At 68.1% G+C, this 57142-nt stretch carries 50 protein-coding genes and 1 tRNA gene (1 of these 51 cut by a window edge); 17 read left to right on the top strand and 34 right to left on the bottom strand.

The window, feature by feature from the left end:
• Positions 1-657, bottom strand: partial view of a UTP--glucose-1-phosphate uridylyltransferase gene (locus ACFVM3_RS04370; RefSeq protein WP_378435458.1) — the beginning only. The gene continues 717 nt to the left of window position 1, outside the view; 657 of the gene's 1374 nt are visible here — the first part of the coding sequence; it begins with the start codon at positions 655-657; its stop codon lies off the left edge, out of view.
• Between the two features lie 180 nt (positions 658-837).
• Positions 838-1410, bottom strand: coding sequence for a 5-formyltetrahydrofolate cyclo-ligase (locus tag ACFVM3_RS04365; RefSeq protein WP_378435716.1), 573 nt, complete (start codon positions 1408-1410; stop codon positions 838-840).
• Between the two features lie 218 nt (positions 1411-1628).
• Here ACFVM3_RS04365 and glp point away from each other — a divergent pair, with 218 nt between their 5' ends.
• The 4 genes from glp (at position 1629) to ACFVM3_RS04345 (ending at position 4695) form a co-directional block, all read left to right on the top strand.
• Complete coding sequence (glp, locus tag ACFVM3_RS04360; protein ID WP_378435456.1) at positions 1629-2900, top strand: gephyrin-like molybdotransferase Glp; 1272 nt, start codon at positions 1629-1631, stop codon at positions 2898-2900.
• Positions 2900-3571, top strand: a complete 672-nt coding sequence (locus ACFVM3_RS04355) for a GNAT family N-acetyltransferase (protein ID WP_378435455.1) — start codon at positions 2900-2902, stop codon at positions 3569-3571. The genes glp and ACFVM3_RS04355 overlap by 1 nt, the downstream gene beginning before the upstream one ends.
• A 161-nt stretch (positions 3572-3732) precedes the next feature.
• On the top strand, positions 3733-4551 hold the full coding sequence (glpR, locus tag ACFVM3_RS04350; RefSeq protein WP_378435453.1) for a gephyrin-like molybdotransferase receptor GlpR: 819 nt from the start codon (positions 3733-3735) through the stop codon (positions 4549-4551).
• Between the two features lie 71 nt (positions 4552-4622).
• A tRNA-Ala gene (locus ACFVM3_RS04345) sits at positions 4623-4695 on the top strand.
• Between the two features lie 78 nt (positions 4696-4773).
• Here the strand turns inward: ACFVM3_RS04345 and xerC are convergent.
• From xerC to ACFVM3_RS04305, 8 genes are all read right to left on the bottom strand, one after another.
• Positions 4774-5988: a tyrosine recombinase XerC gene (gene xerC, locus ACFVM3_RS04340; RefSeq protein ID WP_378435451.1), complete on the bottom strand. Its 1215-nt coding sequence runs from the start codon at positions 5986-5988 to the stop codon at positions 4774-4776.
• Positions 5988-6170 carry an excisionase family DNA-binding protein gene (locus ACFVM3_RS04335; protein WP_378435449.1) on the bottom strand — a complete coding sequence of 61 codons (183 nt, stop codon included), beginning with the start codon at positions 6168-6170 and terminating at the stop codon, positions 5988-5990. Before ACFVM3_RS04335 ends, xerC begins: the two co-directional genes overlap by 1 nt.
• A gap of 10 nt (positions 6171-6180) precedes the next feature.
• Positions 6181-7839 (bottom strand): replication initiator, encoded by a 1659-nt coding sequence (locus ACFVM3_RS04330; RefSeq protein WP_378435447.1) that lies wholly within the window; start codon positions 7837-7839, stop codon positions 6181-6183.
• The gene (locus tag ACFVM3_RS04325; protein WP_378435445.1) at positions 7836-9419 is read right to left on the bottom strand and encodes an FtsK/SpoIIIE domain-containing protein; all 1584 of its coding nucleotides are present in this window, start codon (positions 9417-9419) and stop codon (positions 7836-7838) included. The genes ACFVM3_RS04330 and ACFVM3_RS04325 overlap by 4 nt, the downstream gene beginning before the upstream one ends.
• A gap of 335 nt (positions 9420-9754) precedes the next feature.
• Complete coding sequence (locus ACFVM3_RS04320) at positions 9755-9922, bottom strand: helix-turn-helix domain-containing protein (RefSeq protein WP_378435714.1); 168 nt, start codon at positions 9920-9922, stop codon at positions 9755-9757.
• A gap of 179 nt (positions 9923-10101) precedes the next feature.
• A complete protein-coding gene (locus ACFVM3_RS04315; protein ID WP_378435443.1) occupies positions 10102-10356 on the bottom strand; it encodes an AMED_5909 family protein in 255 nt (84 codons plus the stop codon).
• The gene (locus tag ACFVM3_RS04310) at positions 10334-10603 is read right to left on the bottom strand and encodes a hypothetical protein (protein WP_378435441.1); all 270 of its coding nucleotides are present in this window, start codon (positions 10601-10603) and stop codon (positions 10334-10336) included. Before ACFVM3_RS04310 ends, ACFVM3_RS04315 begins: the two co-directional genes overlap by 23 nt.
• Positions 10604-10898: 295 nt before the next feature.
• Positions 10899-11369, bottom strand: a complete 471-nt coding sequence (locus ACFVM3_RS04305) for a hypothetical protein (protein WP_378435440.1) — start codon at positions 11367-11369, stop codon at positions 10899-10901.
• 161 nt (positions 11370-11530) lie between these two features.
• On the opposite strand from ACFVM3_RS04305, the gene ACFVM3_RS04300 reads away from it, so the two are divergent.
• Together ACFVM3_RS04300 and ACFVM3_RS04295 are read left to right on the top strand one after the other, a co-directional pair.
• Positions 11531-12523: a hypothetical protein gene (locus ACFVM3_RS04300; protein WP_378435438.1), complete on the top strand. Its 993-nt coding sequence runs from the start codon at positions 11531-11533 to the stop codon at positions 12521-12523.
• Positions 12524-12542: 19 nt separating this feature from the next.
• Complete coding sequence (locus ACFVM3_RS04295; RefSeq protein ID WP_378435436.1) at positions 12543-13472, top strand: inositol monophosphatase family protein; 930 nt, start codon at positions 12543-12545, stop codon at positions 13470-13472.
• Positions 13473-14288: 816 nt separating this feature from the next.
• Here the strand turns inward: ACFVM3_RS04295 and ACFVM3_RS04290 are convergent.
• The 14 genes from ACFVM3_RS04290 to ACFVM3_RS04225 all read right to left on the bottom strand — a co-directional run bounded on the left by ACFVM3_RS04290 (position 14289) and on the right by ACFVM3_RS04225 (position 34194).
• The gene (locus tag ACFVM3_RS04290; RefSeq protein WP_378435434.1) at positions 14289-14882 is read right to left on the bottom strand and encodes a dihydrofolate reductase family protein; all 594 of its coding nucleotides are present in this window, start codon (positions 14880-14882) and stop codon (positions 14289-14291) included.
• A 118-nt stretch (positions 14883-15000) separates the two neighbouring features.
• Positions 15001-16260 (bottom strand): sigma-70 family RNA polymerase sigma factor, encoded by a 1260-nt coding sequence (locus ACFVM3_RS04285; RefSeq protein ID WP_378435432.1) that lies wholly within the window; start codon positions 16258-16260, stop codon positions 15001-15003.
• A gap of 269 nt (positions 16261-16529) precedes the next feature.
• A complete protein-coding gene (locus ACFVM3_RS04280; protein WP_378435430.1) occupies positions 16530-17282 on the bottom strand; it encodes a class I SAM-dependent DNA methyltransferase in 753 nt (250 codons plus the stop codon).
• Positions 17279-18457, bottom strand: coding sequence for a DegT/DnrJ/EryC1/StrS family aminotransferase (locus ACFVM3_RS04275; RefSeq protein WP_378435428.1), 1179 nt, complete (start codon positions 18455-18457; stop codon positions 17279-17281). Before ACFVM3_RS04275 ends, ACFVM3_RS04280 begins: the two co-directional genes overlap by 4 nt.
• Before the next feature lie 124 nt (positions 18458-18581).
• Positions 18582-20093, bottom strand: a complete 1512-nt coding sequence (locus ACFVM3_RS04270; RefSeq protein ID WP_378435426.1) for an MFS transporter — start codon at positions 20091-20093, stop codon at positions 18582-18584.
• Between the two features lie 224 nt (positions 20094-20317).
• Positions 20318-21766 carry a nucleotide disphospho-sugar-binding domain-containing protein gene (locus ACFVM3_RS04265; RefSeq protein ID WP_378435424.1) on the bottom strand — a complete coding sequence of 483 codons (1449 nt, stop codon included), beginning with the start codon at positions 21764-21766 and terminating at the stop codon, positions 20318-20320.
• A 16-nt stretch (positions 21767-21782) separates the two neighbouring features.
• Complete coding sequence (locus ACFVM3_RS04260) at positions 21783-22868, bottom strand: hypothetical protein (RefSeq protein ID WP_378435422.1); 1086 nt, start codon at positions 22866-22868, stop codon at positions 21783-21785.
• A gap of 13 nt (positions 22869-22881) precedes the next feature.
• Positions 22882-24105, bottom strand: a complete 1224-nt coding sequence (locus ACFVM3_RS04255) for a cytochrome P450 (RefSeq protein WP_378435420.1) — start codon at positions 24103-24105, stop codon at positions 22882-22884.
• A gap of 105 nt (positions 24106-24210) precedes the next feature.
• The gene (locus tag ACFVM3_RS04250; RefSeq protein ID WP_378435418.1) at positions 24211-25074 is read right to left on the bottom strand and encodes an SAM-dependent methyltransferase; all 864 of its coding nucleotides are present in this window, start codon (positions 25072-25074) and stop codon (positions 24211-24213) included.
• A gap of 126 nt (positions 25075-25200) precedes the next feature.
• Entirely contained in the window at positions 25201-26559 is a 1359-nt protein-coding gene (locus ACFVM3_RS04245; RefSeq protein WP_378435416.1) for a condensation domain-containing protein, read from the bottom strand.
• A 14-nt stretch (positions 26560-26573) separates the two neighbouring features.
• A complete protein-coding gene (locus tag ACFVM3_RS04240) occupies positions 26574-28070 on the bottom strand; it encodes a tryptophan 7-halogenase (protein ID WP_378435414.1) in 1497 nt (498 codons plus the stop codon).
• A 38-nt stretch (positions 28071-28108) separates the two neighbouring features.
• Entirely contained in the window at positions 28109-29734 is a 1626-nt protein-coding gene (cmdF, locus tag ACFVM3_RS04235) for a tyrosine 2,3-aminomutase (protein WP_378435412.1), read from the bottom strand.
• A 49-nt stretch (positions 29735-29783) separates the two neighbouring features.
• The gene (locus ACFVM3_RS04230; RefSeq protein WP_378435411.1) at positions 29784-32936 is read right to left on the bottom strand and encodes an amino acid adenylation domain-containing protein; all 3153 of its coding nucleotides are present in this window, start codon (positions 32934-32936) and stop codon (positions 29784-29786) included.
• A 565-nt stretch (positions 32937-33501) separates the two neighbouring features.
• On the bottom strand, positions 33502-34194 hold the full coding sequence (locus ACFVM3_RS04225) for an O-methyltransferase (RefSeq protein WP_378435409.1): 693 nt from the start codon (positions 34192-34194) through the stop codon (positions 33502-33504).
• 168 nt (positions 34195-34362) lie between these two features.
• Here ACFVM3_RS04225 and ACFVM3_RS04220 point away from each other — a divergent pair, with 168 nt between their 5' ends.
• The 7 genes from ACFVM3_RS04220 (at position 34363) to ACFVM3_RS04190 (ending at position 44426) form a co-directional block, all read left to right on the top strand.
• Entirely contained in the window at positions 34363-35721 is a 1359-nt protein-coding gene (locus ACFVM3_RS04220) for a cation:proton antiporter (protein ID WP_378435407.1), read from the top strand.
• 77 nt (positions 35722-35798) lie between these two features.
• The gene (locus ACFVM3_RS04215) at positions 35799-36566 is read left to right on the top strand and encodes an SDR family NAD(P)-dependent oxidoreductase (protein ID WP_378435405.1); all 768 of its coding nucleotides are present in this window, start codon (positions 35799-35801) and stop codon (positions 36564-36566) included.
• A gap of 44 nt (positions 36567-36610) precedes the next feature.
• Positions 36611-38029, top strand: a complete 1419-nt coding sequence (locus ACFVM3_RS04210) for an FAD-binding monooxygenase (RefSeq protein WP_378435403.1) — start codon at positions 36611-36613, stop codon at positions 38027-38029.
• A gap of 3 nt (positions 38030-38032) precedes the next feature.
• Entirely contained in the window at positions 38033-40213 is a 2181-nt protein-coding gene (locus ACFVM3_RS04205; protein ID WP_378435401.1) for a molybdopterin-dependent oxidoreductase, read from the top strand.
• A gap of 10 nt (positions 40214-40223) precedes the next feature.
• On the top strand, positions 40224-40733 hold the full coding sequence (locus ACFVM3_RS04200) for a hypothetical protein (RefSeq protein WP_378435399.1): 510 nt from the start codon (positions 40224-40226) through the stop codon (positions 40731-40733).
• Between the two features lie 69 nt (positions 40734-40802).
• Positions 40803-42905, top strand: coding sequence for an NAD-dependent DNA ligase LigA (gene ligA / locus ACFVM3_RS04195; RefSeq protein ID WP_378435397.1), 2103 nt, complete (start codon positions 40803-40805; stop codon positions 42903-42905).
• Positions 42906-43244: 339 nt separating this feature from the next.
• Positions 43245-44426, top strand: coding sequence for an acyl-CoA dehydrogenase family protein (locus ACFVM3_RS04190; RefSeq protein ID WP_378435712.1), 1182 nt, complete (start codon positions 43245-43247; stop codon positions 44424-44426).
• A 62-nt stretch (positions 44427-44488) separates the two neighbouring features.
• Here ACFVM3_RS04190 and ACFVM3_RS04185 read toward each other — a convergent pair whose 3' ends face one another.
• Positions 44489-45589: a nucleotide disphospho-sugar-binding domain-containing protein gene (locus ACFVM3_RS04185; protein ID WP_378435395.1), complete on the bottom strand. Its 1101-nt coding sequence runs from the start codon at positions 45587-45589 to the stop codon at positions 44489-44491.
• Positions 45590-45891: 302 nt separating this feature from the next.
• Between ACFVM3_RS04185 and ACFVM3_RS04180 the strand changes: the two genes are divergently transcribed.
• Both ACFVM3_RS04180 and ACFVM3_RS04175 read left to right on the top strand, forming a co-directional pair.
• Positions 45892-47466 carry a 4-hydroxyphenylacetate 3-hydroxylase N-terminal domain-containing protein gene (locus tag ACFVM3_RS04180; protein ID WP_378435393.1) on the top strand — a complete coding sequence of 525 codons (1575 nt, stop codon included), beginning with the start codon at positions 45892-45894 and terminating at the stop codon, positions 47464-47466.
• Between the two features lie 90 nt (positions 47467-47556).
• Positions 47557-47841, top strand: a complete 285-nt coding sequence (locus ACFVM3_RS04175; protein ID WP_378435391.1) for a phosphopantetheine-binding protein — start codon at positions 47557-47559, stop codon at positions 47839-47841.
• A gap of 273 nt (positions 47842-48114) precedes the next feature.
• Here ACFVM3_RS04175 and ACFVM3_RS04170 read toward each other — a convergent pair whose 3' ends face one another.
• Together ACFVM3_RS04170 and ACFVM3_RS04165 are read right to left on the bottom strand one after the other, a co-directional pair.
• Positions 48115-48531: an SgcJ/EcaC family oxidoreductase gene (locus tag ACFVM3_RS04170; RefSeq protein ID WP_378435389.1), complete on the bottom strand. Its 417-nt coding sequence runs from the start codon at positions 48529-48531 to the stop codon at positions 48115-48117.
• A gap of 28 nt (positions 48532-48559) precedes the next feature.
• Positions 48560-49741 carry an acyl-CoA dehydrogenase family protein gene (locus tag ACFVM3_RS04165; protein ID WP_378435710.1) on the bottom strand — a complete coding sequence of 394 codons (1182 nt, stop codon included), beginning with the start codon at positions 49739-49741 and terminating at the stop codon, positions 48560-48562.
• Positions 49742-49953: 212 nt separating this feature from the next.
• Here ACFVM3_RS04165 and aroF point away from each other — a divergent pair, with 212 nt between their 5' ends.
• Positions 49954-51003: a 3-deoxy-7-phosphoheptulonate synthase gene (gene aroF, locus ACFVM3_RS04160; protein ID WP_378435708.1), complete on the top strand. Its 1050-nt coding sequence runs from the start codon at positions 49954-49956 to the stop codon at positions 51001-51003.
• A gap of 1 nt (position 51004) precedes the next feature.
• Here the strand turns inward: aroF and ACFVM3_RS04155 are convergent, their stop codons facing one another.
• From ACFVM3_RS04155 to ACFVM3_RS04140, 4 genes are read right to left on the bottom strand one after another with little or no spacing between them, the layout of a single operon-like run.
• Positions 51005-52264 carry an MFS transporter gene (locus ACFVM3_RS04155; protein ID WP_378435387.1) on the bottom strand — a complete coding sequence of 420 codons (1260 nt, stop codon included), beginning with the start codon at positions 52262-52264 and terminating at the stop codon, positions 51005-51007.
• The gene (locus tag ACFVM3_RS04150) at positions 52261-52608 is read right to left on the bottom strand and encodes a VOC family protein (protein WP_378435385.1); all 348 of its coding nucleotides are present in this window, start codon (positions 52606-52608) and stop codon (positions 52261-52263) included. Before ACFVM3_RS04150 ends, ACFVM3_RS04155 begins: the two co-directional genes overlap by 4 nt.
• Entirely contained in the window at positions 52605-52766 is a 162-nt protein-coding gene (locus ACFVM3_RS04145; protein WP_340686929.1) for a CopG family transcriptional regulator, read from the bottom strand. The genes ACFVM3_RS04150 and ACFVM3_RS04145 overlap by 4 nt, the downstream gene beginning before the upstream one ends.
• A 9-nt stretch (positions 52767-52775) precedes the next feature.
• On the bottom strand, positions 52776-53936 hold the full coding sequence (locus tag ACFVM3_RS04140) for an MFS transporter (RefSeq protein ID WP_378435383.1): 1161 nt from the start codon (positions 53934-53936) through the stop codon (positions 52776-52778).
• A gap of 77 nt (positions 53937-54013) precedes the next feature.
• Between ACFVM3_RS04140 and ACFVM3_RS04135 the strand changes: the two genes are divergently transcribed.
• On the top strand, positions 54014-54571 hold the full coding sequence (locus ACFVM3_RS04135) for a helix-turn-helix domain-containing protein (RefSeq protein ID WP_378435381.1): 558 nt from the start codon (positions 54014-54016) through the stop codon (positions 54569-54571).
• A gap of 2 nt (positions 54572-54573) precedes the next feature.
• On the opposite strand, the gene ACFVM3_RS04130 is transcribed toward ACFVM3_RS04135, so the two are convergent.
• Genes ACFVM3_RS04130 through ACFVM3_RS04120 form a run of 3 tightly spaced genes read right to left on the bottom strand, consistent with a single transcriptional unit; the run spans position 54574 to position 56878 of the window.
• Positions 54574-54981: a VOC family protein gene (locus ACFVM3_RS04130; RefSeq protein WP_126736854.1), complete on the bottom strand. Its 408-nt coding sequence runs from the start codon at positions 54979-54981 to the stop codon at positions 54574-54576.
• 25 nt (positions 54982-55006) lie between these two features.
• Complete coding sequence (locus ACFVM3_RS04125; RefSeq protein WP_378435379.1) at positions 55007-56374, bottom strand: pyridoxal phosphate-dependent decarboxylase family protein; 1368 nt, start codon at positions 56372-56374, stop codon at positions 55007-55009.
• Between the two features lie 30 nt (positions 56375-56404).
• Positions 56405-56878 carry a DUF6463 family protein gene (locus tag ACFVM3_RS04120; protein ID WP_378435377.1) on the bottom strand — a complete coding sequence of 158 codons (474 nt, stop codon included), beginning with the start codon at positions 56876-56878 and terminating at the stop codon, positions 56405-56407.
• Between the last annotated feature and the right edge of the window lie 264 nt (positions 56879-57142).

Below are 57142 nucleotides of genomic sequence, written 5' to 3'. Positions count from 1 at the left end.
GGCGTTGGACACGAAACACCAGCGGATGCCCTCCGCCAGCAGCGTTTCGAGCATCCCGCTCACCGCGAGCGCGATGTAGATGTCACCGTGTCCCGGCGGGCACCATTCGAGTTCCGGGTTCGACGGCCATTCGGCTGGCCGTCCGTCGGCGGTGATCTTCGGCTCGCGGCCCTGGAGGAAGTCGGCCGGGATGACGTCGTCGGCGAGATCGGGGTACTTCTTCAGCAACTCCAGCGAAGGTTCGCGAGTGCCCGCCGAATTCATCAGGATCAGCGGAAGCCGCGCGTTGTACTTCTCGCGGATGGAGAGCACCTGCATGGCGATGACGTCGAGGAACGTCTTGCCCGGCTTGATCTCCAGCAGCGACTTCGGCCCGGTGAGCCCCATGCTCGTGCCCAGCCCGCCGTTGAGCTTCAGAACCGCGGTGCGGTCCAGGACGCGGCGCCCTTCTTCGGCGTCCGGCTCAGGCATGTCGACGAGCTTGCTGATGTCCTCGAGCGGTTCGAGTTCGCTTCCCGGCAATTGGCCGGCGCCGGGTTCGGACAGCTGCTCGAGGCGCCGTCGCAGGGCGGCCAGCTCCATGGCGTGGGCCCCCGCGGAACGCATTTTCGACAGCGTTTCGGCGAACTGATCGGACAGGTGCGCGTCAGAGCTCATTGTGCCCTTTCTGAACCACTGCGTCGGGCGTCAGTGTCCGGTGGTGAACCCGCGGCCGCGATCGACGTCGGCGGGACGCGGCCTCGTCATACCTGCCATCGTGATAGCGGGGCCCGCGGCCGGGGCGGGTTCACGCTCAGGGTCACTTTCCCGGCTACGTCTCAGCTCCGCGAACAGGCGTCAGTCTATTACCGGTCGCGGCGCCAGGCCGTGCTCCGGGGTCAGGACCCCGGTCATGCGGACGTCATGCGGTTCCGCGGGCAATTCACGCACGAGTTCGGCGTCCCGGACGACGGCGATCAGCGCGGCGTCCGGCGCGGCGAAGGAGAGCGACCGGTCGTAATACCCGGCACCCCGGCCGAGCCGGACACCTTCGTCGTCGACGGCGAGCGCGGGGATCAGAACCAGATCGGCCGTCCCCAGCGTGTCGGGACCGAGCCGGCGGCCGGTCGGTTCGAGCAGTCCCCGCAGCCTGCCGGGCCCGAGACTCGACGGGCCCTCGAACGCGGCCCACTCCAGCGGCCCCGGCGTGTCGGGGACGATCGGCAGCAGCACCCGTTTTCCCTGGTCGACAAGTTGATCAAGCAGTGCCGTCGATCCCGGTTCGGTACCGAAGGGGACGTAGGCGCACACGACCTCGCCCGGCAGCCGGGCGGCCGCGGCGGCGAGCGCCACCGCCTCGCGAACCCGTGTTTCCGACACCTGCGAACGTCGTTCGGCGGTTATCCGGGAACGCCACTCCGCTTTGCTCAGGTGTTCATTGCCAGGCTCGACCACGCGGTCAGGTTAGGCTTCACGCCTATGACAGGCGCAGCGACCACCCCGGCGGCACGGACCACGAGGAGCTTGCCCGATCGGGCGATTTCCGCGGCTTCGGACCGCATCACTCCTGGTAACGGTGGTGAACTTCAGTTCACCGACGGGCCCACATCGCGTGCCTGGTCGAACGAACGGATCGAGATCCCCCAGTCATGACGGAGCCCATCGCCGAAGCGGCCGAGACCGAAGACGCGGGACAGTTCCGTTCCGTCGAGGATCAGATCTCGCTGACCCTGGACGCCGCGGTGCGCCCGCGCCCGGTCCGGGTCGCCATCTCCGAGGCCCAAGGCCTCCTGTGCGCCGAAGAGGTCGTCGCCGAACACGCGCTGCCCGGTTTCGACCAGGCCGCCGTCGACGGCTACGCGGTGCGAAGCGTCGACGTCCGCGCCGCGGGCCAGGAGCCGGTGCAGCTGCCCGTGGTCGGCGAGATCGCCGCCGGTTCCCGCCAGCCGCGGCGGTTGCAGCCCGGCCAGGCCGTGCGGGTCGACACCGGCGCGCCGCTGCCCACGCTCGCCGACGCCGTCGTCCCGACCGCCTACACCGACGGCCACCAGGCCAAGGTCACCGTGCACAAATCCGTGCCGTCGGCGGCCTACGTGCGCCGGACCGGCGAGGACGTGCAGATCGGCGACGTCGCCGTGCGCAAGGGCGACACCATCGGCTCGGCACAGGTCGGCCTGCTCGCCGCGGTCGGCCGCGCGAAGGTCCTGGTCTACCCGCGGCCGCGGGTGTCGATCGTGTCCGTGGGCGACGAACTGGTCGACATCGACCGCACCCCGTCCGTCGGGCAGGTCTACGACGTCAACTCCTACGCGCTGTCCGCGGCCGCGCGGGACGCGGGGGCCGAGGTGAGCCGCGTCGGCATCGTCCCCGGCGACCCGAAACGGCTGCGGGAGGTCGTCGAAGGCCGCCTGCTGATGTCGGAGATCGTCGTCGTCGCGGGCGGCGCCGGCGGAAGCGCGGGCGACGAGGTGCACGCGGCACTGTCGGACCTCGGCCACATCGACATGACCCGCGTCGCCATGCACCCCGGTTCCGTGCAGGGCTTCGGCAGGCTCGGCCCCGACTCGGTGCCGACGTTCCTCATCCCCGGCAACCCGATGAGCGCGCTGGTCGTGTTCGAGGTCCTGGTCCGCCCGCTGATCCGCGCCGCGCGCGGCACCCGCAACCCGCACCGCCGCATCGTCGGCGCGCGGCTGCTCTCCCCGATCACCTCGACCAAGGGGCGCAAGGGTTTCCTGCGCGGTCAGCTGCTGCGCGACGAGGGCAACGGCGAGTACCTGGTGCAGCCGCTCGGCACCTCCGGCGCGCATCTGCTCGCGTCGCTCGCCGAGGCGAACTGCCTGATCAACATCGACGAAGACCTCACCGAGGTCGCCGCGGGCGAGCAGGTCAAGGTGACCTTCCTGGCCCAGCGGGCGTAATGGGCGCACCGATTTCCGGCGTCGCTCATCCGATCGAGAGCAGGCATCCGGGCTGGCCCGCGAAGCTGGGCCCGCTCCGGGTGCCCGCCGGGATCCTCGCCGTCCGGCCGGTCCGGCTGCGGGACGCCGGCGACTGGAGCCGCGTCCGGCTGCGGGACCGCGAACACCTCGAAATGTGGGAACCGACCGGCGTCGGACCGTGGCCGGATCGCAACGCGTATTGGTCGTGGCCGTCCCAATGGCTGGCCCTGCGCGGCCTCGCCCGGCGCGGGCAATGTCTCCCGTTCACCATCACGGTGGATGGACGCTTCGCCGGGCAGATCACTGTGGGTAACGTCATCCGGGCGTCGCTCCGATCCGCCTGGATCGGCTACTGGGTGTCGTCGGACATCGTCCGCGGCGGCGTCGCGACCGGCGCCGTCGCCCTCGTCACCGACCATGTCTTCGATTTCGGCGGGCTGCACCGGCTCGAGGCGACCGTCCGCCCCGAAAACACCCCCAGCCTGCGGGTTCTCGCCAAAGCGGGCTACCGGCGAGAGGGACTTTTCGAGCGCTACCTCGACGTCGCGGGCGGCTGGCGGGACCATTTCTGCTACGCCGTCACCAAGGAGGAGACCGGTGACGGACTGGTCTCGCGGCTCGTCGCGAAGGGCCTCGCGGAGCGCGTTTGACCCCGTCACCGGGGCGTTCCGGTGACCGCGTTACCACAAGGTGTGAGATTCACCTAATTTGGTGATGCATTTTCCGTGATCGAAACCGGCGAGTCTGCGCGGCGTGTGTGACTGTTGTGGCTAGCGTGACTACAGCAGTGGATCGGGGGAGGTGACGGGAGATGCCCAGTTCGGTGATCATCGTCGCGCTCGCAGCGGCATGGCTCGTCGTTCTCGTGCCCATGGTCGCCCGCAAGCGCCAGCAGGTCGCACGGACGACGGACTCGGCCTTGGCGGCGCGAGTCGTGCGGAGCGGGAGCACACGCCACGAGGGACCGGAGGAGTTCGCGATGGCGGAGAACACGGAACCATCGGTAGAAGACGACCTGGCGGAACTCGAGGCGGAACTCGACGCCGACCTCGAAGACGAGGCACCGGAAGCCGAGCCGCTTCCCCAGCCCTCGCGTACGGCCCGGCCCGAAAGAGAACGGCAGAGCACCGGCTACCGGCCAGGCCGGGGCGGATTCGACCCGGAGGCGGCGGACATCGCCGCACGCGCCAAGTACGCGTTCCGGCAGCGGATCGTCATCGCCCTCCTGGTGCTGGTGGTCACCACCGCAGCCGTCGCCGGCTTCCTGACCCCGACGGTCTGGTGGGCCAACGGTGTCGTCGACGCCGTGCTCATCGGCTACCTCGTGTACCTGCGCCGTCAGGTCCGCATCGAGAACGAGATCCGGCAGCGCCGCCTCGCCCGCTTCAACAGCACCCGCGCCCCGCGCCGCCCGGCGGCCGAGGACGACGAAACCCACGAGTCCCGCGAGTCCTCTGAGGACATCGAGGTCGTCGCCACCGAACGCCCGGCCGTCGTGGAGCGCAAACCGTCCCCGATGTCCCGTCTCCGGCGCCAAGCCGTCGTCGTCGACCTCGACGACGAGGACCCGGCCTTCCACGAGCTCGACGAGCCCGGGACCAGGCCTTTCCGCCGGGCATCCGGAGAGTGACCCCCCTGGTTCGGGGCTCCATGAGCCACTGATAGGCTCATGGAGCTCCCAACGAGGGGCAAGCTTCACCAGGGGCTGTAGCGCAGTTGGTAGCGCGTCTCGTTCGCATCGAGAAGGTCAGGGGTTCGATTCCCCTCAGCTCCACAGCAGCTCAAAGGCCCTTCCCAAGGATATGGGAAGGGCCTTTTTGCTACCCGTACAGCAGCGAAGTACAGCAGCAGGTCATTGCAGGCTGTCGCCGAGCTTCTTGAGCGCCGCCCGCGTCTGGTCCGACGAAATCTCGGTGTAGATCTCCATCGTGACCGCGAACTGAGCGTGCCGGAGAATCCGCATCGCGACCCGAGGGTGCACGTCGAGATCCGCCAGGAGCGAGCCGCAGGAGCGACGACCGTCGTGCACGGTGATGTACCGGACGCCCGCCTTCCTGCATCGCGTCGCCCACGACCGGAGGAAGTTACGCGGTTCGATCGGCGTGCCGTGCTCTGTCGTGAACACGAGTCCGCTGTCCAGCCAGGCGTCTGCCTTCTCCTTGTCTCTCCCCCGACGCTCCAGCCGCAGCTTCAACGCGGCTGTGACAATGTCGATCAGGGGCATGGTGTCGTCAGACGTCGGTGTCTTCGTCTGACGATGCAGGAGCTTCTTCTGGACCCTCTGCAACTGCCAGGAGATATCCAGCTCCGACGTCTCGAAGTTGATCGCCTCATCAGGAATGCCGAGCACTTCACCCTCACGCATGCCCATGATCAGGACGAGGGCATACGCCGCGTACAGCGGATCGTTCTCGGACTTGGCCGACTCCAGGAACTTCCGAGCCTCATCACTGGACCACCGTTGCCGCTTCGGCTTCCGGAGAGTCGGCAGGGTCACGAGCGCCACCACGTTGCGGCTGATCAACTCTTCGCGACACGCGTAGTTCAACGCGCTACGCAGGCAGTCCCGAATGTCTTTGATCGTGCGGCCCGACGGTGCTTGCTCGCAGCATCGTCCGAGCGCGCAGCACCGTTGCTTGGCCCTCGACCTACGGGCGTCCTTGCCCTGTGCGCAGCACTGGCACACCGCAGGCAACTTGTTGACCCACTTCTGTGCCTCACGAAGTTGCAGACGGTCGAGACGCTTGTCTCCCAAGAACGGGTTGATGTACAGCCGAACGAAAAGCTCGTAGTTCACGTACGTCTTGGGTGCCCGGTTCGGTCGGATGACCTCCTCAAGCCAGTAGTGCAAGTACGGCCCCAAGTTCGGAACCCGAGTCGCTACAGGCCCTTTCTTGGCTTCCTGGTGCAGCGTCAACCACTTCTCGTGGACTTCCTCGCGCGTCTTCCCGTAGACGTACTTGCGCTTCCTCTCCCCGCTGGGAGTCGTGACCCACACGTAGGCAGCGAAGCCGTTGCGATGGGGGTAAATCGAGCCTTCCCCGTCAGCACGTGCCTTCCCAGTCATCAGGCAGCCTCCGTCACTCGGTCGTTGATGTACTGATCAACCCATTCAGGGAGAATCCGCCGGTTATGACCGTCCTTGACGGATTGAATCCGCCCGGTCGCGACCAGCATCTTTGTCTTCGACAGTCCGTAGCCCAGCATCTCCGCCACCTCAGCGACGGTGTGCCATTTACGCGTGATCATCAGTTCCCCCTTACGCCGCTTGCCGAGTTGCCGAAGTTTCGAGACCTTCGCCCGGTGGCCCCTGCGCGGCGAGTAGTGCTCTGTCGTACTCGGCCTTCCAGGTGATGCGTTCGGAGATGGCGCGCATCACGAGGTGATCCCGTGGTGGGCAGTGGGTGTCGCCGGGTTCGACCTTGCGCCAGACGAACCGGTCCGGTTCGGGTTGTTCCTTGGTGATGCCGACAGCGGCCAGCGCGTCCAGGACGAAGCCCTTCCGGTCCGCCTTGTGATCGGCCACGGTCTTGCCCGACCACTTGCGAGACACCAGCACCCGTCGCCCAGGAAGCCCGAGCGTCGTCCGACGGTGAGCGCGACCCTTGCAGTGGCCGGGAACGGTCTTTCCGTTGGCTCCTCTGGGGTTGATGCCGTACAGCAGCCACACCGCGCACCGAGGCGAGCACGGAGTCACCGACAGTTCAGCGTGCAGGCGGTCGTGATGATCCCGCTGTGCGGCCGTGTCAGCGTCGACCACCTCACCCGTGGATTTCGTCAGGTACTTGGTCAGGTAGCCGATGTGACGCCCGGATTCCTCCGTGCCGCCCAAGATCCCCTTGGAGTGCACCTGGCGACCGAACGTGACGACGTGCGCGGGTTCCTCGACCGCCTCCTTGGCTTCATCGAACGACGGCAGTGGCTCCCGAGTGTCCGGGTCCACGAAGGTGCGTGAATCCATGTCCCACAACGGTTCCCGGTCGATGTAGACGGGTTCGTCGTGGTTGGGCCACCACACCTGGTGATAGGTCGCCTCCGTGACCATCCGGATGACCTCGTGGGAGATGGAGCCACGGAGGGCGGTGTGCAGGTGCGGAGCCGCCCGCCGTTGGGGTTCCACGGTGGCGAAGTACTGCACATCCCAGCCGACCACGCGCCGCAAGTTCTGCCACCACCTGTCCACCAACGCCGAGAAGTGCACCGCGTCCCGAGCAGCCCGCCGGTAGTCATACGTCGACGGGTTCACCGGCGAGCCATCCGACCGCACCGGGCCGTAGGTGTCGCAGGTGAGCGTGACGAACATCGACGGCCGGAACTTCCCCGCGTACTCCCGTCCCACCGTCGCCGAGGACACCTTGCGTCTAGGCAGTTTCGGCGCGTCCTGCCTCCGTTTCGTGGACCGCTTCACCGGCCGCTTCTCCGGGACGTCGAGGGCAGGCAGGCGACCCGTCATGCCCGACGCCCGCAACTCCTCATCCACCGAGGCGACCTCTGCCCGCAGCTCCTCCGCTTCGACCTCGTCACCTGCCGCTATCACGTCCCGGTAGTGCGCCGCCAGATCAGCCCGGAACGCCAACAGCTCCGTTTGCGTCTCTGACGGGGTTTCCCGCGCGAGGACGGGTTCTTCGGTCATATGCCAGCCTTCACGGCATTGCGCCTGACGGAGCGCCTTTGCCTTGCGCGCACAGGGAAGACACACCGATTCCACAGTGGACCCGCACGGCACCGGGATGTACCGGATCTCGCCGGTTTCGGTGTCTCCGACCTCCATCGTGAACGGCCGGACACAGACGCCGTGCTTCTCCGCAGTGGCCTTCACGACCTCCGTCGACAGCGCCCCGCGGATTCGTCCATTCGGGGGTGCCGGCGAGGCGACCGTACCCGCTTCGACCTGCTGATTTGTGGTTGCGTTGGTCATGCCGTCCCCCTCTCACCGCGCCGGTCTGACAGATGGATCACCGAGGCACCGCCGTTGGTGACGTAATGCTCCAGGTGTTTGATCGTCTGGTCTGAGACCCAGCCCGCGCGGACACGGAGCGGTTCGCGGATGCCTTCGCCCCACACGTAGCCGACACCGGCCGAGCCCTCCGGGATTCGGTTCGCCCACGCACCGCGTTCGTAGGCGCCGTCGCCAAGGACCATCGGAACCTGAGTCTTCGACGTCAGCCGCAGCGCCACCCGTCGAGGCAGCAACTCCCGCACCGGAACCGTGTCCTTCGTCGGCTCCTGCACATAACCCCGCACACTGAACAGCAGCGCCCGCCCCTGTGTGGTCAGGATCGCTACCCGCTCCACAATGGCCTCACGGGTCTTACGGTCGGTGTACTTCGTCAGGGCGCCGATCTCATCGAATTCCAGCAGCTCCAAGGGAAACTCGGTCGAGAGCGGAACCTCACGGGTGTTTCCGGCGAAGACGCGCTTACGGTTCTCCAGTTCATCGATCAGCGCATCGAGGACTTCCAGGGCTTCCTTACCGCTCTGCCCGTAGCGGGTGAAGATCCCGCGCCCGTACGACAACTCCATCGCTTTCGGGTCGATTCCCGACACCCGGATCAGACCGGCACGGATCGCCGGGGCCGCTGACACCAGCGGAGACCACATCACCGAGCCCTTACCCGAACCCGTCGCGCCAGCCACCAGCGTGTGCGCGCCACGGCCCATCAGTGGCACCGTCCAGGGCTTGCCGTACTCGGTCGAACCCGCGTACACCGCCCGCAGATCCACCCCCGCGCCGTCCACGGACACCAGTTCCGGCACCGGCAGACACATCACCGCAGTGTCGAGCAGATCGCGGCGCATGAAGTCGATCGACACCACATTCGGCTCAAGCTCCCGCACCTGGCACCGGGAGACCTTCCGCGCCACCGCCAGCTCCCGCGCGACCTCATCGAAATCTTCCGGCTTCTGGCCCGGAACCAGCCGCACCCGCACCTCATCCCACGACGCGCCGGAACGGACCGACAGCAGCTTCGGCACCGCCACCCCGGACGCCTGACGAGCCTTCGCGACCGCCTCACGCTTCCGCCGCCGAGACACCAGATTCACCGTCACGTCGACCGGGATCGCGTTATCGCGCACCGTCAGCCCGCAGGCGTGCAACCACCCGGCCAGCTTCCGCCCGTAGAGCGCCCAGCGCAGCCACCACGCCCGCAGCCACCGCCCGCACCACTGGTCATAGCCGACCGCGTCGAGCCACCACCACACCAGCAGCACGACCGCCAGCGCGCCGACCGTGACAATGAGGGAGATCCAGCCCAGCCACGTGCACCAGGCCCACAACCCCACCAGGGCGAGGCAGGTACGCCAGTACGTGACCAGTTGCCGAACAATCCAGCCCAAGGCCCGCAGCAGGCCCCACAGCGCCACACCGAGCACCGCTAACGCGGCCAGCGCCTCGAACACACTCGACAGGACACGGCCGACCTTGGCCAGCACCCACAACACCACCGCCAGGCCGCCGCCGACCGCGAGCGTGGTCATGATCTCCTGCGTGTTCATCACCGACCACCCCGCAGACCAGCAGCGGGAACCACGATCGGCAGCGGCAGCATCCCCATACACGGGGAGCACTTCTCCTCACCCGGCAGCAGCCGAGCGAACCGTTTACATTCCGTACAGCGCGTTCGGGTGACCCCCGTTGACGCGCACTGCTTGGCATCATTTATCTTCTTCATTGTTCACTGCTCCAGTGGACAGGCGCAGAACCGGAACAGGTTGGTAGCCAAGGGCCGGTTCTGCGTTTTTATAGGGACACTTTTAGTCACATGGGGACGTGTTTGTATGCCACACGTCCCCACGTGCGTCTATTTCTGATATCGACTTTCTTTATCCGGTTAGTAGCGTGACATTCGGTCCGATCCCCGCCGGGCCGTTGGCTGCCTTCCGGTCGGGCGAAGCCGAACACCCTCGGCCAGCAACACCCGGCGGGTCTGGTTGTAGCTCATGCCATATGTGTCTGCCAGTTGCCGGATCGAACGGCCACCGTTGTAGGCGTTGACCATTCCCGGAGGTGTTGCGGGAAGTTGAATATTCGGAGGCCGGAGCGTGACACCCGCCCGCAGGAGTGTGGTACGCACCGCCCGATAGCTGAGTTGATACCGCTCAGCCAAACCCTCGATAGTGCCCCCTTCATTCACGTAGCGGTCGGCGAGCTCAGCGGCAATTTTCGGTTCGTGCAACATCAGCGAGTCTCTGCCTTCTCTTTCTCGATTCTCGCCGCCAGCTCCTCCGCCTTGTCCTCCTCGTGTGCGACCCAGTACCGCAACTCGTGATGGTGGAACCTGTCCACATCGGACACTGCGCGGTACATTCTTGCGTTGGCCTGACGCCATCTCAGCCAGGTTGCGAGGCTCGCGCCCGGCAGCGGTCGAGTAGACGCCGCGACATGGTGTGCGTCCTTGAGTGTTTGCGGCTCATTTTTGCGCGGGGTCGTCATCACAAACCCCGTTCATTGCGCGGTTTTCGAGCAGCGCCGCCAGTTCGTCCGCGCAATCGCGGAGTCGGCGAAGGAAGGCGGCCCGGTCCGGCCAGCTGGCCCGGTCGTCCGGCGGCATGATCATCAGCAGGCCAGCCGTGCCCGACAACACCAGCGCCGGGGGTGCCCCCGGACTCGAACCAGTCTCCTCCACCGTCACCTCGTCCCAGCGGCTGATCACCCAGGTCGGGCCGAACCCCTTCCGCATACTCGTCACCTCCCGCCCTGCGTTCCCATTCCCGTGCTTGTTCCTCGAAGGCTTGCGCGGCCGATCCCACGGCGGCGACTACCCACCACGGCTGAGTACGGTCACCGGCCAGAGCGCGCCAGGCGTGCGCGACCGACCACGACACCGCCGCCATCTCCTGCGCAACATCCGGATTCGTGCCCCGCGATCGAGCCACCGCGTCCGACGCGTCCCGATAGGCGCGATAAGCCGACTCCCACGCTGATACCTGCTTGTTCGGCATCACGACACCGCTTCCCTGTAGAGGTCAGTGCCGTCACGCGGCCTTGGCCGAGGACTCACCAGCCGTCGACCGAGGCGCCTTCCCTCCCGAGGCCGAGCCCGTGTCACTCGCCGCCGCCTTGAACCCGGTCGCGCGGAACACATAGGACAGGTACTTGAACTCACCCTGCCCGGTCACCTTCGGTTCTGCCGTCAACCCGTCCAGCTCGACCGGCCGCATCCCCGGCATCACCTCAGCCGTCGTCGGCACAGGCTGCACATCAGCCAACAGCGTGATCTCAAACGACGCACGCTTCGCCTTCGTCTCACCGAGATCCGTCGCCGTGAACTTCCACTGCCGCTTTCCAGACGTCTCGTCGATTCGCTGCCGCACCGGCCGCCCCTGCGCCTTGTCCTCACGCGACTGGTACTCGTTGTCCGGCGACACCTCGCCCACCATCACCAGGCCCTGAGGAAACGCCTCGTCGTGCTCAACGCTGAACCGAATGCCCTTTTCGATCGCCATATCGTGTTGAACCTTCCCGCTTGTCGGATTCGCCTTTACCGGCGTACCTACAACAATCGGCCAAACAGGCGTCCCGTCACGACACCGTCTCGGTCTCACCTCAGAGCGTCTTGCACTCCTTTGGTCTCGTCTTGTCTCGTCTCCCGTGGTAGTTTGGTCTCGTGAGCACCGACACCGCCACACAAGAGGTCCGGCCGATCGTTCTCAAAGTCCTGCTCAGGGGACGGCACTTGCAGAGCTATCGCGCGTTCTGCCGCGAGTACGACAAGGTGGCCGACAAGGTCGACAAGAGCCTGAGAGGCAGTTACCCCAGCAAGGCCCAGTTCTACCGATGGCTATCCGGCGAACTCGTCAGCCTGCCCTATGCGGACCACTGTCGAATCCTTGAAGCGATGCTGCCCGGATGGCAGGCCGAACAACTCTTCGAGTCACACGACGGCGGAATCGAGTTCGTGCCCGAGCCGCCGCAGGCGAGAGCGGATGAGCCCAAGCAAGAGTCCGCAGCTCAACGAGTCGCCAACAACGAACCGCGAGCCGCGCAAGGGAACCAAATCGGCGAGGAATACACCCTCGCAGTCCCCCGCGTCGAATTCGGCGAAGCGAAAATCGACGTACTGTCGTTACCGAACCCCCAGCCTGGCCGTTTGCTGGATCTAAACTGGAGCACGTTCGGCCAGGGCATCGAACAACTTGGCAGCCAGATCAAGAATCTCGGCAGCCGCCTCGATGCCGATATCTGTTTCGGAATCAACGAGGCCGGGCTAGTAATGGCCACATTTCTTTCATCCTCGCGATTTTCGCGATGCCCAATCGGATATCTGCGATGCAACAAGGTTCGCGGCGGAGGAATCGAACTTGACGACGCCTCCGTCTTTCCAGAGACCAAAGAGCATCCGACGATTGTGTTGTGCGACTTTGAAGTCAAGCATTCCGACGCTATCGGCTACCTTGCGCAACAGGTCCGATCACGCTATCCGACGGCCGACCTGTACTTCGCAGTTTTCGGAGCAATGACCCAGGGAGACGACCCCCGCGCGGACAACTTCGACGATCTGGCCGGTGCGCAAAACCTGCGCAAGGTGGACTTCTCGGCTATCTTCATCGCTGCAACCATGAGCCCTCCCGGAATTGAACCTCCGTTGGAACTGCGCTAACCATAAAGGCGGTTACCAGATGAACTCCGAAACATCACTTCCCGACTTGGCGGCACGTATCGCCGACCTGGTTAGGGAAATGGTGCTTGAAATACGCCCGCGGCTCGTTTCTGCCGCCATTTCAGGCAAGCGGCGCGAGCAGGAAAACCTTCGCCATAGCGACAACTTTCTTTCAGACTTCGACTTGTGGATGCACCAGCGCTACAAGGAAGCGATTGTCCAGCACATCCCCTCGTTTGTGTACGCCTCCGAAGAAGCCGACCCTGAGGTGGTCGGACCGGACTCAGACCCGGATCTATGCGTGCTTGTCGACCCGCTGGACACCAGCGAACTCGCGGTACGAGGTCTCTACGGTTACACGCACATCATGGTCTACTCTCGCGCGCTGGCGAGGCCGATCGTTTCGGTAATCGGGGACATCTTCCATCACATTCAGCTCTACATCGGCGCGCGAGACAGCGACGGCATCGACCGGGCTTTTATGGTCACAGCCGACCAGACGAAATACGTTCTCGACCAACCTTCTCAATCCAACCTCTCGCAAGCCTTGGTCACCAACTACCTCATGCGGCCAGACGCACGGTTCGTACCCCTTGCGCAACAACGCGATTTCCTTGCAGCCCTCAGCGCGCCGTCCGACGGAGACAAGAAGAACGGGCGCGTTGGTGTCGACTTCGGCTCGGTAAGTCTGTGCCATGTAGCGGCCGGGCTGACCGATGCCACCATCGAATTCGCTAAGGGATTCGCCATCTGGGATCTCTCGCCAGGCCACTACGTACTTCACGCGGCAGGCGGAACCGTCATCGACCTACAGGGGCAACCGATCTCCCTCGACTACCACCTTGACTCGCTCGCCGATATTGCCGCCGCGATGAACCCGCGCCAGAAGTTCATTGCCGCCGGTAATGCCAGTCTTGCCGACGAGATCTTGAAGACACTGCGCGTGTAGCACCTTTGGTGCCCTTGGCGCCCCTGCGAGCGTTCACAAGCGATTCCTGCCGAATTTGGCTCTATGGGATCAAGGCGCCGCCGTTGGCGGCGCGCGGGTCACCACCCGTCCGGCGGGCTCCGCCCAGTTGGCGACGCCGGCCTCCCGCTCCGCTCCGGCAGGCGCCGCCGGGCGAGCCCGCCGCAGGGCAGCACCCGCAGCGCGCCGCCAACGACGACGGAAGCCCAGGAGCAACACGGCCCAATCACCCGACCCGCCTCATCGACGCGCAGTGGTGACCGGGGCTCCCTCGCTTCTCAGCGTCTTACGCCGAGCCGCCCGCATCAAGGCGGGAAAGCGTGCCTTGACACGACCGACTCAGCGCAAGGCGTGGCGGTGACGAGGGGAACGGGGACGAGCAGGCATCAGGGCACTCAGGCAGCCACGAGGGGCCGGAGTGCGATAGATTCAGGGCGAGACGCAGCGCGCTGACCAGCGGCGATGAGACTGCTGTACAGCAGCAAAGTACAGCAACGCCAGCGACCATGAGCGACCGTCAGCAGCGCATATGACCCCCGACATGACCTCAGTGACCTGGGGAAACGCCGATGCCGACAGTTCGCATCGAGAAGGTCAGGGGTTCGATTCCCCTCAGCTCCACAGATATCAGGCTCGTGCCCGCAAAGGGCGCGGGCCTTTTCTGTTCCGCGTGTCGTGTGGGGTGCAACTCCCACACCCCGCCCAGGGGGCAAGCCCCGGATCCCCGCGTCGAAGCACAAAAAAGCCGATGGCCCGTGCCCACTGGGGGGTGGCACGGGCCATCGGCTGCGCGGTCACTCAGGCGGACTTCACGCCATAGACGAGGTGGGTCACACCCTTTCCTTCGATGACCCGGGGACCGGTCAGGTCGACCACGAGATCCTTGAACCGCTCGAAGAGACGGATGCCGTCGCCGAGCAACACGGGCACCACCGCGACCTGGATCTCGTCCAGGAGCCCGGCCTCGAGGCACTGCTGGGCGATGCTGGGGCTCGCGACGCAGACCGACTTGTCGCCCGCGGCGGCCTTCGCCTGCGCGATGACGCTTTCGATCCCGTCCGTTACGAAAGTGAAGGGCACGTCCGCGCGCGGCCAGCCGTCCGGGACGCTGTGGGTGGCGATGAAGACCGGCACGCCCGTCGGGTGCTTCCCGTCCCATCCTTCGGCGAGATCGAAGGTGCGGCGACCCGAGACCAGCGCGCCGGTGTCGGCGATGGCCTCACGCAGATACTCGGCGCTGTTCTCGCTCACCTGGAAGGTGATGTCGGGGTGAGCGGACGCGACGGCGACATCACCGGTGCCGTACCAACCGAAAACCTTGTCGACCCCATCGGAAGGGTCGGCGACGAACCCGTCAAGCGACATCGACATGTCGGCGACAACCTTGCCCATCGACTTCTCCGTTCATCAGTTGCGGTCCGTGGTCGTTTCGCCACGAAGTTCGCTTATTGAGACGTACGGAGTCCGGACGACTAATCGGTCCGGGCGGGGATTCACCCGTTAGTGCAGGTCACAAGGTCAGGGGCAGGCCGAAGGCCGGAAACAGGTGCGGTTCGAACGACATGACCTCCGCGATCTCGCCGTCTTCGATCCGCAGCACGTCGAGCACCTGGGCCCGGAACACCTGCGTACCGGGCCGTTGCACGTAACCCGCGGCGGCGGGCTGCCGGTTCGCGACGGTCGGCAGATGCCGCCAGCGGCCGAAATAGCGCGGCGACCCGGGATCGATGACCGGGCCGAGGAATTTCGTGATCGATTCCCTGCCGGACACCCACAGATCTTCGGGAGGCATCGTCAGCAGGGCGTCCTCACGCAGCAGTTCGGCCATCGCCGCGACGTCGTCCTCCTCGGTGGCGGCGATGTAGCGGCGCAGGACGGCCTGCTCGTCCTCGGTCGGCCCGGCCTGCCTCGTCCATTCCGACCGCCGCTCGGGGAGATGTTTGCGCAGGGTCGAACGAGCGCGCTGCAGGGCACTGTTGACCGACGCCGTGCTCATCTCCAGGAGTTCCGCGGCCTCCGCGGCGGGCCAGGAGAGCACGTCCCGCACGATCATCACCGCCCGCTGCCGTGGCGGCAGATGCTGGATACCGGCGAGGAACACCAGCTCCACGGTCTCCCTCGACACCACCGCCGCGTCCGGCTCCTGCTCGGTCGACACGACCTCGTTCAGCAGCTCGTCCGGATAGGGTTGCAGCCAGGTGATACGCGAAGGCGGCTCGGGATTGCCTTGGGTCACCCCCGCCGAGGCGTCGTAGTGCTGGGGCCGGCGCGAGTGCCGCCGGAGGAAGTCGAGGCACGCGTTGGTGGCGATGCGGTACAGCCAGGAGCGGAAACTGGACCGCCCCTCGAAGCCGTCGCGTTTGAGCCACGCTCGCAGGAAGGTCTCCTGCACCAGGTCTTCGGACTCGTCGTAGGAACCGACCATCCGGTAGCAGTGCAGTTGCAGTTCCCGGCGATGCCGTTCGACCAGCATCGCGAACGCGCCCTCATCGCCGGTCCGCACCGCCTCGGGCGACACCACGTCGTCGGTCTCGCCAGGGCCTTCGGCGGGCGGCGTTTCCGTAACGCGGTCCGGCGTTACGTTTTTCGCCGGTTCCACCGTCGCGGGCGAACCGGTGCCCGCCTCGGCGGCGTCCAGCGCGACCCTGGCGATGCGGCGCAACCTGCTCACCGAGGAGGACAGGTCGACGACGTCGGCGTAGAAGGCGTCGGGACGCTGCGGCGCGAGGCCGGTGATCCGCTTCTCGATGTCGGCGATCAGATCGGTCACCCGATCCCGCTCCGCCGAGGTGTGCCGGCTCCGATACGACTTCTGACGGCAGGCCGCCGAACAGTAAGCCGATGTCCTGCCCCTTTTGCCCGGCTGCCGCGGCAGCGGCTTGCCGCAGGTTCGGCAACCCTCGTCAGGCATGACGCACCACCAAATACTAGACCGGCCCTTGACATTACGCATTAAGCCACGTAATGCCAAGGGCCGCCAGCCGATCATCGCAAACGTGAATTATTCATGAAACGATCGGGAGGAGATCATGTCCGACGCTATCGGCGAACACCGACAAAGGTTCCGGTGTCCGGCGAAAGCGAGTCCGCCCCCTCGACCAATTCGACGGCACAGCCCGCCTTTTCCAGCGCGGCCGCGTACTCGTCGCGGGTGAACAAGGTCAATCGCTGCACATTGACGAAGTGGTTGATACCGGAGGAATCCGCGGTGACGAAGTGCGCCTCCTGCCGAACCCGCCGTCCCTCTCGCGCCGAATGCGAAACCCTCGCGATCGTCCGGCCGTCGCTCCTGGTGACGGAATCGGAGACATAACCTTCGATGTACTGCTCCGGCGAATACCACGGATCGATGACGAGGACGCCGCCCGGCGAAAGGTGATTCGCCATGCTGCCGATGGCACTGTCCAGCTCATCGGTCGTGGCCATGAAGCTGATCGAATTGAACAGACAGCAGACCGCGTCGTAGGTGCGGCCCAGATCGAACCGCCGCATGTCGCCTTCGTGGATCTGCACACCGGGAACCTTCGCGCGGGCGCGTTCCCTCATCTGCGCGGAGAGCTCCAGGCCCTCAAGGCGGGTGAAGGTCGGCTTCAGCGCCGCCAGGTGCTCGGCCGTCCCGCACGCCACGTCGAGCAGCGAGGCCGCTTCCGGCCGCCGCGCGCGGACGATGGCGGCCAGCAGCGCCGCTTCGGCCTGGTAGTCGCGAGCGCGGTTGGTGTAGATCTGGTCGTAGATCTCGCTCAGGTCGTCGTCGTAGACGTTGTTGTCGGAGGTCTCAGCCTGGAGGGTCATGCCGCTTTCCTTACTGGAGAAGCCGAATGGCGCCCGTGCCCACGGCGCTCACTGACACTGTCACGAACAGCGCCGACGATGCGGTCCACGTCGGCGTCCGAGAGGCCCTGGTGGATCGGCAGGAGCAGGGTGCTCGCCGACGCGGCGTCGGACTGGGGCAGCCGCACGTCCGCACCGTAGGCCTTGACCTTGTGCAGCTGCGCGTAGCGGAAGGTGGTGTAGATCCCTCGCGCGTACAGGTCACGCGCGACGTCGTCCCGGATACCGTCGTCGAGCTGGATCCAGTACATGTAGTGCGAGGTCGTGTGCCCCTCCGGCAAGGGCGGCGGCCGGTGCAGGCCGTCGAGGCCGTCGAGTTCCCGGTCGTAGTGGGCCGCGATCTCGGCCCGGCGTTCGATGAATCCCGGCAGGCGGTCCAGCTGCACACTGCCGACGGCGGCGAGCACGTCGTTGCTGATCGACCGCCGCGAGAACGACGAAACCTGGAACTCCCACCAGCGGGTGCGGGAGCGCAACGCCTCGTTGTAACCGCTGGTCTGTTCCAGCCCGAAGTACGCCAGTTTGGGCGCGCGGGCGGCGAGTTCGGGGTCGCGGACGTACAGCATCCCGCCGTCGACGGTCACCACGATCTTGCCGTAGTCGAAACTCCACACGCCGAAATCGCCGAACGTGCCACAGGGCTTTCCGTCCACAGTGGACGCGACCGAGACCGCGGCGTCCTCGATCAGCTGGATCCCGCGCTCCTGGCAGAGCGCGGCGATCTGGGCGACCTCGCCCGGATAACCGCCGTAGTGCAGGATCGCCACCGCCTTGGTCCTCGGGGTCAGGACGGCCTCGATGTCGGCGACGGTCGGGTTCAGGGTGCGCCGGTCGACGTCGCAGAACACCGGCCGCGCACCGCGGGAGGCGATGGCGTTGGCGACGCCGACGAAACAGATCGTCGGCAGCACGACCTCGTCACCCGGCCCGATATCGGCCAGTTCCATCGCGAGGAAAGTCGCCTCCGTGCACGAGTTCACCGACAGCACGTGGTCCTTGCCGACGCCGATGTGGCGGGCGAAGCCCTCCTGGAACTCCTCCACCTTCGTACCGCGGCCGACCCAGTTGCTCTCGAACACCTCTCGAATCGCCGACAGCTCACGTTCGCCCAACGACGGCTGGACCACATTGATCATCCCGGGCACTATGACTCCTCTCCGCACGGGTTTTCCACTGCTGGTCCGCCCCGCCCGACGGCGAGCACCGACCGGTCACCAGAGCCGCCCGGCTGTCGCCAGCCGGGCGGTCCCTCGGTTGCGTCTACGCGCTGGCCACCGGAGCGCGCTCTTCTTCGGCGACGGCCTCCGGAGCTTCCTCGTCCCCGTGACCGTGGTCGCCGCTCATCGGCGGGACGTGCCGCAGCGTCGCGATCGCGACACCGGCGAGCCCCACGAACGCGATCGTGCAGACCACCGCGACGACGTTCAGCCCGGAGGTGAACGCGTCCTTGCCGGAGGTGATGAGCGAATCGGCCACCGACGTGGACAGGTTCTTCGCGGTCTCGAGCGCCCCGGCGAGGGATTCGCCCGCGACCGCGCCTTCCGGCGTACCCGCCACCTCGGCGGGAACCGTCACCTCACTGCGATAGACGGCGGTGCCGATGCTGCCGATGGCGGCGACACCGAGCGCGACGCCCAGTTCCCCACCGGTCGACGACAGCGAAGACGCCGAACCCGCCTTGTCCTCGGGAGCCGCCGGGACGACCATCTGGCTGACCAGCGGGCCGACCGGGCTGACACCCAGGTACACGATGGTGAAACCGACGATCAGCAGCGCCACCCCGGTGACCGCGGTCACCTGCGTCAGGACGAACATGCCGATCGCCGAGATCAGGGTGCCACCGGCCAGCACGTACGCCGGCCGGATCTTCTTGGCGATCGCGGAGCTGATGAAGATCCCGGCCAGCAGCACCAGGGTCGGCACCAGCAGCCAGAGACCGGCGTTCATCGGGCTGAAGCCCTCGACGAGCTGCAGCTGCAGCGCGATGAAGTAGCCGGCGCCGCCCTGGACCGCGGCGATCAGGAACGACAGCAGAAGCGCGCCGCTCACCGCCTTGATCGCGAACAGCCGCACGTCCAGCAGCGGGTTCTCCAGCCGCCGCTGACGGAGGACGAACACGATGCCGAACACCACACCGGCGACGATCGCCACGACCGAGAGCGTGTCCCAGCCGAGCCTCGCCAGCTCCTTGAAGCCGTAGATGAAGGGCAGGATCGCGGCCAGCACCAGGATGACACTGACCGGGTCGAGCCGTCCCGGGCTCGCTTCCTTCGTGTTCGGCAGCAGGAACGGTCCGGTCACCAGCAGCAGGAGCATCACCGGGACGCCGATCAGGAAGACCGATCCCCACCAGAAGCTCTCCAGCAGCACACCACCGACGACCGGGCCGAGTGCGACCCCCGCCGTCATCGCGCCGGCCCAGACCGAGAACGCGACACCCATTTGCTTCGGATTCGGGAACATGGTGAAGATCAGCGCCAAGGTCGACGGCATGATCGTCGCGCCGGCGATACCGAGCAACGCCCGCGCCGCGATCAGCATCTCCGGCGAGGTCGAATACGCCGCGAGAATCGAGGCGAGGCCGAACGCCGCGGCACCGAAGAGCAGCACCCGTCGCCTGCCGATCCGGTCGCCGAGCGTGCCCATGGTGACCAGGAAACCGGCGATCAGGAATCCGTAGATATCACTGATCCACAATTGCTCCGACGCGGAAGCTCCCAAATCCGCTGACAAGCTCGGCAACGCAAGGAACAACACCGAAATGTCCAGCATCGTCAGCATTGTCGGCAGCGCCAATACCGCTAATCCCAACCATTCACGCCGACCTGCTCGAGGGACCGCCTCGTCAACAGACACAAACCTCACCTCTCTCGGAATGTTCAAAGGGCACCATCACGGGTCCCACTATGTGTAAGCGTGTCAAGACTCAGCGTCGGCGGCATCTTTCAAAATGCGACATCATGGGCAAATGGGAACTTCTGTCGCCGGGCGGGCCGTCAGCGCCTACGATTCGCCTCGGTCAGTTTTTCGAGCATCGGAACGATTTCGTGCGGGCTCGGCCGGGAAAGCCACTCCTGATACGCGGCCTCCGTACCGTCCTGGAACGCGGGTTCGGTCACGACCTGGAGGATCGACTTGCGGATTTCGTCGACCGACTGGGTCCGGTGATCGAGCCGGACACCGTTGCCCCGGCCAAGCACGTAGTTCGCGGTGGGCGTCGATTCCAGCTTCTTCGCCGGCATTTCCCACTGCGTGACCTTTTCGCGGGCCTCCTCACGCACCCCGAATTCCCAGCCGACCCGGTACGTGCCCGAGTCCAGCGCGCCCTGATCCCCGGCGCCGGCGCACCGCGGGCACAGCCCGGCCGACGGCTCCTCCTCGACGGCCCGGATCAGCAGCGATTCGTCGGTGTCGCACACGATCTGCGGCACCTTGAACGCGATCGACGCGGCGAAGGTCCCCATCCCGCCGTGGTGGATGATCGCCGAACAGGTCGGCAGCAGATAGGTCAGCGGGACCCACTCGATCCGCCGCACGTTGGCGGGCAGGGTGCCGACCCCGTCCATCTGCAGTTCGTTCAGTGTCGCGATCACGTCGACGTCGAGATCGGCCACCGCCTCCATGATCGCCGGCGTGCGGCCCCAGTCCCCCTTGATGAACCGGCGGGTCGATTCGCCGAGCGTCAGCGCGATCCGCGGCCGCTCCGGCTGCTCGTACAGCCATTCGGGCAGCGTTTCGGTGCCCGAATAGGGCACGTAACGCATCGAAATACGGGTCGAGCTGTTCGGCAGGCCGAGGCCGGGCGGCAGCGGGTCGATGGACCATTGCCCGTACATCAGTTCGTCGTCGACTTCGATCCCGTATTTCTCGGCGAGCGGCCGGACGAGATCGGCCTGCGGGTTTTCGGAGAGGCCTGCCGCCTGGAGTTCGGCACGGCGCTCGGCGAGTTTGTCCATGCTCCACGCGAAGCAGTCCGGGCCCATGAGGAACCGGGCGTGGGCGGCACCGCAGGCGCGGGCGGCGACCGGACCGGACGCGAACGTCGGATCCCAGATGACCAGATCCGGCTTCCACACCTTGGCGAAACTCACCAGGTCCGAGGCGTCCGGAAGGTCGGTCCGGACGTAGTCGGACACCGCGTTCAGCAGATACTGGTAGAAGGCGATCCAGTGCTCACGCCCCTCTTCGTCGAGGCCGAGGACCTCGGCGTAGCGCAGGACGTCCTCGGGCCCGGGCGGGGCCTTCGCGTCGGGACGCATCCGCGCCTCGTTGGCGTTCGGGTCGCCGAGCCCCACCGGCGAGAGACCGACGCCGGCGACGGCGTCGGCGAAGCTGGCGTGGGTGGCGACCCGGACCTCGTGCCCGGCGCTCTGCAGCGCCCAGGCACACGGCACGATCGGCCACAGGTGGGCGAACGACGGATAGACGGTGAACAACACTCGCATCGGGACTCACCCCTCCTCAGGCGACTCGCGCGGAACTGTCCCCGTGACCGGAAACGGCTCGCGCGTAGTGGTCGGCGATCGCGTGGAACGATTCCTTCTTCTCCCACCGGTACGGGGAATTCACATCCGAGAAGTCGTCCCTGATGGTCTTCAGGACGGCCATGCTCGCCATGTCCAGGTCGTAACGCGGGTCGGGCGAATGCGGATGGGTCGGGTGGATCAGTTCCGAGACCGTGACACCGTCGACGCCCGCCGTCTCGAACAGGTCCAGCATCTTCCGGTGGTAGCCCGCCTGCGCCGCCTCGTCGCGGACGTAGCCGTCGACGATCGTCGGCACCTCGCCGCTGCGGTCGGCGATGTCCCAGACGAAGAACGCCTTCTGCTCGGCGCCGGTGTAGGTCGCCGTCCCGTATTCGGTGATCCGGATCGGCTTGTTCCACTTGCGGTATCCGTCGATGAACGCCAGATGCCCCTCGCGCGTCCGGGGTTTCGGCGTCCAGTGGTACTGGATGCCGACGAAGTCGAACGGATCCCAGTCCACGTCCTCGAACGGCGCGGCGGAGTAGCCGACCTCGCCCGCGAAGTTCGCCCTCGCCACCGCCGCGGCCCTGCCGAGGAACTCGTTGAGCAGGGGCGCGGCGGCCGCCGTGTCGACCTTCGCGGTCGGGTGGAGCAGGAAGTGGTTCGCGTCGGCGAAGACGTTCGCCATCCGCTCGTGATAGAAGCCGCCCTCGATGAGCCCAGGGGTGAAGATCAGCTGCACGGCACCCACGCCGAAGCTGATCAGAGCGCCGTCGCCGCGCAGCGACTCGGCGAGCCGGGCGCCCTCGGCGAGATGATCGAGGATCTCCTGCTGCGTACCTTCCACCAGCCGCGGCTGGAGGTACACGTGCAGGCCGCGGTCCACCGCGGCGGTCGCGGTGGCGGTCAGCCGATCGAGATCCGTGCCGAAGACCGTGACCGAGTTGCAGTTCAGGTCCGAGCTGATGACGTCGATCTCGGTCTGCATCAGCGAGTCGCTCCACACGTTCCTGGAGAGCGCGCCCTGGCCGGTGGCGAAGTTGGTGCCCGTGTCGTAGGCGACACCACGGTAGTTCGTCATCGTGTCCTCCCCCTCACCAAGCGACCGGCAGCGCGAAGAGCCGCTGCAGGGTCCCGTCGTTGTTACCGGGGACCTGGTCGTGCGGAATGGTGATCCGCAGGTTCGGCATCCGCGCGATCATCGCCCGGAAGGTGATTTCGAGTTCGAGCCGCGCCAGTTCGGCACCGGGGCACCGGTGCACGCCGTGACCGAACGCGATGTTCGCCCCCGGCTCCCTGGTGATGTCGAACTTGAACGGATCGGGAGTCGTCGCCGGGTCGAACGCGACGCCGACCGAGCTGATCAGGATTCCTTCGCCCGCCTTGATCACGTGGCCGCCGAGGTCGATGTCCTCGGTCGCGACCCGGCCGTACTGCTCGATCAGGGAGACGTACCGCAGCATCTCGGCGACCGCGTTCGGCACGAGACCGGGGTCGGCGACCAGCGCGTCCCACTGCTCACGGTTGTCCAGCAGCGCCAGCGTGCCGAGCGAGATCACGTTCGTCGTGGTGTCCGTGCCGGCGACCAGCATCGCCAGCGCGAGCTGGATCAGGGTGGCCCGGTCGACCTTGCCGCCCTTCAGCTGGTTCTCGACGAGGTCGTCGACGAGACCGACCGGACCGGCGCCCGGATTGGCCTCCTTGTGCGAAATCAGCTTCTCCAGGTAGGCGTTCAGGTCGGTCATCGCCTGCTCCGCCTGGCCCGGTTCCGCCGAGAACAACCTCCTGGCGGGCTCGTCGAACTCTTCGCGTTCCTCGGCGGGGACACCGAGCAGCAGGCTGATCACCAGCGAGGGGACCGGGTGGGCGAACTGCTCGACGATGTCGCCGGTGTTTCCCTTGCTCATCATCTCGTCGAACTTCTCTTCGACGATGCGCTGGATGTCCGAGTGCAGCCGGTCGACGCGCCGCATCGTGAAGCTCGGCATGATCATCTGCCGCTGCTGGGTGTGCACGGGCGGATCCGCGCCGAAGAGCACCTCGGCGAAACCGCTGTCGACGATCGCCTCGAACTCCTCGTTGAGCATCGGGAAGTTCCCGACCTTGGCGCTGATGGACACCTTGCGGTGGTCCGCGAGGACGGTGCGGGCGGCCTCGGTGTCGGTCACCAGCCACGCGGTGCGCCCGTTGTAGAGCCGCACCTGGGTCATCGGGCTGTGCTTCCTGAGGTCGACGAGCTCACTCGCCGGCCGGTACGGGCACTTCCGCGGAATCGGGTATTCCGGCGGGTTTTCGGCGTGCAGCGGCGTGGTGGTCATGGCACCCTTCTCTCGGATATGAGGGACTCCGGTGCCGTTTCCCCAGGCCCCGGCGAGCGGAAAGTCGTGCCTGTGAAGGGTTTCCGTCACAGGCGTTCGGCGGGATCAGTACGTGGTCCCGCATTTGGCGCAGCAGCGCCCTTCGGCGGGTTTGCGGGCCGCGATGATTCCGTAGCCCATCCGTTCCCCGCCTGCCCCGAAATAGTTCCGGTAGCCCTGTTTCAGGTTCTCGATGGCTTCTTCACCGAAGTCCGAGACCAGCTCGTCCTGCAGCTCGTTCGCCCGGTCGAGATAGCGCAAACCCATGCCGTAGACCCGAGGACCGCACTGGATGTACTCCTCGACGACGAAACCCGCCCGCTTCAACGTCTCGACCCACTGCGGGATCGTCAGCAGACAGTGCATCTTGAACGCTTCCGACAGCTGGGTGAACTCGTCGTCGCTCATCCCCGGTTCCCGGGTGCAGTCGGAAAGCGCGAGCCGTCCGCCGGGACGGAGCACGCGATGGAACTCGGCGAGCACGGCATCGAGATCGGGCGCGTGCATCAGCGACTCGATCGCCATGATCGCGTCGAAACTGCCGTCCGGATACGCGATCGACTGGTAGTCACCGCGTTCGAACCGCACGCTCCGGGAAAGCCCGCTCTCGAAGGCACGCCGCTCCCCCTCGGCGACCTGCGCCGCGCTGACGGTGATTCCCGTTACCAGCGCGCCGGTTTCCTTCGCGACGAGGACCGCGGGGGCGCCGACGCCGCAACCGGCGTCCAGCAGGCGTTCCCCGGGCCGCAGGTACAAGGTGTCCGCCACCTTGCGGGTGATCCGCTGCGCCGCTTCGAAAACCGTGGTGTCGTCGTCCTTTCCGTACCAGTACGCCAGATGCTCCTGCCCGTCGTTCAGCGCGATGGACAGGGGCGTGGTCTGGTCGTACATCTTGCCGAGCTCATCCGAGATCGTCCCCAGTTCGGTCATGGCTTCCCTCACCTCTTGTGCTGATGGAAACGCGCGCTCGACGTCGGCGGATTCACTTGTCCATCAAGGTATCCGCGGCGGTTTCCGGTTGTCATCTCGTACGTTGCGCGAGGCGAAGCCACGCGGTCAGGCGGCCCGGCGCCGGATTTCGTAGGGCTCGACGAGGGTCTCGCGCAGGGTTCGCCGCAAGCCGTCCGCCGTTCCGGTGATCGTGTTCTCGTGGAAGAGATTGGTGTTGAACCCGAACTTGCCGAGGATGTCCCCGGCCGGGTCCAGTTCGAGCGACCACAGCGCGCCGTTGGGAATCTGGGTGCCCACGGGCGCGGACCGCAGCCGCCGCCGGATGGCGGTCCAGCGCACGCCGCCGTGTTCCTCGTCGGTCATGGTGAACGGCGACTGGACCGCCTGGAACACACAGGCCGCGCCGTGGGGTTCCATGACGGCGTTCATCAGCTCCGGCGCCTCCGCGATGATCTGGGAGAACGGGATTTCGTGCGTGTACGCCGAAACACAGGCGGACCGCGTCTTGGCGACCACCTCGCGGAAGTCCGCGCAGCCGGCTATATCGACGCGCAGCGGCAGGAAGTTGAAGAAATACCCGACGCTTTCCTGGGTCCACGTGGGATGGCGTCCCGGCGTGAACGTCGGCACGACCAGATCGGACTCACCGGTCTCGTCACGCAGGTACGTGAGATACGCGGCCAGCAGGACCATGAAGACGGAACTGCGGGTCTCCGCCGCCATCTCCACGGTCGCCGCGCTGAACTCCGGTTCGAGGGTGTAGCGGTGCCACGAGGTCAGGAACGTGGCGTCGGGCGAACGGGGCAGGTCCGTCCGCATCGCCACCACGCGCCCGCCCCGCAGGTTCTCCCGCCAGAACTCACGCGCCCGGTGCACCGCCGGGGAGTCCGCGTTCTCGTGTTGCCACGTCACGTAATCCCGCATCTGCCGCACCGCGGGGAGCCCGTCCGCCGCCCCCTCCCGCCGCGCCGCGTAGCGGGCGACGAGATCGCGGACGAGCACCTGCGCCGACCAGCCGTCGACGGCGGTGTGATGCGCGACGAACGCGAGTACCGCGTCCCGTTCGTCGAACCGGCCGAGCAGGAACCGGACCAGCGGCTGTTCGCCGGCGCCGAACTCGCCCGCCTCGATCTCGTTGAGGAAGAGGTCGGCCACCTCGTCCCGGTCCGCCTCCCCGTCGAGCACACATTCGCGCAACTCGGGCGAGACAGGCGGCAGGATCACCTGGTGCGGATCGTTCTCGTCGAGGACGACCCGGGTGCGGAGCGCTTCGTGCCGCTCGACGACATCGGCCGCCGCGCCGCGCAGCGCGGCCAGGTCGATCTCGCCGTGGACCCGCCAGCCGCCGACGATGACGTACCGGGGGCCGAACGGACCGGTGCCGTCCCCCCTGTCCATCATCCGCAGGAAATCATGTTGGAACGACAGCGGAAACCGCTCCGGCACACCGGACGTCTCGCCCATGACGACAGTTCCTTTCAGCTCGCGAGCCGCTGCGCGGGCAACGACCAGTGCAGACCGTCGGCCGAGGGGACGAGCCCCCCGTCCCGCACCGGGACGGTCTCGTCGGCGTTCGCGCCGACGACGGCCTGGACCTGGATCCGGGCCCCTTCCTTCGACACCGCCTTCGCCAGCGAGGTCTGCAGGAGGTCGCGGTCCTCCCCGGCCACCTTGACCGGCTGTTCGACGGCCTCGGTCAGCTCGCGGAACGCGGCCGCCCTGGAGTCCACATAGGACGTCGGGTCGACGAGGGCGTGCTCGTGCGACGCCCCGCCCGCCACCAGCTCGACGAACGCCTCCAGATCAGAGGCGACGTTGTTGGTGACCTTCTTCGCCTTCCAGAAGTACGAGTTCTCGTCCTGGTGCATGTCGTAGAACCCGACGAGGAAGTCGTGGAAGCGCGCGTATTCACCGCGATACCGCGACTCGAACTCCTCGAAGCAGATCGTCTCGTCGACCTCGCCGCGCAGCACCGTGTTGAGGGAACGGGCCGCCAGCAGACCGCTGTAGGTCGCCAGGTGCACCCCGGAGGAGAACACCGGGTCGATGAAACAGGCGGCGTCGCCGGAGAGCACGAGACCCGGCCGCCAGAACTTCTCCTGGATGTAGGAGTAGTCCTTGCGGACGCGGATCTCGCCGTACTGGCCCTCGGTGACCCGTTTCGCGTCGGCGAGGAACGACGCGATCAGCGGGCATTCCTCGATCAGGTCGAGCAGCGCCTTCTCGCGGTCCCCCTTCGCCCGTTCGAGCGCTTCCGGCATCAGCACGGCACCGACGCTGGTCAGCTCGTCCGAAAGCGGGATGTACCAGAACCACCCGGATTCGAACGCGGCGGCGAGGATGTTGCCCTCGTTGGGAGCGGGCAGCCGCTTGCCGCCGGTGAAGTAGCCGAACAGCGCGATGTTGCGGAAGAACTCGGAGTAGTGCCGCTTCCCGCCGACCCGGCCGTGGATCCGGCTCTTGTTGCCGGACGCGTCGACGACGTAGCGGGCGCGGATCTCGCGCCGGACCCCGTCCTCGTCGGCGTACAGCACACCGGTCACCCGGCCGCCGTCCTCGAGAACGTCCACCACCGACGCCTGCTCGCGGACGTCGACTCCCTTGCGGCGGGCGTTCTCGAGCAGGATCTGGTCGAACTTCGACCGCTCGACCTGGTACGCGGTCGACCCTTCGGTGGCGAACTTCGACGAGACCGAGAACGAGAACGTCCACGGCTCGGGGTTGCGTCCCCAGCGGAACGCCCCGCCGCGTTTGACGACGAACCCCGCCTGCTCGAGCTCTTCGGTCACCCCGAGCAGGCTGCAGATCCCGTGCACCGTCGCCGGGAGCAGCGACTCGCCGATCTGATAGCGCGGGAATTGCTCCTTTTCGAGCAGCAGCACCCGATGCCCCTGCATCGCCACCAGGGTCGAGACGGTCGAACCGCAGGGGCCGCCGCCGACCACGACGACGTCGTATTCGTTCTCAGTGCTCACGTGTCAGTCCTCCTGATCCAATGCCGGCGAGCGGGCTTTCACCGAAGTTCGGCGCCGGCCCCCGTGGCGGCGGCGAGGAAGTCACCACGGGACACCGCCTCGGCGATCGTCTCGATGTCGTCGGACATGTAGCGGTCTTCGTCGAGGGTCGGGACGAGCGCGCGCACCGCGTCGTAGGTGGCCTTCGCGACGGGGCTGAGCCCGGCGACCCGGCCGGAGATGTCGACCGCCTGCGCCGCGGCGAGCAACTCGACCGCGAGGATCTTTTCGTTGTTCTGCAACACCCGGCGGGCGTTGCGGGCGGCGATCAGGCCCATGCTGACGACGTCCTGGTTGTCGCCGTTGGAGGGAACGCTCTGCGTGCTCGCCGGGCCGATGGTCCGGTTCTCCGCGATCAGCGCGGTCGCCGGGTACTGCGCGCCGGCGAAGCCGCTGTTCAGCCCCGGGTCGCCCTTGACGAGGAACTCCGGAAGACCGTAGGACAGGTGCCGGTTCAGCACCCGGTTGGTCTGCCGCTCGGAGAGCACGCCGAGCTGGGTCAGCGCGATCGTCACGAAGTCCATCGCGAACGCGATCGGCTGGCCGTGGAAGTTCGCGCCGTGGAAGATCTCCTGGCCCTCGAAGAACAACGGGTTGTCGTTGGACGAGTTGAGCTCGATGTCGAGCTTCGTCGTCGCGTGGTACAGGGTGTCCCGCACCGCGCCGAGCACCTGGGGGATGGCGCGCAGGGAGTACGCCTTCTGCAGGTAGATCTCCGTGCGCTGGACGCCGCCGTCGTGCAGCTTCCCGTCGTCACCGCCGCGCTCGCCCCGGTCGGCGACCTGGCGCCGCAGATCGGCGTGGTCGACGGTGAGCTTGCTCCCGCTCATCAGCGCCCGCATGTTCGCCGCGGTGTCGATCTGGCCGGCGTGCGGCCGCGCGATGTCGTGGCCTTCACGGAGGAACGGGCTGTTCGAACCCTGGAGGACCTCGATGAGGAGCGCGGTGACGATCTCGGCCTGCCGCACCTGCTCGAGCGCCTTGTGTACGACGAGCGAACCGACCCCGGTCATCCCGGAGGTGCCGTTGATCAGCGCGAGGCCTTCCTTGAAGCGCAGTTCGAGCGGTTCGATGCCGAACTCGTCGAGGACCTCGCGGGTCGGGACCTTCTGGCCGTCGCGGAGGACGTAGCCCTCGCCGATGAGCGTGGAGGCGATATGCGACAGGGTGGCGAGGTCACCGCTGGCGCCAAGGGAACCGATTTCCGGGATCGCGGGCGTGATCCCCAGGTTCAGGTACAACGCGAGCCGCTCCAGCACCTCGGGCCGCACCGCGGAGTGGCCCTTGGCGAGTGCGTTCAGCCGCGCGGCGACGATGGCCCGCGCCTCGGTCTCGGAGAACAGCGGCCCGACACCGGCGCTGTGGCTGCGGACGAGGTTGGTCTGCAGCGCCACCTCCTCCGACGTGGCGACCAGCATGTAGATCATTTCGCCGTAGCCGGTGGTGACCCCGTAGATCGGGATCTCCTGGCGGACGATGTCCTCGAACATCGTCCGGCATTTGGCCGCTTTCTCCAGCGCGGACGGCGACACTCGGCACGGCACTCGGTCTTCGGCAACCCGCCGGACATCGGCAATGTCCAGCGTCTCGCCGTTGAACACAACGGCTTCCTCGACCAGGGTCATCGCTCTCCTCCATCACTTGGACGGCAGCATTCGTCGCTGCCCGAACCGCTCATACCGCCATGTCCCGCACACCGTCCGGGTCTTCCCGCACGCCCGCCGATCCGAGCAACGCGGACAGACCGGAGACCGTGCAGTTTTCGAAGCAATCCCAGCTCGGGATCGCCACGCCGAACCGCTCCCGTAGGCGGTCGGCGAGTTCGGGGATCAACAGGGAATGCCCGCCGGAGGCGAAAAAGCCGTCGTCGGCGCCGACTTCGGTGATCCCGAGAAGGTCCGACCAGATGGCGGCGACCTCTCGTTCCACCCAGGTCACGGGTGCTCTCCCGGCCCCTGCCCGCAGCGCGCGCGGCGGGGGCAGCCGACGGCGATCCACCTTGCCCGCCAGGTTGCGCGGCAACGCGCCGTCCAGGATCTCGAACGACACCAGCACCATCGACGCGCCGAACCGGCGGCGCAGACGCGTCCGCCACTCCTTGACCGGCGCCGAATCCCGCGGCACGACGTAGGCGATCAGCTGCGCGACCAGGCCGTCCTGGCCGGTCAGCGGGACCACCACGCATTCCGCGACCGACTCGTGCCCGGCGAGCGCGGCCTCGACCTCGGCGAGCTCGATCCGGTTGCCCTGCAGTTTGACCTGGAAGTCCTTGCGGCCACGGAACTCCAGCTGGCCGTCCCACCGGACACGGGCGAGGTCGCCGGTGCGGTAGCAGCGGATTTCCCGGTCGCCGTCCGAATCCCGGCGCACCGGGCGGAACGCGCCGCCCCGTTCGTCACCGCCGAGGTAGCCGCGCGCGACGTGCGGGCCGCGGATCACGATCTCGCCGGTGACCCCGGTGGGGCACGGCCGGTCCGCGCCGTCCAGCACCAGCACCTGCCTGCCGGGGATCGGCCTGCCGATCGGCACGGTCCCGGTGACGGGCGTGTCGAGCACGCACCAGGTGGCCGCGATCGTCTCGGTCGGTCCGTACATGTTCGCGACGCGGGTGTCCGGCAGCGCCGCGCGCAGTCCGGCGACCAGGTCGGCGGGCAGCGCCTCCCCCATCAGCACCAGGTGCCGCAGCGAAACCGGGCCGGCGGCCCGCCCGCCGGTGATCGCGGTGAGCAGCTCCCGCGCGAAACTGGGCACGGTCTGCAGGAACGTGATCCGTTCCGCGGCGAGCCAGTCCGCCAGTTTCTCCGGATGCACCCGGACGTTCTCCGGCACCGGGAACAAGGTCGCGCCGCCGGCGAGTGCCGCGAACACCTCGCAGATACTGGGATCGTGTTCCGGCGCGACCCAGGCCGCGACGCGTGCTTCCGGCCCGAACCCGAATTCGCCCGCGAACCAGGTGACGAACTGGGCGAACGAACCATGGGATTGGGCGACGCCCTTCGGTTTCCCGGTCGAGCCCGACGTGTAGGCCACGTAGACCGGGTCGTCCGGCGTGACGCGTTCGCCGTCCGCCCCGGCGGCGTCCGCGCGGCCGGGCGCCGTGACGTCCACGATCCGGCCACCGAGTTCGTCCCGGTAGTAGCGCGCCAGTTCGTCGGCGTCCGCGTCACCGGCCAGCAGCAGGCAGGCGGGCCGCAGCTCGGCGAGAATCGACTTGGCCCGCTCGCCCGCGTCGCCGGTGCCGAACCAGATCAGGTGCGCGCCCGCGCGCAGCGCACCCAGGGACGCCGCGAGCTGATGCGGCCCCGGGGTCATCCGGACCGCGGCGGCCCTTCCCGCGACGCCGAGCGCCCGCAACCGGGTGGCGACCGCCAGCGCATCTGTTTCGAGTTCCGCGTAGGTCATCCGGCCGCCGCTCCAGACGACCGCGTCGGCCGAGGGGATGCGCTCGGCGTGCCCGCGGACCAGTTCGTGCACGGGGACCGCGGCGGGCGGCTCGTCGCTCCGGTCCGCCGCACGGGCGATCTCGGCGGACCGCTCGGCGTCGTCGAGGGGAAGGTCGTCCACCACCGTGTCCGGCTCCGCCAGCGCTCCGGCCAGCAGCGTGCGCGTCTGGTCGAGCAGTACCGCCGCCTGCTCCGGCCGGAGCAGGTCGCCGTGGAATTCGAGCGCCCCGTCGATCGACGCCCCGATTCCGGTGACGATCAAGGTGAGTTCGGCGGGCTGCCACGGGCGAGGCCGCCCGATCGGGCCGAGGTCGTGCCGCCGGACCGTCGTCCCGGCGAGCCGCGGCACGGTCTCCGGTTCGTCGTGGACGACCAGCATCGCGTCGCACAGGGGTGTCCGGCGCGGATCGTGGTCGACGTCGAGTTCCCTCAGCAGCGTGCTGATCGGAACGGCCCGTCGCTCGAAGGCCGAACGCACCTTCGCGGTGCTCCTGGCGACGAGCTCGCGGAACGTCGGCCGTCCGGCGAAATCGCCGCGGAGCACCAGAGTGTTGCCGAACGGGCCGATCGTCTTTTCCCAGCCCTCCGTGCGGGTGCCGACCGGGACACCGACGGGCACCCGGTCGTCGCCGCCGTAGCGGTACAAAACCGTCTGGAACGCGGCGAGCAGCACCGCGAGCGGCGTGGTGCGCTCCGTCCGGCACAGCCCGGCGAGCGCGGAGCCGAGTGCCTCCCACGAGAACGGGACGGCGCCGTCGGCCGCGGGCGGCCGCGTGAACCGGGGCCGCTCCACCGGCAGGACCGGCGGGCCGGGCACCGGCGTCAGTTCCGTCTTCCACCACCGCAGGAGCTCCCGGAACTCGGCGGTCTCCTGCCGAGCGCGCTCCCGGGCAGCGTGGGCGGCGTACGGGGGCGCGACGGAGCCGGGCGAGGCCGGATCCGGATAGGACGCGGACAGCTCGCCCAGGACGAGCGACAGCGAACGGTCGTCGGCGGCGGCCCGGTGCACCACGAGGACGACGCGATGCACGGCCACACTCAGCCGGATCACGGTCAGCCTGGCGACCGGCCCGGCCGCGAGGTCCAGCGGCTCGGCGGCCAGCCGCTCGGTGCGCTCGTCGTGGCCGCCCGGGGGAAGATCGCTCAGATCGAGGTAGCGGAACGAGTCCGTGCCCGCGGAGACGCCCGGCACCGGACGGCCGGCGACGTCGGCGAGCGTGGTCCTCAGGATTTCGTGCCGCTCGACGACCGAGAACCAGGCCGCGCGCAACGCTTCCACCCGGAGGGGGCCGGAGATTTCGAACGCGCGGCACACCTGATGCGCCGGCCGCCACGACGCGACCCGGTCGAGCAGCCACACCGCGTCCTGCGCGGATGACGTCACGACCGGGAAGGCGCGCGGCCCCGGCGCTTCAGAAGCGGTGGTTCCGCGTTCCTCTGGCATATTTGCATCGTCACACGGCGAAACCGGGCGCGGCATCTCACGAATTGCCGTTTCCCGCGCGATGAATTCCCGCCGGAGAGGAAGCATTTTCCGAATGCGGCGGCCGGGCAGTGAGACAGGTCGTGGCCGCAGTGCGGCCGTAACCTCTTTTCCTTTGACAGCAAGAAGTTGACAAGCAGCGTCTCGTTCTTCCTTGACCGAAGGCAAGGGCGATACGGACAATTCGGCCCATGCGTTCTTCACGTCGCAAATATGTGAAACACCTTGATTGCACCGGAAAAAGAAAAGGCGCCTTCCCGTTACCGGAAAGGCGCCTCGGACGCGGTGATCGACGCTACTTGATAGGTAAGGCAAAGGTGGCGTGGTCGCGGGCGTGGTCACGGGCGGGGCGAAGGCTCCCTTCGCCGCGTCTGATGCGGTGAAGGGAGCCTTCGCCCCGGCCACTCACCCGCGCCCACGGAACGGCACAGCGCGGTGACTGCCTACGCCACGTTTGCCTTACCCCTCAATTCTTCTTGCGCGCGATGGTCAACCCGTCCGCGAAGGGGAGCATGACGACGTCGAACCGGTCGTCGGCGGCGAGCTCGGCGTTGAACGAGCGCAGCGTTTCGGCGCACAGGCGCGGCAGCCCCGGCTCGGCGAGCGCCGGGTCGACGACGTGGCCGTCGAGCAGCACGTTGTCCGCGATCAACAGGCCGCCGGGACGTACCAAGGGCGCGGCGAGCCGGTAGTACTTCGGGTAGTTCATCTTGTCCGCGTCGATGAAGACGAGATCGGCGCTCGTCCCCTCCGCCAGTCCGGTCAGCGTCCGCGCGGCGGCGCCGAGCCGGAACTCGATGCGATCGGCCACCCCCGCCCGGTCCCAATGCTCCCGCGCGAGGGCCAGCGAATCATCGGTGACGTCACAGGTGATGACCCGTCCGCCGTCGGCCAGCCCGCGGGCGAGCGCGAGGGCGGACAGCCCGGTGAACGTGCCGATGTCGATCACCGTCTTCGCGGACACCAGCCTCGCCAGCATCGTCAGGAGGGTCGCCTGCGCGGCGGTCGCCATCATGCCCGCCGCCTCGCCGAGCGACGCGGTGCGGTCGATCAGCGAGCGCACCACGGGGTCGGGTGCCGTGGTGGCGGCGGCGAGGTAGCCGCCCGTGGCCTGGTCGACCAGTAAATGCTTGGTTTCGGCGAAACCCGCGCTGCCCATCGGTCCTCCTGGAACTCGGCACCCGGATACACCGACATCGTCGGCCGATCGCGGCCGCGCGGCGTCCTGTCGATTGCGCTCGGCCGTCCCCGTATCCCCGCAAAGCGGAGGAGGCACGGGCGAGCGCGCGGCCGGAAAACTGATCGACAAACTCCTTGGAGGTCGGTCGTGAGCCTTGCTGCCCCAGTCGCCCCGTTGGCCGCGCATCCGCTGCTGATCTTTCTCCTGGCGCTGGTCGTCCTGCTGGCGCTGGCCCGGTTGCTCGGCAAGCTGGCCGAACGATTCGGGCTGCCGGCGATCACCGGCGAACTGCTCACCGGCGTCCTTCTCGGACCTTCGCTGCTCGGACATCTCGCGCCGGGCTTCACGGCCTGGCTGCTGCCGTCCGAACCGTCGCAGATGCACCTGCTCGACGCCGTCGGCCAGCTCGGCGTGCTGCTGCTCGTCGGGGTCACGGGCACCTATCTCGATCCCCGGGTCCTGCGCCGTCAGGGCAAGGCCGCGGCGCTGGTGAGCCTGTGCGGCCTGATCGTCCCGCTCGGCCTCGGCATCGCACTCGGCCTGCTGCTGCCGAGTTCGGTGACCGCGGGCGAGAAGGCGAGCCCGCTGGTCTTCGCGCTGTTCCTCGGGGTCGCCATGTGCGTCACGGCCATCCCGGTCATCGCCAAGACCCTGAGCGACATGCGGTTGCTGCACCGCGACATCGGCCAGCTCACCCTGGCCGCCGGGATGATCGACGACGCGGTCGGCTGGCTTCTGCTGTCCGTCGTCGCGGCCGCCGCGACCATCGGGATCAGCGCGGGCGGTATCACGCTCTCGGTGCTCTATCTGATCGGTTTCGTCGTGTTCGCCGGGACGATCGGGCGTCCGCTGGTCCGCAAGGTCATGAACGCGGCCGCGCGATCGAGCGCGCCGGGACCCGCCGTCGCCACCGCGGTGATCATCGTGCTGACGGGTGCGGTGATCACCCACGCGCTCGGCATGGAGGCGATCTTCGGCGCCTTCGTCGCCGGCCTGCTGGTCGCCGGATCACCGGAGGCACAGGTCAAACTGGCGTCGCTGCGGACCATCGTGCTCTCCGTCCTCGCGCCGATTTTCCTTGCCTCGGCGGGATTGCGGATGGACCTGACCGCGCTCGGCGACCCTTCCGTCGCGATCACCGCGGCGGCCGTGCTCGCCGTGGCGATCCTCGGCAAGTTCGGCGGGGCCTACCTCGGCGCCCGGCTCGGCAAACTCAGCAGGCGGGAAGGGCTCGCGCTCGGCGCGGGCATGAACGCGCGAGGTGTCGTCGAGGTGATCATCGCCCTGACCGGACTGCGGCTGGGCGTGCTGAACACGGCGACGTACACGATCATCGTCCTGGTCGCCATCGTGACCTCGCTGATGGCGCCACCGCTGTTGCGCTTCGCCATGAACGGCGTGGAGTACAGCGAAGAAGAACACCTTCGGCGGATCGATCACGAACGGTGGCAGGGCAAGCGCGCCGAAGACCCCGAATCCGGCTACGAACGGCCGGCGGCCGCCTGATGTCGTGGCATACAAGCACTTCTCGATGCGCAAACGTGGAGAGGACCGCCCCGGCGCACGCGTGTGACCATGGCTGCATGGCTGAATTCGACGGCAAGACCGTACTCATCACCGGTGGCGGCAGCGGAATGGGCCTTGCCACCGCGGGACAACTGGTGGCCGCAGGCGCGAACGTCGTGCTCGCCGGCCGGGACCGCGAGCGGCTCACGACCGCGGCGAAGGAACTCAACGCGGGCGACCGGGTCCTCACCGTGCCGACCGACGTCGCGAACACCGGCGACCTCGACGCGCTCGTCACCGCGATCCGCGACCGGTTCGGCCGTCTGGACGGCGTGTTCGCCAACGCGGGCGCGGCGGATTTCGCGCCGAGCGCGTACGTCGGCGAGGAAGCCTTCGACAAGCTCGTCGGCGTCAACCTGAAGGGCGTCTTCTTCACCATCCAGAAAGCGGTGCCACTGCTGGAAAACGGCGGATCCGTGGTCATCAACGGATCGTGGCTCACGCATCGCGGGCTGGGCTTCGCCGCGGTGTACGCCGCGACCAAGGCCGCCGTCATCAACCTGGCCCGCTCGCTCGCGTCCGATCTCGGTGACGCCGGGATCCGGGTCAACGCGATCAGCCCCGGCTACATCCGGACCGACATGTTCGACGGCATCTCGCCCACCGAAGAGGCCCGCGAAGCTTGCCGGGTCCAGGTTTCGCTCGGCAGGCTCGGCCAGCCGGAGGACGTCGCGAGCGCCGCGCTCTTCCTGCTCTCCCCCAAGGCTTCCTACATCACGGGCCAGGAGCTCGCGGTGGACGGCGGCCTGACCACCTCCATCCCGATGAGCTCCGTCCAGGCCTGACGGCCACCCCCGTTGTCCCGTTGAAAGTGAAGGAGGTGACCGCGATGGGCCAGGATGCGCCAACCCGCGCGGTGGTACTCGGCGGCAGCATTGCCGGATTGTTCGCGGCCAGGGTCCTCGCGGACGCCTACGACGAGGTGCGCATCGTGGATCGCGACACCCTCGTCGGGACGAAGGGCCCTCGCCGTCACGCGCCACAAGGGCGGCACATCAACGGTCTGCTCGCCAGGGGCCAGCAGATCATGGAAGAACTGTTTCCCGGGCTCACCAAACAGATACTGGACTACGGGGTGCCCGGCGGCGACCTGTCCGGCAGCTGCCGCTGGTTCTTCGGCGGCAGGCGGCTGAAGCAGCAGCACGCCGGCCTCGTCACGCTGGGCGCGCGGCGGCCGGTGCTCGAATTCCACATCCGCGAGCGTGTCGAGAAGATCCCCAACGTGGTCTTCACCGAGCAGCACGACATCCTCGGCCTGGTCACCACCGCCGATCGCGGCACGGTCACCGGGGTCCGGGTGCAACGACGCGGCACGAAGACGGAGAAGGTGATCGAGGCCGACCTGGTCGTCGACGCGACCGGGCGAGGCTCCCGCACTCCCGTCTGGCTCGAAGAGCTCGGCTACGGGGCCGTACCGGAGGAGCGCAAGAAGATCGACCTCGTCTACGTCACGCAGCACTTCCGGTTGCGCGAAGGGGCCGATCCGTTCGGCGACGACGTGGCGATCAACCCGGTCGCCTTCCCCGGCAACCCGCGCGGCGCGGTCTTCGTGCGCACCGACGGCGGCGAACTCGAACTGACCACCTACGGTCTGCTCGGCGACCACCCTCCCACCGACCAGGCCGGGCTCTACGAGTGGCTCAAGACGTTGCCCTCCAAGGACGTCTACAACGCCATCCGGTACGCCGACCCGGTCGACGAGCCCACGGCGTTCCGCTTCCCGACGACCGTGCGCCGCCAGTACGAGAAGCTCACCCGCTTCCCCGCCGGTCTCCTCGTCACCGGTGACGCGATCACCTGTTTCAACCCGGTGTACGCGCAGGGCATGAGCGTCGCGGCGCTGTCCGCGATGACCATGCGCCAGCATCTGCACAGCGGCGCCGCACCCGAGCCGACCGACTACTTCCGCGACCTCGCCCACGACGTGATCGACCCGCCGTGGGAGATGACGAACACGGTGGACCTCACTTTCCCCGGGGTGAAGGGAAACCGCACGTTCCAGGTCCGGATGGCGCAGAAGTACCTGAAGCGGGTGCAGGTCGCCGCGACCCGCGACGGCAAGGTCACCGCCGCCTACATGCGGGCCGCCGGCCTCGTCGACCGCCCCGAGGCGCTGATGCGTCCCGGCATGGTCCTCCGCGTGCTGGCGAAGTCGCTGTTCGGGCCGTCGCCGGAGAGCGGCGTTCACGCGAACTGGGCACCGGCCGCGGCCGTCACGCCGGTGATCGAAGAACGCCGGGCTGCGTGAGCGATGCCGACCACCACCGCGCACCGGACCTGCCCGATCTGTGACGCCGTCTGCGGCCTGCGACTGGTACTCGACGAGGGCCGCGTCCTCTCGGTGACCGGCGACCAGGAAGATCCGTTCTCCAAGGGGTACATCTGCCCGAAGGGAGCGAGTCTCGGCAAGATCGAAGGGGATCCCGATCGCCTGCGGGTGCCGATGATCCGCGAAGGCGACCGGTGGCGGGAAGCGAGCTGGGACGAGGCGTTCCGGCGGGTCGAAACGGGATTGACGAAGGTGATCGAGACGCACGGCCGCGACGCGGTCGGCGTCTACTTCGGCAATCCGACCTACCACACGATGGCCGGTTTCATGTACCGGCAACCGCTGGCGCAGGTGCTGAACACCCGCAACGTCTACTCGGCGAGCACCATCGACCAGCAGCCCAAACACGTCTCGACCGGGTTCATGTTCGGTGATCCGTACGCCATCGCGGTCCCCGACCTCGACCGGACCGATTATCTGCTGATCATCGGGGCGAACCCGCTCGAGTCGCACGGGTCGCTCTGCGCGGCCCCGGATTTCCCGCGCAGGCTGAAGGCGTTGCGGCGGCGCGGCGGCACGGTGGTCGCCGTCGACCCGCGCCGCACCCGCACCGCCGAATTCGCCGACCGGCACCTGCCCATCCGGCCCGGCACGGACGCGGGCCTGCTGTTCGGCATCATCCACACCCTGTTCGCCGAAAACCTCACCTCGGTCGATCTCGACGTGCGGGGTCTCCCGGAACTCCGGGAGCTCGCCGAAGAGTTCACGCCGGAGGCCGTCGAGGTGGTGAGCGGGGTCCCCGCCGACGAGATCGTAAGGCTGGCAAGGGAACTGGCCGCCGCGCCGACGGCGGCGGTGTACACCCGGATCGGCACGTCGACGGCCGAGTTCGGGACCGTCACGCAGTGGCTCGTGGACACGGTGAACATCCTGACCGGCAATTTCGACCGGCCGGGCGGGGTGATGTTCACCAGGACCGCGGCACTGGAGATCTTCCGCACCGGTCAGCCGTTCGGCACCGGCCGGTGGCACAGCAGGGTCCGCGGCCTTCCCGAGACCCTCGGCGAGCTCCCGGTCGCGACCCTCGCCGACGAGATCGAGACCGAGGGCGAAGGCCAGGTGCGGGCGCTGATCTCGATCGCGGGCAACCTCGTGCTTTCGGCACCGAACGGGCCGAGGCTGGACCGCGCGCTTCCCGGGCTCGACTTCATGGTGTGCGTGGACCCGTACCTGAACGAGACGACGAAACACGCCGACGTGATCCTGCCGCCACCACGGATGACGCAGACCCCGCATTACGATTTCCTGCTGCTCATCGTCGCGGTCCGCAACTACACCCGGTTCTCCCCGCAGATCACGCCGCTGGACGACGATCAGCGGTCCGAGGCCGAGATCCTGGCCCGCCTGCTGCTCATCGCCGGCGGCCACGGCGCGGAGGCCGACCCCGCCGCGGCGGACGCCATGATCATCGACGGGCTGCTCCAAGGCGTCACCTCGGCGCCGGGCTCCCCGTTCGCGGACGTCGACGTGGCCGCCCTGTCCGCAGGGCTGACCGGGGACAGCGGCCCGGAGCGGATGCTCGACGCGATGCTCAAACTCGGGCCCTACGATCTCTCCCTCGCCGAACTGCGCGCCCATCCGCACGGCATCGACCTCGGTCCGCTGGAGCCCCGGCTGAAGGAACTGATCACCACGCCGTCCGGGCTGGTCGAGCTGGCCCCGCCGGAACTGGTCGCCGACGTCGACCGGCTGCGCCGCGCGCTGGCCGGGCCTCCCGGCGAGTTCCTGCTGATCGGGCGGCGCCAGCTCCGGTCGAACAACAGCTGGTTGCACAACACCGCGCCACTCGTCGGCGGGAGCAACCGGTGCACGCTGCACGTCAACCCGGCCGACGTGGCCAGGCTCGGCCTCGGCGACAAGGCGATCGTCCGCTCGGCGACGGGCGAGCTCGTCGTCCCGGTCGAGCCGACCGACCGGATCATGCCAGGGGTGGTGAGCCTCCCGCACGGCTGGGGCCATCAGGGCAGCGCCCAGCGGGTCGCGGCGGACCATCCGGGGGTCAACGCGAACACGCTGACCGATGAGTCCAAAGTGGATGCTTTATCCGGGAACGCGGTCTTCAACGGTGTTCCCGTCACTCTCGCCCCGTATGCGGAGGGGTAAGGAGAAACAGATGCGCACAGCGCGAAGAATCATGGGCGTGGCCGCCACCATCGCGGTCGCGGGAGGCCTGACCCTGATCGCTCCGGCGACCGCGCAGGCGGGCACGGTCACGGTCACCTGGGGCTGCGGCTCACCGCTGGGGCCGGGCGGCCAGAAGGGGCTGCGCATCACGGTCACCGCGCCCGCCGCGGCGACGGCGGGCGAGACGGTGACGATCCAGGCGAACACCGTGGAAACAACGAACCATCCCTGGGCCGAGCCTGCGGGGCGCTACACCGCGCGGCTGGCGATCGCCGTCGGCGGCCCGGCCGCGGAAACGATCCACGCCGAGGGGCTGTCGAACCCGGCGACCGCCGAGGGGACGCCGCTGCGGCTCGACGGCGGGACGGCGCGGGTCACCTTGCCGACGGCAGGTGACGTCACCTTCGAACCGACCGGCCTGCTCGTTTCGATCGACGGGATCTTCCGGTTCGTCTGTGGCGGGACCGCGCCGATCGCGGCCACCACAAGGGTTTCCTGACCTTTCGCGCGAGCGCGAACAGAGCAAGCTCGGAGACGGTGTCAGCCGCACCTGTGGAGGTACGGTCCGATGGTGGACAACGCAGCCGAAGCGGTCGTCGATCCGGGACAGGCGCTGCCCTTCGCCACCCGGCAGCGGTACGCCGAAGCGATCGAACAGGTCAAGGCCGCGGCGTCCGCGTACTACGACGGCGACGAAATGCTCGTCGACGACGCGACGTACGACGCCGTCCTGGCGCGGATCGCCGCGACCGAAGCCGCCCATCCTGGTTGGCGGGCGGCGGGGTCGCCGACCGGTGCGGTCGCCGGTGGTGCGGCGGCGGGCGGCGACATCGAGCACAGTTCCCCGATGCTCGGCCTCGACAACGTGTTCGCCGAGGACCAGCTGCGGAAGTGGGCGGCCCGGCTGGAAAAACTGCTCGGCGGGCCGGCCGCCGGGTACACGGTCGAACCGAAGATCGACGGCCTCGCCATCGCCGCGTGGTATGTCGACGGCAAGCTGGTCCGGATCGCGACCAGGGGTGACGGGCGCACCGGCGAGGACGTGACCGGGACGGCCCGCCGGGCCGCCGGTCTTCCCGGACGGCTGAGCACCGGGGCGACCATCGAGGTCCGCGGCGAGGTCTTCATGACCGACGCCGATTTCGAAGTGGCCAACGCGATGCGCGTCGAGCACGACGAACCCGTGTTCGCCCATCCGCGCAGCGCGGCCGCGGGAACGCTGCGCGCGGACAAACGCGGCTACCACGCGCCACTGTCGTTCTTCGCCTATGCCGTACAGGGCCTGGACGCCTCGATGCCGCATTCGGCCGCGGTCACCGCGCTCGAATCCCTCGGTGTGATGACCACGGCGAGTTCCGGGCCGGGTATGACGATCTGCGACGGCATCGACGAGGTGCTCGCCGCGGTCGAGGCGCTCCGGGAAGCCAGGGCGACGCTCGGGTTCGGTGTGGACGGCGCGGTGATCAAGGCGGACGCCCCGGCGGACCGGGAGCTGGCCGGTTCGTCGAGCAAGGCCCCGCGCTGGGCGATCGCCTACAAGTTCCCCGCCGACACGCGCACCACCACCTTGCTCGGGATCGACGTCCAGGTCGGCCGCACCGGTGTCATCACCCCGGTGGCCACGCTCGCCCCGGTGCTGTTCGGCGGCGTCAAGGTCACCTCGGCGACCCTGCACAATTTCGACGACCTCGTGCGGCGCAACGTCCGGGTCGGCGACACGGTGTTCGTCCGGCGCGCGGGTGACGTGATCCCTGAGGTCGTCGGGGCCAAACTGGACGAACGGCCCGCCGGCTCGGTCCCGTTCCTGCCACCGGCGCACTGCCCCCGGTGCGGAGGCGAGATCGACCGGAGCCAGAAACGGTGGCGCTGCACCGGAGGGCGCGTCTGCGGCGCGCGCCAAGCGCTCGCCTACTACGCGACACGCAACGCGATGGACATCGAAGGTCTCGGCGAGAAGATCCTCGACCAGCTCGTCGGCGAAGGCATGGTCACCGACCCCGCCGATCTCTACGATCTCGACGCCGGGACACTGGCGACACTCGAACGGTTCGCGGAACTCTCCTCGGGCAAGCTGGTGGCCAGCATCGCCGCGTCGAAGGAACGGCCGCTGTCGCGGTTGCTCACCGCGCTCGGCATCCGGATGGCGGGCCGCGCGATGTCGCGGCGGCTCGCCGCCCATTTCGGGACCATGCGGGCGTTACTGGCGGCGACGATCGACGATCTCCAGGCGGTCGACGGGGTCGGCCCCGAACGCGCGGTGACCATCGCGGCCGATCTCGCCGAACTGACCCCGTTGATCGACAGGCTGGCCGACCGCGGAGTCACCATGACCGAACCCGGCCACGACCGGCCCGGACCGGCGGACGAGGAACCCGCCGCGGCGCCACTGCGGAAACCGGACGGGGCCCCGATGAAGGTCGTGGTCACCGGCGCGGTGCCGGGATTGACCAGGGACGAGGGCAACGAAGCCGTCGAACGGCTCGGGGGCACCGCGTCCGGCTCGGTCTCCGGCCGCACGGATCTGGTCGTGGTCGGCGCGGGCGCGGGGTCCAAAGTGGACAAGGCGGTCGCGCTGGGCGTGCGCACCATGCCCGCCGAACGGTTCGCCGCCCTGCTCGCGGCGATGGCCGAAGGCGGACCGGTCACGCTCGACGAGTTCATGACCGGGTAGGCGTTCGCGAAAGCCACATTCGGGACGCCGCCACCGACCCAGCGGTTTCTCCGCGGTGGGGTGGGATGAAGGCTCCCTTCGCCGCGTCTGATGCAGCGAAAGGAGCCTTCGGCCACGGCAGGTTACGGGATCATCGGGATATTGAGCCCCGAGTGTCCACAAGGGACACCTTCGCCCGGTGTCGGGTGCGGTGGGCGGTCAGCTCGCGGCCTTTCGCGACCTGCCACCTTTGCCTTACCCCTCAGACGGCGTTGCCCGCATGGGCATTCGAGAGGACGCGGCCCGGTCCGGGACCGTGGGATGGTCGGCGACGTCCCTTACCCGTGTCAGGAGGACATGATGCCGACCACCGACATACCGACGCGTGAGCAGCTGGTTCGCCAGGCCGCCGAGGTGGCGCCGGTATTGCGCGCGAACGCCGCCGAAGCCGAGGAAACCCGCCGGATACCGGAAGAGTCCATCGAGGCACTCGCCGACGCGGGGGTCTTCAAGCTGCGTACGCCGGTCCGTTACGGCGGCTACGAGGTGGACACGAAGACACTGGCGGACGTGGCCACCGAGCTCGGCGGCGCGGACGGTTCGACCTCGTGGGTCGCCTCCGTCTACTGGATTCCCACCTGGATGACCTGTCTGTTCCCCGACCACGTCCAGGACGAGGTGTTCTCCACCCCGGACGTCCGGGTGTGCGGCACGCTGAGCCCTGGTGGGATGGCCAAGCCCGTCGACGGCGGCGTCGTCGTCAACGGCAAGTGGGGCTTCATCAGCGGGGCGCTGCACAGCCACTGGCAGGAGATCATCGCGATCCTGGTCCCCGACGACGGCGAGCCGTACCCGATCATGGCGCTGGTCCCGATGTCCGACCTGGTGGTCGTCGACGACTGGCACACCGCGGGGTTGAAGGCGACCGGAAGTGTCACGACGGTCGCGCAGGACCTGTTCGTCCCGCAGGACCGGATCCTGCCGCTGCCCGCGGTGCTCGAAGGGCAGAGCGCGTCCAAGCTGAACGCGGGGAGTCCGATCTACCGGGCGCCGCTGCTCCCGGTGGCGTCCGCGTCCGCGGTCGGCACCGCGATCGGCCTCGCGAAGGGCGCGAAGGACAGCTTCCTGAGCCGGCTGCCCGACCGGAAGATCACGTACACGGGCTACGAAAGCCAGCGAGAAGCCCCGCTCACGCACCACCAGGTCGCCGAAGCGGCGCTGAAGCTCGATGCCGCGGAATTCCACGCGTGGCGGCTGACGAACCTCGTCGACACCAAGTCGGCGGAAAACACGCCGTGGAAGCTCGGAGAACGCGCACAGGTTCGCGCCGACGTCGGCGCGATCGTCCGGCTCGCCAAGGAATCCATCGACATCTTCCAGTCGGCGAGCGGCGGTTCGTCCATCTACCTCGACGTGCCGATCCAGCGGATCGCGCGGGACATCCAGGCGATCAGCCTGCACGCGCTGATGAACCCGAACACCAACAACGAGCTGTACGGCCGGGTGCTGTGCGGCCTCGAACCGGACACGCTCTACATCTGACCGAGCCGTCCGAACGCGAGAGCCCTGGCCGGGTTTCCACCACGGCCAGGGCTCTTCTCCGCTCAGGACGCGAGACGGGCCAGCAAGGGGACGACGTCCGCGGGGCGGAGCTGGGCGAACATCTCCCCGGCGACCTCGGTGGCGGCCTCCGTGTACCGGGGCACCGCCAGCAGTTCGCCGCAGTGCTCACCGATCGCGGCCGGGGTGAAGTCGGCCAGTGGCAGGCAGATCCCGGCACCCGCCCGGACCACCGCCGCCGCGTTGTCGAACTGGTCGTCGAACGTGGGCAGCACGAGCTGGGGCAGGCTGGCCGCCAGCGCGGTCAGCGTCGTGCCCTGGCCGCCGTGGTGGACCACCAGATCACACGTCCGCAGGACCTCGGACAGCGGAAGCCTGCCCACATGGCGGACGGCCTTGGGCAGCGGAGGCCAGCCCGCCGCGACCTTCTCGTCCACGGCGACCACGATCTCCATGTTCATCCTGGCCAGCGTCTCCAGTACCGGCACCACCAGCTCATAGGCGTCGTCCAGGTACAACTGGGGCAGCACGGTACCGAAGGTGACGCACACCCGCGGCCGGTCCGCCGGGCGCAACGCCCAGATCGGCACCCGCCCGTCACCGTTGTAGTCGACGTTGCACATGCTCCGATGGCCGTCGGAGTAGGACAGGCGCAGGCTCGGCGGCCACGGGTTGAGCACCGCCGAGGCGGTCGGCAGGTCACCCAGTTCGGCGGCCGCCGACGCGCGGTACTCGCCGAGTTCCGCGACGGCCCAGTGCAGTTCCACGACCGGGATCCCGCGCGCGGCGGCGGTCACCGGGCCGGCGTGCTCCGCCCGTTCGCTCACGACCACGTCCGGCCGCCACGAGTCCATCACCGCCGCCATACCCGGCAGGGCCCGCGCGGCGACGCGGGCGAACCCTTTCCCATGCGCGTAGCGCCGCTCCGCGAGTTCGTGTCCCTTGGCCAGGACGAACGCCTCGTCCAGCCCGTCGGCCGCCGGACCGCACGCCACGACCGGCAGACCCGACCGCGCCACCGTCGGGACGAAGTTCTCCGCGGTGGTGACGAGCACTTCGTGGCCGGCGAGCCGGCACGCCCAGGCCAGCGGGACCATCGGGAAGAAGTGCCCCGACAACGGAATGGTCGAGAACAGGACCCGCATTATTTCCGCTCCAGCCGGTCAGGGGCACGGCGATCGTCGATTGCACCGCTCACAGCGATCTCCTTCTGATCTGAGGGGCGGCTTCGGAATCAGTGCAGCCGCATTGAGCAGGCTCGGAAGAATTGACTGAGCAATTCCAGTCTATGGCCGGGGAAACATTCCCGTACTCCTCGATTGCCCGCGCGGTCGCGTCTCCGCGAGCGAAGCCGCATCGGAGAAGGTGCCGCCGCGGTCCGCCCGGTGAAATGCTGACCGGAGAGGAATCCACGTGCGTGCTGTCGGGCAGGAATGAGGAAGAACTCGTGACGGGCGACCAGGACACCCCCGCAGGAACGCGGCCGCTGACCGGCGGCGAATACATCGAAAGCCTGCGTGACGATCGCGAAATCTACCTTTACGGTGACCGCGTCAAGGATGTGACCACCCATCCGGCGTTCCACAACCCCATCCGGATGACGGCGCGGCTCTACGACGCCCTCCACGACCCCAAGACCAAGGACGTGCTCACCACTTCGACCGACACCGGCGGTGGCGGCTACACCCACCGGTTCTTCACCACGTCGCGCAGCGTCGAAGACCTTGTCGCGGACCAGAAGGCCATCGCGCAGTGGGCACGGATGAGTTATGGCTGGATGGGCCGGAGCCCCGACTACAAGGCCGCCTTCCTCGGCACGCTGGGGGCCAACGCCGAGTTCTACGCGCCGTTCGAGGACAACGCCCGGCGCTGGTACCGGGAATCCCAGGAGAAGGTCCTGTACTGGAACCACGCGATCGTCCATCCCCCGGTCGACCGCGACCGGCCGCCGGACGAGGTCGCGGACGTGTTCATCAGGGTGGAGAAGGAGACCGACTCCGGTCTGCTGGTCAGCGGGGCGAAGGTCGTCGCGACCGGGTCCGCGCTCACCCATTACAACTTCATCGCGCATTACGGGCTGCCGATCAAGAAACGGGAATTCGCGCTGGTCGCCACGGTGCCGATGGGCGCGCCGGGGGTCAAGCTGATCTGCCGCCCGTCCTATTCGGCGACCGCCGCGGTCATGGGCAGCCCGTTCGACTATCCGCTTTCCTCCCGGCTGGACGAGAACGACACCATTCTCGTGCTGGACAAGGTCCTCATCCCGTGGGAGAACGTGTTCATCTACGGTGATCTCGGCAAGGTGCAGATGTTCACCGGCCGCTCGGGTTTCGTCGAGCGGTTCACCTTCCACGGCTGCACCCGCCTCGCCGTGAAACTCGAGTTCATCGCCGGGCTGCTGGCCAAGGCGCTGGAGATGACCGGCACCCAGGACTTCCGTGGCGTGCAGAGCAGGCTCGGCGAGGTGCTGGCCTGGCGCAATCTGTTCTGGGCGCTTTCCGACGCGTCCGCGCGGAACCCGATCGAATGGAACAACGGCGCGCTGCTGCCCAATCCGCAGTACGGGCTCGCCTACCGGTGGTTCATGCAGATCGGCTATCCCCGGATCAAGGAGATCATCGAGCAGGACGTGGCCAGCGGGCTGATCTACGTCAACTCCAGCGCGGAGGACTTCAAGAACCCGGCGATCCGGCCGTATCTCGACAAATACGTCCGTGGCTCGGGCGGCGCCACCGCCGTCGAGCGGGTGAAACTGATGAAGCTGCTGTGGGATGCCATCGGCACCGAATTCGGCGGGCGACACGAACTGTACGAGCGGAACTACTCCGGCAACCACGAGAACACCCGCGTGGAGCTGCTGTTCTCGCAGATGGCGGGCGGCGAACTCGACGGCTACAAGAGGTTCGCCGACGAATGCCTCGGCGAGTACGACCTCGACGGCTGGACCGTGCCGGACCTCGCCTCGTACCCGGATTTGACCGCGCTCCGGAACGACCTGCTCGGCGGTGACCTCGCGGCCTGACCGCGAGCGGGACCGCAAACGTGGAGACGTGACGGTCGGCTGTTCGCCGGGATCATGGATCCGAGAACCGGCGAGCAGGAGGATTCCACCATGACCAACGACGAGCGGCGTGCCGACCTGTCCACCGCGGCCGAGCACATCAAGGAGATCTGGAAGGACGTCCTCAACGTCCGGGAAATCCCCGCCGGCGCCACCTTCTTCGAGCTGCGGGGCCAGTCGATCTCGGCGGTCCGGATCGCGGCGCGGATCGAGGACGAGCTCGGCGTCCAGATCGACATGGGCGGTTTGTTCGAGGACCCCGACCTCGCCACCTTCACCAGGGACGTGGTGACGAAGCTGGCGGCCTCGACGACCCCGGAGAGCCGCACGGCCTGACGCCGTCGCACGATCCGCCTGTCGGGCCGGCACGCTCACCTCCCCGGTGACGTGACCGGCCCTTTCGGCGTCTCCTGCCGCCACCGCCGTTCGAGAGCGTCCCGAAAGCCACTTTCGGGACATCGGAAGTCGCGAAAGTGGCTTTCGCGACACGCCCGGCAGGCCGCCCCTCCAGTCGTGCCCCCGACGTTCCACAAAGGACAGACACCGAAGAGGCCTGCCTCCGGTGGGAGACAGGCCTCTTCGGACATCGCCGCCCTCGGGCGGCGGGACTCACTTGTCGCGCGGGGTGTTCTGGTACGCGGCGAGCCGCCACTCGCCGTCCTGGCGGGCGACGGTCCACGAAGCGCGGATCGCGTTGTGGTCGGCGACCTCGGACTCTCCCTTGTACAGCACGCCGCCCTGGGTCAACAGCACCGCGGAGTCCGCCGAAAGGAAGCGAAGGCTGACGGGCTTCCCGGTCACCTGCGTGCCCTTGTAGTTGGTGGCGTAGGCGTCCTTGAGGAACGCCCGGATCTCTTCGCGCCCGTCGGCGAAGCTGCCGGCGAGGATCATCGTGCCGTCCTCGGTGAAGACGTCGGCGAACGCGTCCGCGTCGTGGTAGGCCCAGGCGGCGATGACCTTCTGGGTGAGGGCCGCGATGGCCGCCTTGTCCGCGTCGGTGACCTTGGCGGTTTCGGTGGTCGTCATGACTTTCCTTCCTGGAGGTCTCGGGGCGTCAGATGTAGAGGGTGTTCGGCTCGAGCCCGCACAGCACGCGCCCGTACAGCTCGTTGTTGGTGTCGGGGTGCATGAGCGCGTGGAGGTTGACCGCTTGGATGTCGCGGACGATGCGCTGGATCGGGACGTCGGCGAAGATCGACGACCCGCCGCTGGCGTTGGCGAAGATGTCGATGGCTTCCTTGCTCAGCTTCACCGTCGCGCCCATGTCGGCACGCGCCTGGGCGCGCTCGTCGAGTTTCCACGGCGTGCCGTCGGCCGCCTTCCCGTCGACGAGCGAAGTCAGCCGGGTCGCGTGGAACTCGGCCTCGTCCAGCTTCAGCGTCGCGTCGGCGACCTGGTGGTGTGTCAGCGGTGCCTCACGCTGGCTTTCGTAGGCGGTGTAAGTGATCTTGCGGTTCGGCAGGCGCTTGAGGAACAGCTCCTTCGCGGCCCGGCCGAGGCCGAGGACGCTGCCGACCGACGACGCCGCGGCGACCGGGAGCAGGGGCGCGCGGAAGATCTCCAGCCCGGCGTTGGCCGTCGAGGAGTACTGCCCCTGCAGGACCGACGGCAGGCTGATGATCCGCTCGCTCGGGATGAACAGGTCCTTGGCGACCGTGCTGACACTGCCGGTGCCGCGCAGGCCGGTGGTGTTCCAGTCGTCGACGATCAGCAGATCCGTCAGCGGGACGACTCCCATGACCGGGTACGGCTCCGCGCCTTCCTCGACGAGGACCGCGATGACGACCTGCCAGTGGGCGTGCCGCGCGCCGCTGATGAAGCCCCACTTGCCGTTGACGACGATGCCGCCCTCGGCGGGGCCGGCGATCGCCGTCGGGCTGAGCGTCCCGCACACCCGGATGTCGGGGCGGGAGAAGACCTCGTCCTGTACCGCGTCCGGGAAGAGCCCGGTCATCCAGCTGGTGATCCAGCTGACCGCGGTCGTCCAGGCGGGCGAGGCGTCGGCACGGCCCAGCTCCGCGGCGACCTCGACGATGGTCCGGGTGTCCGCTTCGTACCCGCCGTACCGCTTGGGAACCCGCAGCCGGAAGAGACCGGCCTCGGTGATCGCCTCGATCGACTCGTCGTGCAGCCGCCGGTTCTCCTCCGTCCAGGCCGCGTGCTTCCGCAGCGTCGGAACCAGATCGGTGGCCCGCTGGACGAGCTGTTCGCGAGTCGGGTTCTCGGTGTTCGACACCATTTCCTCCTAGCCGTGGAACCGGGTGGGCTGGCAGCGGGAGGACACCGGTCCTCGCGTGAACCTGTTCCGACGATCCCAGCCGGGCACCGGCCGTGACGTCTCTCCGATTGCGGCAGGTTTAAGGACGTGAGGTGCCGGGCGGCGCGGCGACGATGAGCCTGCCGGGAGGGACTTCAGGCTCGCCCGCCGACCTAGAGGAGATCGTGGATATGGTCATCGTGATGACGCCGGACGCCACCGACGAAGAGGTGTGGGCGATCGTCGACCAGGTGGAATCCGTCGGTGGAAGCGCCTTCGTCAGCCGTGGGGTGAGCAGGACGATCGTCGGGCTGATCGGCGATGTCGACCTGTTCGAAACACTGAACCTCAGCGGGCGCCCCGGCGTCGCACGGGTGACGCGGATTTCCGCGAAGTACAAGCTGGTCAGCCGCGAACACCGCCCGGAGGGCCGATCGACGGTCGTGGTCGGCGGGGTGTCGATCGGGCCGGACACCACGACACTGGTCGCCGGGCCGTGCGCGGTGGAGACACCGGAGCAGACCCTCGAAGCGGCGCTGATGGCCAAGAGAGCGGGCGCCACCCTTCTCCGCGGCGGCGCCTTCAAACCCAGGACGTCGCCGTACGCGTTCCAGGGGCTGGGTGAACTCGGGCTCCGGATCCTGGCCGATGTCCGAACCGAGACCGGGCTCCCGGTGGTCACCGAGGTGGTGGCACCGCACGACGTCGACATGGTCGCCGAATACGCCGACATGCTGCAGATCGGCACCCGGAACATGCAGAACTTCGGGCTGCTTCAGGCGGCGGGCCGGGCCGGGAAACCGGTGCTGCTCAAACGCGGGATGAACTCCACCATCGAGGAATGGCTGATGGCGGCCGAGTACATCGCGCAACGCGGCTGTCTCGACATCGTGCTGTGCGAGCGCGGGATCCGGACGTTCGAGACCTCGACCCGCAACACGCTCGACGTCTCGGCGGTGCCGGTGGTCCAGCGTCTTTCGCATCTGCCGGTGATGATCGACCCGTCGCATTCCGGCGGCCGTCGCGATCTCGTGCTGCCGCTGAGCCGGGCCGCGATCGCGGTGGGCGCCGACGGTGTGCTCGTGGACGTGCACCCGCGTCCGGAGGAGGCGCTCTGCGACGGGCCGCAGGCGCTGGTGACCGAGGATCTGCGGGAACTCTCGCAGGCACTCGACGCGCTGGGCACGCTGATGGGCAGGCGGTCGATGGTCGGACCGTGGCGGCATCTCCGGGCCAGCTGATTCATTCCCGGCGCGCCGCGGCGTAGGCGGCGGCCGCCAGCGAGGCAGCGAAAAGCGTGTACGAGGCGAGCAAACCGGTGCCGGAGGAGCTCAAGGCGCCTCCGACCGCCCTGCCGAGCAGCTGCCCGACGCATTCCGCGGTGATGACGGCGGTCGCCAGTTCCGCGGCGGTGAAACCGCTCGAACCCGCGGTCGTTGCTCTGATGTACAGGCCGGGATAGGCGAGTCCGACGCCGATCCCGGCGACGGCCCAGGCGGCGAGAGCCGTGGCGAACGAACCGCCGAAGGCGAGGACGGCGGTGCCGAGTGCGGTCATACCCAAGCCCACGACGGGAAAGCGCGCGGTAGTGAACTTGGCGGCCACCAGGCTCGTCACCGCCCAGCCGAGCGGGGCGGCGCTCAACACGATCGCCGCCTGCCCGAGGCTCACCCCGAACCCGCTCGTCAGGAGCACGGTGATGAGACTGTCCGCGCCGAAATAGCCGGTGGCGAACAGCACCATCGCGCCGAGCGCGGCGGGGGTTCCCGGCCGGAGCCGCGCGGTGCCCGGCGGCAGGATCGCGATCGTCCCGGCGACGGTGATCGCCGCCCCGGCGAGCGCGAGCGGCCAGAAGCCCGCGCTGAACACGACGAGTGCCGCTCCCAGCGGTACCGTCAGCGTCTTCGCGAGCGGCCGCTGTCCGTCCTCTGTGGACGGTTCGCCGCGGGCGGCGCGCACGACCAGCAACCGTCCGAAAAGGACGAACGGAACCGGGAGCAGCAGGGTCCACCGCCAGCCGACGAGATGTTCCAGTCCCAGGGTCGCGGCCGGGCCGACCAGTGCGGGCACGATCCACATCGCCGACGACGCCGCGACCACGCGGATCCGCAGCCGGTCGTCGAGATGCCGGATCGCCGAGCTGATCCCGAAAATCGCCAGCAGGCCACTGGCGAGCCCGGCGGAGAACTGGCCGAGGGCGAACATCCACGCCGTCCGTGCCGTCGCGGCCAGGACCAGACCGCCGAGGTAGGCGCCCATCCCGGCGGCGAGCGTCCCGCGCGGGCCCAGCCTGCCGAGAACCCGGCTCGCCAGGGGAAGCGCGACGAACAGCCCCAGCGTCGAGCCGGCGACCAGGAGCCCGAGGTCGTTCCTCGCGTCGAGCTCGGCGGCGACGATCGGCAGCAGGCTGGACGCGACGAAACCGGTGACGGCCGCCGCGAACTCGAGCGCGACGATGCCGACCGCGAGGAACAGCGGACCCGCGCGCCGGGTCTCGGTCACGTGTAGAGGTCGCGGTCGTACAGGTTGAGCTGCACCCAGACGCCGTCCGGGTCCTGGACGCGCAGCGAGTGACCGAATCCTTCGTCCATCGGCGGCCCCGGTTCGAATCCGGCCACTCGCAGGCGTTCCGCGACGTCCTCCAACGGTTCTTCGACCTCGAAGGCCAGCTCACAGCGGCCCACGTCGTCGCCGGAAGCCCGGTGGACGGCCAGCATCCCGCCCGCGGCGGGCATCTCGACCCAGCCGCCGGGGCGTGACACCGGCCCGACGCGGAGGCCGAGCGTCTCGTAGAACCGCGTCATCGCCTCGACGTCCGCGCTGTAGCGGATCGGCATGACTTTCATCGCTCACGTTCCTCACTGGTCCGCCGCAGGTACTCCTCCAGCACCCGTTCGACGAACGACGAGAGCGACTCGTCGGCGTCGACGGACGCGTGCTTCACCCGCTTGATGAGGTCGTTCGGCAGATAGACGTTGAATTGCCGCTTGGCGACCTGGGACATGCTCGCATGCTAGCAAGTGAGCATGCGATCACGCGAGCGATCGAGGAGCACCAGCGGGATGGTGGCCAGCGCCAGCGCCGCCCCGATCCACGGGATCGCGGTCAGCGCGGCCCCCAGGTTCAGTGCCCCGGCGGCGAAAGCCGGAGTGAGACTGATGCCCAGCTGGAAGGCCGAGACCGTGGTCGCGCCGGCGAGGGTCGGGGCGGAGCCCGCGATGGTGAAGACCCGCCCGTAGAGCGCCGGATTGAGCACGAAGGCCGCGACACCCAGCAGGAACACCGTCGGCACGACCACCAAGGCGGAAGTGGCGAAAAGCGCGAGCAGCGCCGAAAAGACCGCGATGCCGGCGGCGCCGCCCAGCAGCGCGTGATGCGGCAGGCGGTCCGAGATCCGGCCGCCGAGCGACAGTCCGGCGAAGGCGCCGATCCCGAACAGCGCGAGGACCGCGGGGATCCAGATCGCGGGCACGACGCCTTCGAGCATCGCCGCCAGGTAGTTGAAGGACAGCATGTACGCGGCCGTGCTCAGGATGGTGATCGCGTAGACACCCCAGAGGCGCGGCGTCCGCATGGCGCGCAGCTCACCCGAAAGGGTCGGGGCGGCGGAGGTGGTGGCGGGCAGGCCGACGGCACAGGCGACCACGCCAAGGACGGTGAGCGCGACGACTCCCCAGAAGCCGCCGGTCCAGTCGGTGAGGTTGCTCAGCAGGGTGCCCGCCGGTCCCCCGGCCACCATGGCGACGCTGAGCCCGGCGACGACGACCCCCGAAGCGCGGGCGTTGCGGTCGGGTGTCACGAGGCTGATCGCGGTCACGGCGGCGACGGCGAAGAAACCCGCGTAGGCGAGACCGGCGATGAACCTGGTGATCAGGAGGATCCAGTAGTCGTCCGCGAGCAGTCCGATCGCGATGGCGGCGGCGAAGGCGGCCTGCGTCGCCATCAAGGCCGTACGCCGCGGCCATTTCAGGCTCAGCACGGCGAACGGCGGGCCGCCGAGGACGACGCCGAGGGCGAACGCGGTGATGAGGGCGCCCGCGGACGACAGGGAGACGCCGAGATCGTCGGCGGCCGCGGGCAGGACCCCGGCCATCAGGAACTCGGCGCTCCCCATCGCGAACAGGCTGAAAGCCAGGAGGTAGACCCCGGCTGGAAGGCGTTTCGTCTCGATCATGCGGCCAGCATCGGGAGCTTCTGGCTGTTTCGGCAAAGAACGTTGCCGGAACCGGGACGAGATGCTGTGCTGGCGGCATGGAGAGCCAACCCACCGTCACCGCGGCGATCGAACAGATCGCGCCCCGGCTGCGCCGCGCCCGGGAGAAGAAGGGCACCACGCTGGTGGAACTCAGCCGGGCCACCGGCATCTCCACCAGCACCCTGTCCCGGCTCGAATCCGGGCAGCGCAAACCGAGTCTCGAACTGCTGCTGCCGGTCATCGCCGCGCTGGGCCTGCGCGTCGACGAGATCGTCTCCTCACCGAGAGTGCTCGAAGCGCCCGCGGACGGGCGTGTCCTCATCCCGCTCACCCGGCACGAGGACGGGCCCCGCGCCTACAAGATGACGATCCCGGCGAGCGACGCCGAACCCCACCCGCGATCACATGGCGGACGCGAATGGCTCTACGTGCTGCGGGGCAGGCTCCGGCTCGTGCTCGGCGACCAGGACGTCGTGCTCGGCGCGGGCGAGGCCGCCGAGTTCGACTGCCGGACGCCGCACTGGTTCGGCGCCACCGGCCGCGGGCGGGTCGAGGTGCTCAGCCTCTTCGGCGAACAGGGCGAACGGGTCCACGTCCGCGCCCGCACCCGGTGAGCTCAGACGCGCTGCTGGATACGGATCAGGTTGCCCGACGGGTCGCGGACGGCGCCGTCACGCAGGCCGTACGGCTGGTCGGTTGGCTCCTGGATGACCTCGGCCCCCGACTCCTGCAGGTGCTTGAAGAGACCGTCGAGATCGTCGGAGGAGAACAGGATGCCCGCGTAGGTGCCCTTGGCCATCATCTCGCCGATGACGCGGCGTTCGTCCTCGGTGATACCCGGGTCGACGGCGGGCGGGTGCAGCACGATCGACACCGGCTGCCCCGGCGGGCCGACGGTGATCCAGCGCATGCCGTCGTAGCCGACGTCGTTGCGCACCTCGAAACCGAGGAGGTCGCGGTAGAAGGCGAGAGCGGCGTCGGGGTCGGTCTGCGGGAGGAAGCTCCCGTGAATGGCGATGTCCATGACGGTCACGCTAGGTGAGACCGGTTCACGACGCTTCTCGATTCCTGATCGCTCTCCGGATGGCTTCGACACTGCGATCGACGTCCGCCTCGGTGGTGCTCCAGTTGGACACGGAGACGCGCATCAGGCGCATGCCGTGCCAGGTGGTCGCGCCCATCCAGCACTCGCCGGAACGCTGAAGGGCCTCGACGATCCGGTCCGTGTCGTCGCCGAAGCCGACGAGCACCTGGTTCAGCACCACGTCGTTCACGACGGTGACGCCTTCGCACGCTTCCAGTTTCTCGGCGAACCTCCTGGCCAGCGCGCAGCACCGTTCGATCATCTCGGCGATCCCGGAACGGCCGAGTTCGCTGAGCGCCGCCCATGTCGCGAACCCCCGCGCCCGGCGGGAAGATTCCGGCACGAAGTCGCTCGGCGCCCGCATCCCGCCCTCGCCCTGGCCGGTCAGGTACGCGGCGGTGAGCGCCATCGAGGCCCGGTGCGACTCGGGATGCGCGCAGAAGGCGTACCCGCAGTCGTAGGGGACGTTGAGCCACTTGTGCCCGTCGACTGCCCAGGAGTCGGCCTTTTCCAGCCCCTCGGTCAGCCGTTTGAGCGCGGGGGCGGCGGCCGCCCAGAGCCCGAAAGCGCCGTCGACATGCACCCACGCTCCGTGCCGGTGGGCGATCTCCGTCGCGGCGGCGAAATCGTCGAACGCGCCGGTGTTCACGTTCCCCGCCTGGAGGCAAACGATTGCGGGTCCGTCGAGCGTCCGTTCGAGATCGGCGATGTCGATGGCACCCTGGCCGTCCGCGCGGACCGGCCGGACGGCGTCGGTGCCGAGGCCGAGCAAGCGGAGGGACCGGTCGATCGTCGCGTGCCGCTCCTCACTGGCGACGACCGGCAGCGGCGGCGCCCCGTGCAGCCCGCGGCGCTCGACGTCCCACCCGGCCCGCGCCAGGACGTGATGCCGGGCGGCGGCGAGGCCGACCGTGTTCGCGCCCTGCCCGCCGGTCACGAAACCGAACGAGGCGCCGGACGGCAGGCCGAGGACGTCCTTGAGCCATTCGCCCGCCACCTCCTCGACGATCGCGGCGGCGGGCGAGGTGATCTTGTTGAACGCGGGCTGATCCCAGCCGATCGCCAGCATGTCCGCCGCCGTCGCGGCGTCGAGCGCTCCACCGGTGACGAAACCGAAGTACCTCGGGCCGGTGTTCGCCACCAGTGCCGGCTCGACGGCGTCCGCCAGCCGCCGGATCACGTCGGCGGGCGGGGCGGGTTTCTCGGGCAGGTCACCGAGTTTCTCCCGGACCCCCGTCGTGTCGTCGGGGAAGACCGGGACGTCGGCGACGTTTTCGCGGTAGCGGGTGACACGGGCGGCGACGTCGGCGAGCAGATCACGGAACTCGGTCATCCGACCGCCTCTTTCCCTTGTCGCGGCGCGTTATTCGCTCATGATTCCACGACCGCGGCCGTGCGGGTTCTTCCCGAACCACGCGCCTGCCAGGAACAGGGCGCCGATGACCAGCAGGATGATCGTCCCGCCGTCGAAACCACCCAGCATTCCGAGCAGGACCGCCCACGCGACGACGCCGGAGCCCAGCCAGCCGGGCACGCGTCCGCCGCGCCGGGTCTGCCGGAGCACCAGCCCGCCGAGCAGAAGCAACGGCACCCCGAAACTGCCGGGGCTGAGCCAGAACGCCTCGGCCATCGGAAGCCGGTCGGGTGAAGGGTCCAGCGTGACCGTGTTGAAGAATCCTTCGTCGAAGATCCGCGCCCACACCTCCTGGCGCATCGTGGCGGCGACCACGGTGTGGAAGAGGCCGCCGCCCAGCGCGAGGATCCCGCCCCAGGTGGCAGGGTCGCGCCACCGGACGCGGGTGGTGGTCGCTTCGGTCGTCTTGTCGATTGTCGTCATGCGCACCAGGCTGCTCGCCGGCCCGACGGGAATCCTCGGCCTGAGGTCGCCGGTACCTCCACCGAAATGATGAGATCGGCTGCGGAGCCCCGGCCGTGGTCGTGTCGTCCGTCCAGTCACGCGTGTCGTCCGCCGGATCACGCGTGTCGTCCGTCCAGCCACGAGACCTGAGCCCTTTCGGTACCGACGCCTCTTCCTGTGCTGCTGGCGAAGTGTCCCGCCAGACGTTGCGAAAGCCACTTTCGCAACCTTCAACCCTCACGC

Origin of the sequence: Amycolatopsis sp. NPDC057786, from assembly GCF_042797905.1 — a bacterium.
In the GTDB taxonomy this organism is placed as follows: domain Bacteria; phylum Actinomycetota; class Actinomycetes; order Mycobacteriales; family Pseudonocardiaceae; genus Amycolatopsis.
The sequence above is the reverse complement of the archived record's forward strand: the minus strand, read 5'-3'. Positions and strand labels throughout refer to the sequence as shown.

What these genes read in the sequence shown, in the direction of transcription:
- glp (WP_378435456.1), top strand. Translation starts at nt 1,629, where the DNA reads ATGACGGAGCCCATCGCCGAAGCGGCCGAGACCGAAGACGCGGGACAG.
- ACFVM3_RS04355 (WP_378435455.1), top strand. Translation starts at nt 2,900, where the DNA reads ATGGGCGCACCGATTTCCGGCGTCGCTCATCCGATCGAGAGCAGGCAT.
- glpR (WP_378435453.1), top strand. Translation starts at nt 3,733, where the DNA reads ATGCCCAGTTCGGTGATCATCGTCGCGCTCGCAGCGGCATGGCTCGTC.
- xerC (WP_378435451.1), bottom strand. Translation starts at nt 5,988, where the DNA reads ATGACTGGGAAGGCACGTGCTGACGGGGAAGGCTCGATTTACCCCCAT.
- ACFVM3_RS04335 (WP_378435449.1), bottom strand. Translation starts at nt 6,170, where the DNA reads ATGATCACGCGTAAATGGCACACCGTCGCTGAGGTGGCGGAGATGCTG.
- ACFVM3_RS04330 (WP_378435447.1), bottom strand. Translation starts at nt 7,839, where the DNA reads ATGACCAACGCAACCACAAATCAGCAGGTCGAAGCGGGTACGGTCGCC.
- ACFVM3_RS04325 (WP_378435445.1), bottom strand. Translation starts at nt 9,419, where the DNA reads ATGAACACGCAGGAGATCATGACCACGCTCGCGGTCGGCGGCGGCCTG.
- ACFVM3_RS04320 (WP_378435714.1), bottom strand. Translation starts at nt 9,922, where the DNA reads ATGGTCAACGCCTACAACGGTGGCCGTTCGATCCGGCAACTGGCAGAC.
- ACFVM3_RS04315 (WP_378435443.1), bottom strand. Translation starts at nt 10,356, where the DNA reads ATGACGACCCCGCGCAAAAATGAGCCGCAAACACTCAAGGACGCACAC.
- ACFVM3_RS04310 (WP_378435441.1), bottom strand. Translation starts at nt 10,603, where the DNA reads ATGCGGAAGGGGTTCGGCCCGACCTGGGTGATCAGCCGCTGGGACGAG.
- ACFVM3_RS04305 (WP_378435440.1), bottom strand. Translation starts at nt 11,369, where the DNA reads ATGGCGATCGAAAAGGGCATTCGGTTCAGCGTTGAGCACGACGAGGCG.
- ACFVM3_RS04295 (WP_378435436.1), top strand. Translation starts at nt 12,543, where the DNA reads ATGAACTCCGAAACATCACTTCCCGACTTGGCGGCACGTATCGCCGAC.
- ACFVM3_RS04290 (WP_378435434.1), bottom strand. Translation starts at nt 14,882, where the DNA reads ATGGGCAAGGTTGTCGCCGACATGTCGATGTCGCTTGACGGGTTCGTC.
- ACFVM3_RS04280 (WP_378435430.1), bottom strand. Translation starts at nt 17,282, where the DNA reads ATGACCCTCCAGGCTGAGACCTCCGACAACAACGTCTACGACGACGAC.
- ACFVM3_RS04275 (WP_378435428.1), bottom strand. Translation starts at nt 18,457, where the DNA reads ATGATCAATGTGGTCCAGCCGTCGTTGGGCGAACGTGAGCTGTCGGCG.
- ACFVM3_RS04270 (WP_378435426.1), bottom strand. Translation starts at nt 20,093, where the DNA reads ATGCTGGACATTTCGGTGTTGTTCCTTGCGTTGCCGAGCTTGTCAGCG.
- ACFVM3_RS04265 (WP_378435424.1), bottom strand. Translation starts at nt 21,766, where the DNA reads ATGCGAGTGTTGTTCACCGTCTATCCGTCGTTCGCCCACCTGTGGCCG.
- ACFVM3_RS04260 (WP_378435422.1), bottom strand. Translation starts at nt 22,868, where the DNA reads ATGACGAACTACCGTGGTGTCGCCTACGACACGGGCACCAACTTCGCC.
- ACFVM3_RS04255 (WP_378435420.1), bottom strand. Translation starts at nt 24,105, where the DNA reads ATGACCACCACGCCGCTGCACGCCGAAAACCCGCCGGAATACCCGATT.
- ACFVM3_RS04250 (WP_378435418.1), bottom strand. Translation starts at nt 25,074, where the DNA reads ATGACCGAACTGGGGACGATCTCGGATGAGCTCGGCAAGATGTACGAC.
- ACFVM3_RS04245 (WP_378435416.1), bottom strand. Translation starts at nt 26,559, where the DNA reads ATGGGCGAGACGTCCGGTGTGCCGGAGCGGTTTCCGCTGTCGTTCCAA.
- cmdF (WP_378435412.1), bottom strand. Translation starts at nt 29,734, where the DNA reads ATGACCCTGGTCGAGGAAGCCGTTGTGTTCAACGGCGAGACGCTGGAC.
- ACFVM3_RS04225 (WP_378435409.1), bottom strand. Translation starts at nt 34,194, where the DNA reads ATGGGCAGCGCGGGTTTCGCCGAAACCAAGCATTTACTGGTCGACCAG.
- ACFVM3_RS04215 (WP_378435405.1), top strand. Translation starts at nt 35,799, where the DNA reads ATGGCTGAATTCGACGGCAAGACCGTACTCATCACCGGTGGCGGCAGC.
- ACFVM3_RS04210 (WP_378435403.1), top strand. Translation starts at nt 36,611, where the DNA reads ATGGGCCAGGATGCGCCAACCCGCGCGGTGGTACTCGGCGGCAGCATT.
- ACFVM3_RS04205 (WP_378435401.1), top strand. Translation starts at nt 38,033, where the DNA reads ATGCCGACCACCACCGCGCACCGGACCTGCCCGATCTGTGACGCCGTC.
- ACFVM3_RS04200 (WP_378435399.1), top strand. Translation starts at nt 40,224, where the DNA reads ATGCGCACAGCGCGAAGAATCATGGGCGTGGCCGCCACCATCGCGGTC.
- ligA (WP_378435397.1), top strand. Translation starts at nt 40,803, where the DNA reads ATGGTGGACAACGCAGCCGAAGCGGTCGTCGATCCGGGACAGGCGCTG.
- ACFVM3_RS04190 (WP_378435712.1), top strand. Translation starts at nt 43,245, where the DNA reads ATGCCGACCACCGACATACCGACGCGTGAGCAGCTGGTTCGCCAGGCC.
- ACFVM3_RS04185 (WP_378435395.1), bottom strand. Translation starts at nt 45,589, where the DNA reads ATGCGGGTCCTGTTCTCGACCATTCCGTTGTCGGGGCACTTCTTCCCG.
- ACFVM3_RS04175 (WP_378435391.1), top strand. Translation starts at nt 47,557, where the DNA reads ATGACCAACGACGAGCGGCGTGCCGACCTGTCCACCGCGGCCGAGCAC.
- ACFVM3_RS04170 (WP_378435389.1), bottom strand. Translation starts at nt 48,531, where the DNA reads ATGACGACCACCGAAACCGCCAAGGTCACCGACGCGGACAAGGCGGCC.
- aroF (WP_378435708.1), top strand. Translation starts at nt 49,954, where the DNA reads ATGGTCATCGTGATGACGCCGGACGCCACCGACGAAGAGGTGTGGGCG.
- ACFVM3_RS04150 (WP_378435385.1), bottom strand. Translation starts at nt 52,608, where the DNA reads ATGAAAGTCATGCCGATCCGCTACAGCGCGGACGTCGAGGCGATGACG.
- ACFVM3_RS04145 (WP_340686929.1), bottom strand. Translation starts at nt 52,766, where the DNA reads ATGTCCCAGGTCGCCAAGCGGCAATTCAACGTCTATCTGCCGAACGAC.
- ACFVM3_RS04140 (WP_378435383.1), bottom strand. Translation starts at nt 53,936, where the DNA reads ATGATCGAGACGAAACGCCTTCCAGCCGGGGTCTACCTCCTGGCTTTC.
- ACFVM3_RS04135 (WP_378435381.1), top strand. Translation starts at nt 54,014, where the DNA reads ATGGAGAGCCAACCCACCGTCACCGCGGCGATCGAACAGATCGCGCCC.
- ACFVM3_RS04130 (WP_126736854.1), bottom strand. Translation starts at nt 54,981, where the DNA reads ATGGACATCGCCATTCACGGGAGCTTCCTCCCGCAGACCGACCCCGAC.
- ACFVM3_RS04125 (WP_378435379.1), bottom strand. Translation starts at nt 56,374, where the DNA reads ATGACCGAGTTCCGTGATCTGCTCGCCGACGTCGCCGCCCGTGTCACC.
- ACFVM3_RS04120 (WP_378435377.1), bottom strand. Translation starts at nt 56,878, where the DNA reads ATGACGACAATCGACAAGACGACCGAAGCGACCACCACCCGCGTCCGG.